Consider the following 56,244-nt stretch of genomic DNA (forward strand, 5'->3'; position numbering starts at 1 on the left):
CGAACCGGCCGAGCACGAGGCCTTCGTGCGGCTGCTCAACGACCGTGCCCTGGTGCCCTACCTCTACCGGGAACGGGATCCGGGCGAGGAGTACGCCTGGAGCAAGGACAAGCACGTACAGCAGTCGTGGCGGCGGCTGCTCGCCGAGGAGGCGGAACCCGCCTGTGTCCGCTTCGACTGGGACGACGACACCAACAGGGAAGAGACCGGGAAGGTCAGCAACTACTTCTCGACGAGCCTGTCCACACTGCGCCGCCTGAAGATCCCACAGCTCGCCAAGGACCTCGGCATTTCGGAGGATCGCGCCAGGGCGCTGCGTGAGGGAGTCCTGAAGGACATCTACGACTGGGCGGGCGAGCAGGACCCGGACAAGGACATCACCCGCAACGCCGTCTACCAGCAGTTCCTCTGCCGTCCGGGGTCCGAGCCGCATGAGCAGCTCTTCCGGGAGGGGGAGGACGTGCTGCCCGCGAAACAGCTGATCGACCTGCTGTACAGCGTGGGTGTGCCCAAGGCCAGCGGTCTGATCGCGCTGACCCCGCCCGATTCCCCGGCACGCAGCGCCCTTCAGGAACTCGGTGAGGCCGAGCGGTCGCCCGTGGCCGACCCGGAGGCGCTCGGCAGGCTGCTGCGCGACGTCTTCGCCGACGCCCTGCACCGGGCTGTGGACGGGCCCAACTCCTATGCGGACCTCGGCCTTTCCGACATCACCAGGCTGCGCCGCGAGGAAGAATGGCGCTCCTACATCGACGCGCTCAACGGCTTCGTACGGGGCGGTTTCGCGCACGGACGGATCCCCGATCCTGACGCTTTCACGGGCGCGACCTCCGAAATCGCCGACCTGCACGCGAAGATGCTGCGCAAGGCGCGCAAGATCGGCCGCTCGGGGAACGGTTTCCAGCGCGAGATCGGGGTGGCCCTCGTCCTGGAGTCGGCAGGCATCTCGCTCCAGCTCGGGGGCGACGGAGTGTCGTTGCTGTCCGGCTCGGTCCAGCTGGCGAGCGCGGGCCTGGGCGCCCTGATCGTCCGGCTGGTCTTCACCGACGGCGGCAGCCCGCTGCGCAGCGGCCTCGGACACAGCGTCACATTCCCCACCCTCAGGCTGGGCAGTGTGAAGCGGGACTGGGAGACGCTGCTCGGCGCGTACGGCGAACGGATCACGGAAATCGACGCCCTGCCCAGCAGGAACCAGGCCGACCAGCAGATGCCCGACGCCCCGTAGAAGGACTCTCATGAACACCTACGACCGGCTGCGCACCGAGCGCCCCGAGCTCTTCGTCAACCCGCCCGGCGGCATCGAGATCCTGAGCGATCCGGAGTCGGTCGCGGCGGCCGGGGGTGTGGTGTACGAGGACCCGTACGTCATGGTCCTGCGCGACCCGGTCAGGTTCCCCGACGGCAGGACCGGTACATACATCCGCTCCATCGGCACCACCGCGGAGCCGGGCTGTGTGGTGCTTCCGCTGCTCGACGGCGACGTGGTGCTGGTCGAGCACTTCCGGCACGCCACCCGCTCGTGGCTGTGGGAGGTGCCGCGCGGTTTCGGCACCCGTGGGCTCGGCAGCGAGGAGAACGCCGCGAAGGAGCTGCGGGAGGAGATCGGCGCGGGTGTCCTTGAGCTGATCCCGCTCGGTGCGGTCCACCCGGACTCGGGGGCCATGGGCGACCGTGTCCTGCTGTACGCGGCCAGGATCGACGCCATCGGCGCGCTTGCGCTGGGGGAGGGCATCCGGCGCGCGCTGACCGTGTCCTTCGCACAGGCGGAGGAGATGGTGGGCGACTGCCGGATCATGGACGCGTTCACCATCGCGGTCCTCAGCCGCGCGAGGCTCGCGGGTGTGACGGGCTGAGCCTGGGCTCCCGCCGGGGCCCTGCAGGAACCCCGGCCGGGATGAGCGGGCCGGGATCAGCGGGCCTCCCCGGCTTCGGGCGGCCGGCGCCGGCCGCCGGGGTGAACCCTCAGACGCGACGCTTGGCCGCCTCGTACAGCACCACACCCGCCGCAACGCCCGCGTTCAGTGACTCCGCGCCACCCGGCATCGGGATGCGGACCAGGTAGTCGCAGGTCTCGCCGACCAGGCGGGACAGACCCTTGCCCTCGCTGCCGACGACGATGACGAGCGGGCCGCCGAGCGCTTCGAGGTCGCCGACCTCGTGGTCGCCGTCCGCGGCCAGGCCGACGACGGTGAGGCCCGCCTTCTGGTACGACTCCAGGGCGCGCGTCAGGTTGGTCGCGCGCGCCACCGGGGTACGGGCCGCGGTGCCCGCGGAAGTCTTCCAGGCGCCGGCCGTCATGCCCGCCGCCCGGCGCTCGGGCACAACCACGCCGTGGCCGCCGAACGCGGAGACGGAGCGGACGACGGCACCCAGGTTCCGCGGGTCGGTCACGCCGTCGAGCGCGACGATCAGCGGGTCCTCGCCGTCGTCGAAGGCGGCGGCCGCGAGGTCCTCGGGATGCGCGTACTCGTACGGCGGGACCTGGAGGACCAGGCCCTGGTGGTTGAGCCCGTTGGTCATCCGGTCGAGCTCGGGGCGCGGCGCCTCCATGAGGTTGATGTTGCCGCGCTGCCCGGCGAGCTGGAGCGCCTCGCGCACCCGCTCGTCGTTGTCGATGAACTGCTGGACGTACAGAGTCGTCGCGGGCACGCCGTCGCGCAGCGCCTCGAAGACCGGGTTACGGCCGACGACCATCTCGGACGTGCCCTTGCCGCCGCGGCGGGCGACGGGGCGGCGGGCGGCGGTCTTCTTGGCCTGGGCGTTGGCGATGCGGTTCTTCTTGTGGCCCTTGCGGGCGGACGCGGGCGGGGTCGGGCCCTTGCCCTCGAGTCCGCGGCGTCGCTGGCCACCGCTGCCGACCTGCGCGCCCTTCTTGTTGGACGTGCGGCGGTTCCTGCGCTGGCTGTTCCCGGCCATGACTACCTGTTTCCTGAAGCTTTCGAATGCGTACGTACGTAAGAAAGTGTGCCGCCCGGGAGCCCGGGCGGCACATTTTTACTGGTCAGCGCGGTCCCAGCGTCCAGCGCGGCCCGTCCGGACCGTCCTCGACGACGAGGCCTGACTGCTGCAGCTGGTCGCGGATCGCGTCGGCGGTCGCCCAGTCCTTGCGAGCCCGGGCCCCCTCGCGCTGCTGGAGCACCACGCGGACGAGCGTGTCGACGACGCCGTGGAGGTCTTCGCCGCGGTCGTCCTCGCCCGCCCAGTGCGGGTCGAGCGGGTCCAGACCGAGGACGCCGAGCATGGCGCGCAGCTCGGCGAGGCGGGCGACGGCGGCTTCCTTGTCGTCGGCGGCCAGCGCTGAGTTGCCCTGGCGGACCGTGGTGTGGACGATGGCAAGCGCCTGCGGGACGCCCAGGTCGTCGTCCATGGCCTCGGCGAAGGCGAGCGGCACCTCGGGCGCGGGCTCGACGACTCCCCCCGCCTTTTCGGCCACGCGCTGGATGAAGCCCTCGATCCGCGCGAAGGCGGACTCGGCCTCGCGCAGGGCCTCCTCGCTGTACTCGATCATCGAGCGGTAGTGCGGCGTACCGAGGTAGTAGCGCAGCACGACGGGACGCCACTGCTTGACCATCTCGGAGACGAGCACGGAGTTGCCGAGCGACTTGGACATCTTCTCGCCGCTCATGGTGACCCAGGCGTTGTGCACCCAGTACCTGGCGAACTCGTCGCCGAAGGCCTTGGCCTGGGCGATCTCGTTCTCGTGGTGCGGGAAGATCAGGTCGATCCCGCCGCCGTGGATGTCGAAGGTCTCGCCGAGGTACTTGTGCGCCATCGCCGAGCACTCGAGGTGCCATCCGGGCCGGCCACGGCCCCAGGGGGTCTCCCAGCTCGGCTCGCCGGGCTTCGCCGCCTTCCACATGGCGAAGTCGCGCTGGTCGCGCTTGCCGGTCTCGCCCTCGCCGGACGGCTGGCGCAGCTCGTCTAGGTTCTGGTTGGACAGCTCCAGGTAGCCGGGGAAGGAGCGCACGTCGAAGTAGACGTTCCCGTCGGCCTCGTAGGCATGGCCGCGCTCGATGAGGCCGCGCATCATCTCGACCATCTCGGTGATGTGGCCGGTGGCGCGCGGTTCGTAGGTGACCGGCAGGCAGCCGAGGGCGGTGTAGCCGTCGTTGAAGGCGCGCTCGTTCTCGTATCCGATCGACCACCAGGGGCGGTTCTGTTCGGCCGACTTCCAGATGATCTTGTCGTCGATGTCGGTCACGTTGCGCACGAACGTGACCTCGTAGCCGCGGTACTCGAACCAGCGGCGCATGATGTCGAAATTCAGCCCCGACCTGATGTGCCCGATGTGCGGGGCGGCCTGCACGGTCGCGCCACACAGGTAGATCGAGACACAGCCCGGCGTGAGCGGGGTGAAGTCACGGATCTGCCGGGCGCTGGTGTCGTGCAGGCGAATGGTCACGCATCAAGGGTAGTGGCCCCGTACCAGTGCCCCGCGCCCCTATGGCGACGAGGGGACAGGTTTGTGACGTTGCCCGAGCCCGGCACGAGCCGAACCCGGGCCGGAGGCCGGGATTCCCGGCGACAACTCGCCATCCGTGCCGGGCATTTCACCCGTCCGTGCGGAACACCAGTGCCGTGGCGATGGCGGCGAGACCTTCTGCGCGCCCCGTCAGACCGAGCCCGTCGGTCGTGGTGCCCGATACGGAAACGGGCGCGCCGACCGCCGCCCCCAGCGTCTTCTGCGCCTCCTCGCGCCGCTTGCCGATCTTCGGGCGCACGCCGATGACCTGGATGGCGACATTGCCGATCTCGAAGCCTTCGGCCCGTACGATCCGGGCCGCCTCGGCGAGCAGCGTGACACCGGAGGAGCCGGACCACTCTGGCCGCGAGGTGCCGAAATGGGCGCCGAGGTCGCCGACGCCGGCCGCGGAGAAGAGCGCGTCGCAGGCGGCGTGGGCGGCGACGTCACCGTCGGAGTGTCCGGCGAGGCCGTCCTCCCCCTCCCACAGCAGTCCGGCGCACCACAGCTCGCGCCCCGCCTCGAAGGCGTGCACGTCCGTGCCGACGCCGATCCGGGGGACGGTGCTAGAAGCCATCGTTGGCCCTCCTGCGGGCGAGAACCGCCTCGGCGAGTACGAGATCGAGGGGACGGGTCACCTTGAACGCCTCCTCGTGGCCGGGTACGACCACGACTGGCTCGCCGAGCTGCTCGACCATGCTCGCGTCGTCGGTGACGTTGTCGGTCACGGTCTCGTGGGCGCGGACGAGGGTCTCCCGGGCGAAGCCCTGCGGTGTCTGTACGGCGCGCAGCCTGGCCCGCTCGGGTGTGGCGAGAACCGGCTCGGGCGAGCCGTCCGTGCGGGGCTCGACCTCCTTGACCGTGTCGGCGAGGGGCAGCGCGGGCACGACGGCCACAGCTCCGTCGCGTACGGCCTCGATCACCCCGTCGACCGTGTCCACGGGCACCAGCGGCCGTGCCGCGTCGTGGACCAGTACGGCGTCGATGCCGGGCGGCAGCGCGTCCAGGCCGAGCTTCACGGACTCCTGGCGGGTGTCGCCGCCGGGGACGACCAGGAAGTCGGTCCTGTCCGGAAGTGCATGGTCGGCGAGGAGGGACTTCACTTCCGCGGCACCGTCGGGCGGGGCCACCACGACGACGAGCGAGACGGCGCGGGATGCGGCCATGGCTCGTACGGCGTGGATGAGCATGGGCGTGCCGTTCAGCGTACGGAGCGCTTTGGGGGCGCCCGGGCCGAGCCGTACGCCCCGGCCGGCCGCCGGGATCACCGCTGCGGTGCGGAAGGGGAGCGATTGGTCTGACATCGGTTGCACTCCGGCAGGTTTGTTTCCTTGGCCGACATGGGTATGGCCACAGCGTGCCGGGCGCGACGCCTTGACCGGACCCTTCCGTGACAACTGGTCTGCGCCAGCCGCCCGGGCCCGGCACACCAAGCAGTGGGGCTGGGTGCCGTGCGTACGGCGAGCGGGGATTCACGAGCGGATCGCGACACGAGCGATTCGCGCCACGAACAGTGATTCACGAGCAGCGATTCACCGGCGCAGACGAACATGCCGCAGCGCCCGGCGACAGGACTGTCATCACAGCATGTCAGCGGGCACCGCGGCACTTTATTGATTCCAACGCCGGTGCGTCAGGACGCGAGGACCTCGTCGAGCAGAGCCTCGGCCTTGTCTTCGTTGGTGTTCTCCGCGAGGGCGAGCTCGCTCACCAGGATCTGGCGCGCCTTGGCGAGCATGCGCTTCTCACCAGCGGAAAGCCCACGCTCCCGCTCGCGACGCCACAGGTCACGCACCACTTCGGCGACCTTGATGACATCGCCGGAGGCGAGCTTCTCGAGATTTGCCTTGTAGCGGCGAGACCAGTTCGTCGGCTCTTCGGCATACGGTGCACGCAGCACCTCGAAGACCCGGTCGAGCCCGTCCTGACCGACCACATCGCGAACGCCCACGAACTCCGCATTGTCCGCCGGCACGCGAACCGTCAGGTCGCCCTGAGCGACCTTGAGCACCAAGTAGGTCTTGTCCACGCCTTTGATCTGGCGAGTTTCGATGGCCTCGATCAGCGCGGCCCCGTGATGGGGATAGACCACGGTGTCGCCAACCTTGAACGTCATGTGACAGGTACCCCTTCCGTGGCTATCCAGGGTAACACGGAAACGGCTTCTTCTGAATGGCGTTTTCGCAGGTCAGGGCATATCTCGGGGCTTGACAACAGCATCACGAACGTGCTGCGGGCGGCTTCCGGAAGGGGGTATTCGCAGGTCGGAGCGGCTGCACGGGCGGACAGAAACGCGCACGTTACACCCCACACAACCCCCTCCAAGAGGGCCGAAAGTCCCGATTTGCCCGAATCCAAGTGGTGAACTTCCCCTACTCCGTTCGGCGGTCGGCCACCCGTACGGACGGATCCGCCACCGAATCCGGAATTGATCACCGGGACGTATTCGGTAAGGAATGTGCGGCGGCCACGGAATTGATCAACATGGTTATGTGAACGGCGCGCGAAGAGCCGCGTACGAAAGAACAGGATGGCGGTGCGGAGTGCGGAGCGTCCGGGAGCGGCGGAGCCGACGGCCGGTGAAGGGGCGGGTCGGGTGCGGGGCGGGCACAGGCGATCGGTAACCTGAGCGCGAACTGACACGGGCTTAGCGATCTGCATGCCGCTCCCACGCCAGTTCAACAGCCTGTCCGTAGCCAGTCCGTACGTCCAAGGAGATGCCGCCGCCGTGAGCCGCAGCCTTCGACGCGGCGCCCTCGCCGCCACTGCCATCGTGTTCTCGATCGCCTCGCTCTCCGCCTGCGGTGCGGGCACAGACGCGCAGACCCTCCAAGTCCGGCCGGACAACGCCGAGACGACGGTCGACACGATCAAGATCCAGAACGCCACGGTGATCACTCAGCCGCAGGCGGAGGCGGAAGGTCCCGCGGTCGTGTCCGCGACGCTCTTCAACACCGGCTCCCAGGCGCAGACGCTCGACGCGATCACGCTTGACGGGCTGAGCGCTCCGGTGAAGCTGTCCGCCGCGAAGGGCTCGGGATCGATCACGATTCCGGCGCAGGGCTCGATCATCATCGGCGGCGCGGGGAACGCGGCGGCGGTCATCGAGAAGGGCCAGGAGGCGTCGAAGAACGCGGGAGGCGTGCAGAACGTCGTCTTCCGCTTCAGCGAGACGGGCGACGTGAAGGTGCAGTCGGTGGTCGTCCCGGCGAAGAGCTACTTCGAGGGGTACGGGCCGAGCTCCCTGCCGAAGCCGACGACGGAGCCCACCGGCACGCCGACCGGCACCCCGTCGGCCTCGGCCACGGGCCAGCCGGGCAACGGCGAGTCCGGCGAGCCGGGCACCGCGTCGGACTCCGCCTCGGCGTCCCAGGACGCGGGCAACTGACAGACACGGGGGCGCCCCGCCGGATCCTCTCCGGCGGGGCGCCCCCGTACTTCTGTCCGGCCGCGGGCCGGACAGGATCCCTCGTGCGCCCCTCGCACCGCTCGGCACCGGCGCGCCCCCACGGGCTTCGCGCCCGACTCCGTCGGGCCTGAGGCCGCGGGCCGGTTTACGGCTCGAACTTGTAGCCCAGGCCACGCACCGTCACCAGGTACCGCGGCGCACCGGGGTCAGGCTCGATCTTGGCCCGCAGGCGCTTCACATGGACGTCCAGCGTCTTCGTGTCGCCCACGTAGTCCGCGCCCCAGACCCGGTCGATCAGCTGCATACGGGTCAGCACCCGGCCCGCGTTGCGCAGCAGCATCTCCAGCAGGTCGAACTCCTTCAGCGGGAGGTCGACCTTTCCGCCCGACACCGTGACGACGTGGCGGTCCACGTCCATCCGGACCGGGCCGGCCTCCAGGGCCGCCGGGGTGACCTCCTCCGGCTCGCCGCGGCGGCGCAGGACCGCGCGGATGCGGGCGACCAGTTCCCGCGAGGAAAAGGGCTTGGTGACGTAGTCGTCAGCTCCTATTTCCAGCCCGACGACCTTGTCGATCTCACTGTCCTTGGCGGTGACCATGATCACCGGGACATTCGAGCGGCCGCGCAGCTGGCGGCAGACCTCGGTACCCGGAAGCCCGGGCAGCATCAGGTCGAGGAGGACGAGGTCGGCGCCATTGCGCTCGAACTCGTCGAGACCCTCGGGCCCCGTGGTCGCGATGGCGACCTCGAAGCCCTCCTTGCGGAGCATGTAGGACAGGGCGTCGCTGAATGATTCCTCATCCTCGACGACGAGCACTCGGGTCACGGAAGGACCTCCGGGGCAGGAATTTCGCTGTTCGGATCGGTGTCGTAAGGCCGGTCGTCGTCCTCGTCGACGCGATTCGGTCCGGTGGATGAACGGTCCCGCACGGCGCCCGCTTCGGGAAGCCGCAGGGTGAAAGTGGAGCCCTGTCCCTCGGAGCTCCATACCGTGACTTCCCCGCCGTGCGAGGCGGCCACGTGTTTGACGATTGCCAGGCCCAGGCCGGTGCCCCCGGTGGCCCGGGACCGGGCGGGGTCGACGCGGTAGAACCGCTCGAAGACCCGCTCACGGTCCTTCTCGGAGATGCCGATGCCCTGGTCGGTGACGGCGATCTCGATGAGATCACCGCCGGGCGCGGACACGCGACGTGCGGCTACCCCGACCCGGGTGCGGGCCGGGGAGTAGTTGACGGCGTTCTCGACGAGGTTGCCGAGTGCCGCGGCGAGCTGGCCGCGATTGCCCCAGATGTGCAGGTCGGCGGTACCGCCCGCGGCCATCGTGATCTGCTTGGTGGACGCGGGGTGCCGGGAGCGGTCGATGGCCTCGGCGACCAGTTCGTCCACGCGGACAGGTTCGGCGTCCTCCAGCGGGTCGTCGTTCTGCACCCGGGAGAGGTCGATGAGCTCCTGTACGAGATTGGTGAGCCGGGTCGCTTCGATCTGCATGCGGCCGGCGAAGCGTTCCACCGCTTCGGGGTCGTCCGAGGCGCCCATGACCGCCTCGGAGAGCAGGGAGAGCGCGCCGACCGGGGTCTTGAGCTCATGGCTGACGTTGGCGACGAAGTCGCGCCGTACCGCTTCTATCCGGCGGGCCTCGGTGAGATCCTCGACGAGCAGCAGTACGAGCCGGGAGCCGAGAGGGGCCACCCGGGCGGAGACGGCGAGGGCCTCGCCCCGGCCGGTACCGCGACGGGGCAGATCCAGTTCGACCTGCCGTATCTCGCCGTCCCGGCGGGTGTCGCGGGCCATGTGCAGCATCGGTTCGACGGCGAGCTTCCCGCCGCGCACCAGACCGAGGGCGTACGCCGCGGAGCTGGCCTTGACGACGGAGTCGCTCTCGTCGAGGACGACCGCGGAGGAGCGGAGTACGGACAGGACCGTGTCGACGCCGGGCGGCAGAACGGCGTCGGTGTGCAGGGAGGTGCGGGTGGGTCTCGCCTGGTCGCGTTCGCTCCAGCGGAACGCCAGCATGGCGATGACACCGGTGCACAACCCGGCGATCGCTGCCGCTGCGGCGACCGCCGCGTTCACGTCCATGCACCCAGGTTATGCGTGGCCGGGGAGATGCTCCCAGCCAATCGGGTGGCACCTCGAACAGTCGTCGCCCAGAGTTCACCAAGGGGATAGGGCTGATTCACTTCCGGGGGAGGCTCCCGACGCGTAACGGACAGACCGTGGGAGCGTGGGGGTCCGACACACACCCCCTGACCCACCCGGACCCCGGTCGCATCAAGAGAGGGACATCCCATGCGGGACGCGTACCACGAGGAACTGGACTCGATCGGCGAGGGCCTGGTCGAGATGGCCCGGCTGGTCGGGTCGGCGATCGGGCGCGCCACCACGGCCATGCTCGACGCCGATCTCAAACTCGCCGAGAGCGTGATCGCCGCCGACCAGAAGGTCGACGATCTGCAGCACGACCTGGAGGCACGGGCGATCGCCCTGCTGGCGCGGCAGCAACCCGTCGCGACGGATCTGCGGATCGTGGTGACCTCGCTGCGGATGAGCGCGGACCTCGAGCGCTCGGGCGACCTGGCCCAGCATGTGGCCAAGCTGGCCCGGCTGCGCTACCCCGACTCCGCGGTTCCGCACGACCTGTACGCGACCATCCTGGAGATGGGACAGCTGGCGCAGCGGCTGATGGCCAAGGCGGCGGAGGTCATCATCACCAAGGACGTCGATCTGGCCCTCCAGCTGGAGACGGACGACGACGAGATGGACCTGCTGCACCGCACGCTCTTCCAGCACCTGATGGACGACCGCTGGAAGCACGGCATCGAGACCGCGGTGGACGTGACGCTGCTCGGCCGCTACTACGAGCGCTTCGCCGACCACGCGGTGTCGGTGGCGAAGCGGGTCGTCTATCTGGTGACGGGCGAGCACGCGGACGAGCTCCAAGCGCCGACGCAGGTCGAGGGCGTGTAGTTCTCTCCCGGGGTGCGTTGTGCCTCCGCGCGCTGTTGATGCGCCCGCAGGAGCGGGCATGCAATGGGCAGAGGCGGCACATCTCGTCCGCCCATGAGGAGGGACCCATGGCCGAATCCCCCACTACCGACGCTCAGCAGGAAACCCCCGCCGAGGCGGTGTTCCTGCCCGTGCTCGGTGCCTGCGGCTGCGGCTCGGGCTGTGGTTGCGGCTGCCAGTCGGGCGGACCGTGTCAGTGCGGTGGCTGCTGCGGCTAGGCGATTGGTTAGCTACGCGTGGAGTTACTTACGCGTGGAGTTACTCACGTGCGCGTGTAGTGAAAGGGCTCCGAATTCCCTTGCGGACGGGGCCCTTTCGCATGTCCGTTACTGGTAGTCCGCCAACCTTTGTAACAATCGCTCCGAATTGGTTGACAGCGGGCGAGCCTCACGAGAAGCCCGGTCGCATACATGCGGCAGTCCGGAAATATGCCCCAGTACTGCCGTCGGGCTTCAAGTCCCCCGCTGGGCGCAGTGACTGCCTCATGGGCACCACCGACCTTGCGGCATTGAGGCACCCGCAGAACCACTCGGAATACCCGTCGCCGCGAGGGCCGGACCTTCAGTTGCAGCGCTGAAGTGGCACCAGAGAAAGGACGGGAGAGCATCATGATGCAACGAATAGGGCGAGTCGTCGCGGCGACGGCACTCGTGGCAGCCGGCATCTTCGGCGCCTCGGCCCAGGCCTTCTCCGCTCCGCAGCCTCCTACCAACGGCGGCAACGGCGCAGGACAGAGCGGGCAGTGCACCGGACCGGCCTCCGAACGCCCCACCTCCTGCCAGAGCCCCGGCGGAGTGAGCGATCGCCAGCCCTTCGAGCCCAATGAAGGCCGATAACACCCCAGACGTGAGACAAAGCCCTCCACCTGCGGAGAACCCACAGGTGGAGGGCTTTGTCGCGAGTGCAGTTACTTCTTCTTGCCCTGGTTCTTGACCGCCTCGATCGCCGCCGCCGCCGCGTCCGGGTCCAGGTACTGTCCGCCCTTGGTGAGGGGCTGGAAGTCGGCGTCCAGCTCGTAGTAGAGCGGGATGCCGGTCGGGATGTTCAGGCCCGTGATGTCCGCGTCGGAGATGCCGTCGAGGTGCTTGACCAGGCCGCGCAGGGAGTTGCCGTGCGCGGCGACCAGGACCGTCCGGCCCGCCAGGAGGTCCGGGACGATGCCGTCGTACCAGTACGGCAGCATGCGCTCGACGACGTCCTTGAGGCACTCGGTGCGCGGACGCAGCTCGCTGGGGATCGACGCGTAGCGCGGGTCGTCGCTCTGCGAGAACTCCGTGCCGTCCTCGAGAACCGGCGGCGGGGTGTCGTACGAGCGGCGCCAGAGCATGAACTGCTCCTCGCCGAACTCGGCCAGGGTCTGCGCCTTGTCCTTGCCCTGCAGCGCGCCGTAGTGACGCTCGTTCAACCGCCAGGAGCGGTGGACCGGGATCCAGTGGCGGTCCGCCGACTCCAGCGCCAGCTGCGCCGTGCGGATGGCGCGCTTCTGGAGCGAGGTGTGCAGTACGTCGGGGAGCAGGCCGGCGTCCTTGAGCAGCTCACCGCCGCGGACTGCCTCCTTCTCGCCCTTCTCCGTCAGGTTGACGTCCACCCAGCCGGTGAACAGGTTCTTCGCGTTCCATTCGCTCTCGCCGTGGCGGAGGAGGATCAGCTTGTACGGTGCGTCGGCCATGCGTACGAGACTAATCGACGCATCCGCCGCCCCGCTCGGGTGCCCGCAGTGCGGACTTGATCGACGTCCGCCGGCAAATGACTGGCGGGTGGAGACTCGCCGTATGTAACGTGCGGATGGCCTTCAGGCCACTTACAGCGCCTGCTCCCCGGGGGGAATCCGTATGTTCATAGCCGGCCTGCGACGTGCCGCGCGAGAGAGCGTCTCGGGGCTTCCCCGTGAGTTCTGGTGGCTGTGGACGAGCACGCTCGTCAACCGGCTCGGAGCGTTTGTCGCGACGTTCATGGCGCTGTACCTGACCGTCGACCGGGGCTACTCGGCCTCGTACGCGGGTCTCGTGGCCTCGCTGCACGGGCTCGGCGGTGTCGTCTCCTCGCTCGGCGGGGGTGTGATGACCGACCGGCTCGGGCGGCGGCCCACGTTGCTGATCGCACAGACATCCACGGCCGTCTCCGTCGCGGTGCTCGGCTTCGTCCAGCATCCGGTCGCGATCGCGGCGGTCGCCTTTGTCGTGGGTATGGCTTCCAATGCCTCCCGGCCCGCCGTGCAGGCGATGATGGCCGACATCGTCCGGCCCGAGGACCGGGTGCGGGCCTTCTCGCTCAACTACTGGGCGATCAACCTGGGTTTCGCCGTCTCCTCGGCGGCCGCCGGATTCGTCGCCGAGTACAGCTATCTCGCCGGATTCCTGGGCGAGGCGGCGATGACGCTGATCTGCGCGATCGTCGTCTTCGTCAAGCTGCCCGAGTCGCGGCCCGAGCGTGTGGAGACGAAGGGCGCGCCGGCGGAGCCGCAGATCAGTATGGGGACCGTCCTGCGCGACGGGCGGTTCATGAGCGTCGTCGGACTGTCGTTCCTGATCGCGCTGATCTTCATGCAGGGGAACGTCGGGCTGCCGCTGGCAATGGGGGCGGACGGTTTCTCCAGCTCGGACTTCGGTATCGCGATCGCGGCCAACGGTGTGCTGATCGTGGCCCTGCAGATCCCGGTCACCCGCTTCATCGAGCACCGCGACGCACGCAGGCTGCTGATCATCTCCTCGCTGCTCGCGGGGTACGGCTTCGGGCTCACCGCATTCGCCGGATCGATCGCCGTGTACGCGCTGACCGTGTGCGTCTGGACCCTGGCCGAGATCGTCAACGCGCCCACCCAGACCGGGCTCGTGGTGCGGCTCTCGCCCCGGCACGGCCGCGGCCGCTACCAGGGCATGTACACCCTGTCCTGGTCGGTGGCCGCGCTGGTCGCCCCGCTGCTCGCCGGTTTCGTCATCGACCGGTTCGGAGCGGAGTGGCTGTGGGGCATGTGCGCGGTCCTCGGCACGGTGGCAGGGCTCGGGTACTGGCTGCTGATGCGCGGCCTGCCGAATCAGGACAGCGAGGAGGAGGCGTCTCCCGAGGGCACCGAGAAGGCGGCGGCGGTCAGCGCGTGACGGCGACCGGCGCGTCACGGATGCATCCGCGCCCCCTTGAACACCTTGTCCACGGCGTTCCGCGGCCCGTGCGCCGCGAGGCCGACGAGGTCCAGATCCCCCGTCGGCACGGCCCGTACGGCCGCCCGGTTGTCACGGTCGTTGCCCGTGGTGAACAGATCGGACGTGTAGACGGCGCGCGGGAGGGAACGGGCCAGCACGCGCGCGTGGGCCGCCGTCAGGGTCTCCTTGGTGCCCTCGAAGACCAGGACCGGCTGGCGGAACATCGGGAGGTACGGGACGCCGTCCGCGTCCTCGTAGGGTTCGCCGATCACCTCCGGGAGCTGTGAGCCCAGGCCGCTGACCAGGAAGGCGGTCAGCCCCCCGGTCGCTACCGCTCCAGCTCGCGCTGAGCCTCGTACAGATTGCGGGGCCTTACCGCGCCCGGCTGTCCGTACGCCTCCAGGCGGGAGTTCAGCGCGCCGCCGAAGTCCGGCCCGTCGGTCTGGTCGAACTCGCGGACCGTGCTGATGGCGACGGTCGCGCTGTACGGGGCGATCTCGTCGATCTTGATCAGGCCCGCGCGTCCATTGGTGACGGTGACGTTCCAGTGGGTGAAACGGGCGCCGTAGAGGGGTCCCGCGGATGCGTCGCCGCCGTGGCGGCCGGTGTTGTCGACGGTGATGTCCGTGCGGACGTTGGCGAACGGCATACCGCGGTGGGTGTCGAACGTGCCCATCTCCATCTGCCCGCGCGACCAGACGTTGTAGCTGGACAAGCCCTCCACGTTGATGCCGTGGAGCTGGGTGCCGGCCGGAGCCGGGACGGTGCGCCCGGCGATGGTGAAGTCCTCGACGAGGTTGTCGTGCGAGCCCTCGCGGCAGAAGTACGGATGGTGCGAGCCGCGGCCCTCGACGCGCGTGCGGCGCAGGGTGCACGCGGACGCGGCGACGAGGCCGAAGCCGTTGTCGACATGGCGGACAGTGATGTCGTCGGCCCAGCAGTCGTACGCGCACTGGAAAGTGACGCCGTTGTAGCCCTTGTCGAGGAGGTGCTGGGACTGCGGAGTCTGAATCGCCTCCAGGGTCAGGCCCTCGACTCCGGAGCCGGTGAGCGGAGTGACGAGGGTGACGATACGGGGGTCCCATTCGGGGCGTGTGTCGAGCGGCAGGGGGCGCTCGAAGGTGACCTTGTTCCGCTTGACTGCCGTGATGCGTACGGGCCATTCGTAGGGGACGTAACTGGTCAGCTTGGTCTTGTCGTCCCAGACATACGCCTCCGGGCCCGCGCCGCCGCCCGCCATGTGTTCCAGGAGCGTGTGGCCCGCGTCGTCGGCGAGGCGGAGCAGGACGAGCTGTCCGCGGTGCAGCGCCGTGGTGTCGTCCACCCCGACCGACCAGTCGCCGCGCCTGGCGGGCCGGACGGCGGCGAGGGTGCGCCACTCGTCACGCTTGTTGCCGGTCCAGCCCTCGAAGGGCCAGGCCTTGGCCTTGATGGCGGTGGTGAGGCTGTCCCAACGATCGTTCGGGCACAGCCAGATGAGCCCCCCGGCCCAGGACCAGGAGGACTTGTCACCGCCGTAGCGGCTGCCGTAGGGGCCGACGAGCTCGGTGAGGTTCTTCGTCGCGTACAGCTTGGTGCGGCCGCTGCCGGCGCCGCGCAGGACGACGTTGCTGTGCCCGATGCGGATGAGGTCGTCGATGCGGTAGGTCCCGTCGGGGATGTGAACCGTGCCGCCGCCGCGTTCGCCGACAGTGGCGAGGGCACGGTTGATGGCGGGAGCGGCGTCGGCGGAGCCGTCCCGCTTGGCCCCGTGGGCAAGGACGTTGGCCAGCACGGGGCGCCGGGGGAAGTCTTCGGCACCACGGCGTTGGCCGGCTCGTCCGACGTACGGGATCTGGGGGTGGGTGTACGGGCTGCGGCGGAACTCGGCCCAGAGGGGAGATGCGGTGGAAGTCTTGGCGGCGGCGCTCGCGGTGCCGGCTGAGCCGCCGGTGGCGCAGGCCGCCGCGACGGCTGTGGCACTGCCGAGCAGACTCCGTCTGCTGATGGCGTGTTGACCGGTCTCCATGAGCCCGCCTTCCATGGATGTGAACGACGTTCAGGTGTGCGTCGGCGGTGAGCATGCCATGGGTTGCGGGGCGCGGGAAGAGTTCGCGCGGGGGTTCGTGGTCCGGCCGAGGTCTCCCCTGCGGCCTGGCGGTCGTGGGAGTACCGCCATCCCGCTGTGACATTTGCGGCTCCGCCGCGTGTGGGGCTTCGCCACGTACCCCGATACGCGCTTCGCGCGTGTCCTCAAACGCCGGACGGGCCGGCTGTGCGGCCCAGCCGCACATTCAGCCGCGCGGGGCCCGGACGAAGTCTGAGGCAGTTTGAGGCGCGGGTCCGGGGCGGAGCCCCGGTTACGGGAAAGGGCGGGGCGGGGAAACCCCAGCTCACCCCTGAGTCAGATGCGTGAACGCATCCAGGTTCCGCGTCGACTCCCCCCGCGACACTCGCCACGCGTACTCCCGGCGGATCGCGCTCGCGAAACCCATCTCCAGCAGCGTGTTGAACGCGCCGTCCGCCGCCTCCAGCACCGTGCCGAGCAGGCGGTCCAGCTCCTCCTCGCTGATCACGGAGAGCGGGAGGCGGCCGGTCAGGTAGATGTCGCCGAGGCGGTCGATCGCGTAACTCACCCCGTACAGACTCAGGTTGCGCTCCAGCAGCCACCGGTGCACCGCCGCGTCGTTCTCGTCGGGGTGGCGGATGACGAAGGCGTTGACCGACAGGGAGTGCTTGCCGACGCGCAGGGAGCAGGTCGTCGACAGCTTGCGGGTGCCGGGGAGTTTGACCACGTACGAGCCGGGTTCCGGGCTCTCCCACTCGAGTTCCGCGTCCTTCAGCGTCCGCTCGATGACCTGCGCCGTCTGCTGTACGTCAGCCATGGTGCGAGCGTACCCGGCGGCGGTGTTCGTACATCGCCGCCGTGTAGACGTCCGCCGTCGCCGATGCCGCCGTGTCCCAGCCGAAGGACTCGGCGTGCCGGGCGGCCGCCGTGCCCATCCGGGCGACGAGGGAGGGGTCGGCGATGAAGCGGTACAGCGCGTCGGCGTAGTGGGCCGGGTTGTGGCCCTGGACGAGGACGCCGGTCCGCTCGTCGCGTACCGCCACCGGCAGGCCTCCGACGGCCGCCGCCACCACCGGCGTGCCCGCCGCCTGAGCCTCGATCGCCACCAGGCCGAAGGATTCGCTGTACGAGGGCATGACGAGCGTGGACGCGGCCCGGAACCAGTCCGCGAGCAGGTCCTGGCCGACCGGCGGCTGGAAGTGGACGAGGTCCGCGATGCCGAGGCGGGCGGCCAGTTTCTGCAGGCCCTCGGGCTTGGCCAGACCGCTGCCGCTCGGGCCGCCGACGATCGGCACGAAGAGCCGGGAGCGCAGCGAGGGGTCCTGTTCCAGGAGGAGCGCGACCGCGCGGAGCAGGATGTCGGGGGCCTTCAGCGGCTGGATACGGCCGGCGAAGAGCGGGACGAAGGCGTCTTGGGGCACCCCGAGGCGTGCCCTGGCGGCTGCGCGCCCGTCGGCGGGACGGAAGCGGTCCAGGTTCACGCCGGGGTGTACGACGGCGACCTTCGCCGGATCGGCGTCGTAGAAGCGGACGAGTTCGTCGGCCTCCTCCGCGGTGTTGGCTATGAGCCGGTCCGCGGCGGCGACGATCTGGGTCTCACCGATGACGCGGAAGGAGGGCTCGGGCGTGTCACCGTCGGCGAGCGCGGCGTTCTTGACCTTGGCCATGGTGTGCATGGCGTGCACGAGCGGGACGCCCCACCGTTCGGCGGCGAGCCACCCGACATGGCCGGAGAGCCAGTAGTGGGAGTGGACCAGGTCGTAGTGGCCGGGGCGGTGTCCGGCCCAGGCCTGCATCACGCCGTGCGTGAAGGCGCACAGCTGCGCCGGGAGCTCTTCCTTGGCCAGGCCCTCGTACGGTCCGGCGTCGACATGGCGTACGAGCACGCCGGGGGCGAGTTCGACGACCGGCGCCAGCTCGCCCGCGGTGGCCCGCGTGAAGATCTCGACCTCGATGTTGATCGCTGCGAGCCGCTTGGCGAGTTCGACGATGTAGACGTTCATGCCGCCCGCGTCGCCGGTTCCCGGCTGGTGCAGCGGGGAGGTGTGAACGCTGAGCATGGCGATCCGGCGCGGCTTGCGATGGCCGCCGGGGAACCTGATGCGTGGAGCCACCAGACCACTGCCGAGGCGGGAGACGTACTGGCTCACGTCGAAGGTCCTCCTCGCTCCGGGCAGGGCAGGCTGCGGGCAGCAGCAGCCCTTCAGAGCCTCACAACAGCGGAGGTCCGGCTTCCATTTCCCTCCCGGCCCCGCTTTGCCAAATCATTACCGGCCGGAGGCCGTGTCGGGAGCGCATACCCTCGCTTCTATGACCCGCCCCGTCGGGACCGCGACCCGCGGGACGACCAACCCCAACCGGCTGCGCCGCATGGACCGCTGGATCGCGGCCACGCACGGCCCGGCGCTGCGCCGCGGCGACGTACCCGTCGCCGTCGACCTCGGGTACGGGGCCGCCCCCTGGACCGCCCTGGAGCTCCTCCAGCGACTGCGCACCGCCGACCCGCGCTGCGAGGTCGTCGGCATCGAGATCGACCCGGCGCGGGTCGCGGCTGCGAAGCCGTACGAGCGCGAGGGGCTCAGCTTCCGCCACGGCGGCTTCGAGGTGCCGCTCACGACGCGGCCGGTGCTGATCCGGGCGGCCAATGTGCTGCGCCAGTACGCCGAGGGCGAGGTCGCCGCCGTGTGGGCGCGGCTCTGTGCCCGCCTGGCTCCGGACGGGCTGCTCGTCGAGGGGACCTGCGACGAGATCGGGCGGCGGCACGTGTGGGTGGCGCTGGGCCCCGAGGGTCCGCGCACGGTCACCTTCGCGACCCGCCTCGGCTCCCTGGAGCGCCCGTCCGATCTGGCCGAACGCCTCCCCAAGGCGCTGATCCACCGCAATGTGCCGGGAGAGCCGGTGCACGCGTTCCTGCGGGACTTCGACCGGGCATGGGCGGCAGCCGCTCCCTACGCCTCATTGGGCGCCCGGCAGCGCTGGATCAGGGCCGTACGGGATCTGGCCGCCGACTGGCCACTCGCGGACGCACGGGGGCGCTGGCGGCAGGGCGAAGTCACGGTGAACTGGGCTGCGCTCGCGCCCAATTCCGGATGATTTGTACCACCCTCCGGATGAACATCTTTCGAACAGGGGAACGCCCAGGGCGCGTTGTTCGTCCCTGACGGGTGGGGTTGATCCACCAGTCGGCAGATCATGGCCGGTTGACCCTGTCGGTTTCGTGGGTGTCGTGGCACCATCGCGACGTCACTCGTACGTTACTGACGGTAAATCACATGTCAGGTGCTCCGGCGTCCACCCGGAGCCCGGAGGGGGAGTCGTGAACCGACGCCACTGTGCCACTGCCGCGATCGCCCTGGTCTGCGCTCTGACCGTGCTGGCGTCACCGGGCCAGGCCTTCGCGGCCCCCGAGCCGCCGCCTGCCACGCAGGGCACGCGGGAGCACAAGAAGTCACTGGAAGACGTGCGCCTGGAGCTCGACGCCCTCTACCGCAAGGCCGCGTCGGCGACCGACGCGTACAACCTCGCCGAGGAGCGGGCCGAAAAGCAGTCGGCCGAGATCGTCAGACTGGCCCAGGAGATCGTGAAGGGCCAGGCCCGTATCGAGGAGCTGAAGAACCGCGCGGGCGCCGCCGCCCGCGCCCAGTACCGCGGCGGCGGACTGCCGGCCGAGGCGCAGTTGATGCTCACCGACGATCCGCAGCTCTTCCTGGACAGCGCGGGCCGGATCGCGCAGGGCCAGAAGGCCACCAAGGACCTCCTCGGCGAACTGACCAGGACACAGGCCGACTTGGCGTCGTACACCAAGGACGCGAGCGCCCAGTGGCAGAAGCTGGAGTCCAACCGCCTCAAGCAGGCGCAGGCGAAGAAGGAAATCAACGCCCAGATCGCCGCAGCCAAGGCAATAGAGGACAAACTGGAGAAGGAGGAGCGGGCGCGGCTCCTCCAGCTGGAGCAGCAGGCGGAGTACAAGGCGCAGACGGCCTGGCTGGGTTCGGGTGTGCTCAAGGAGATCAACGGCAAGTCGAGCGAACAGGGAAAGAAGGCGGTCCGGTTCGCCACGGCGCAGCTCGGCAAGCCGTATGTGTGGGGCGCCGAGGGCCCGCGGTCGTACGACTGCTCGGGGCTGACGTCCCAGGCCTGGGCGGCTGCCGGGCGGGGCATCCCGCGCACCTCGCAGGAACAGTGGCGGCTGCTGCCCAGGATCGACATCAAGGACATGCGGCCCGGCGACTTGATCATCTATCACGCGGACGCCAGCCATGTGGGCATGTACATCGGCGACGGTGCGATCGTCCACGCGCCGCGTCCCGGGCGGAATGTGACGATCGCGGGTGCGGGCTCGATGGCGATTCTCGGAGTCGTACGCCCCGACAAGTGACGTACCGGTGACGCAGGGGTGGCCGGCACGTGATGTTCGTCATGGCTGGCCGAGCGGGTACTGAGCAAGTACCTCCCCATGCGCGGCATATGCCATCGGCCATGTGCTCCAGAGCATTCCGCTCCGGCGTCAGGTACCGCTAGGGTCCCGGTCTTGCGGGGCGTCGATCGACGCCCCGCCGCCCTCGGGGGGAGGGAAGGAAACCGGAACCGATGCCCGTACCCGTACCGCGACAGAGAGATGTCCCTGCCGTGGAAACCGCCCATGGGAGGTCCGGCCCGAGCATGAGCTCAGGCGCGGGCTCCAGCGGCGACCTCACGCTACTGGTGATCGAGGACGACCCGGCAGGTACCCTCTCCGTCCCCGAACTGCTCGACGCGGCCGGGACCCGGGTCCGTATCCGCAGCGCCCGCAATCTCACCGAGGCGGAGCGGCTGCTCACGGACGACGTCCACTGCATCCTCGTCGACCTCGCGCTGCCCGGCTCCGGCGACGGGGAACTCGGCCCGCTCAACCACGTACTGCGCCTCGCGCCGCGTCACGCCGTCCTCGCCCTGACGACATCGGGCGACGCGGAGCGCGCAGCCGAAGCGGTACGGGTGGGGGCACAGGACCATCTCTTCCGCGACGAGCTCGACGGGCGGCTGCTGAGCCGCGCCATCCGCTACGCGGTGGAGCGCAAACGCGCGGACACCGTCCAGGTGAAACTCGCCGAGTCCCGGCTGCGCGCCCAGGAGAACGCCCGCCTCGAACGCGGCCTGCTGCCCACTCCCCTGCTCCAGGGCTCGGACCTCCGCTTCGCCGCGCGCTACCGCCCCGGCCGCTTGCGGGCGCTGCTCGGCGGCGACTTCTACGACACGGTCCGCACCCCGGACGGCACCGTCCACGCGATGATCGGCGACGTCTGCGGGCACGGCCCCGACGAGGCGGCGCTCGGCGTGGAGCTGCGCATCGCCTGGCGAGCCCTGACCTTCGCGGGCCTGTGCGGGGACGAGCTGCTCTCCACGCTCCAGCAGGTCCTGGAGCACGAGCGGGAGAGCGAGGAGATCTTCGCCACGCTGTGCACGGTCGACATCGCACCGGACGGCCGGCGGGCGGGCCTGTGCCTGGCGGGCCACCCGACGCCGCTGGTCACCCGGAACGGCCGGGCGGCACAGCTGCTCCCCTACGACGACGGCGGCCCGGCGCTGGGCCTGCTGCCGCGCGCACGCTGGCCGCGCCGCCAGGTGGAGCTGGGCGGCGCGTGGAGCCTGATGATGTACACCGACGGGCTGATCGAGGGGCGCCGGGGACCGGGCGAGAAGCAGCGGCTCGGCCAGGACGGAATGCTCGAGATGGTCAACCGGCAGCTGGCCGCGGGGCTTGAGGGCGAGGCGCTGCTGGAGTCGGCGGTCGCGGAGGTGCGGCAGCTGAACGGCGGGGAGCTGACGGACGATGTGGCCGTGCTGCTGCTGAGCAGAAACAGCTCTCGCCGCTAGGCCGTGCCCGCCTTGCCGGCCGCCGTTGCTGCTGTGCCGACGGCCGCCGTGGTTACCTGCCGCCGTTGTACGGCCCGTAGGGACCGTCGCTGCTGGAGCCGCCGCGGCGGCCGCGGCCGCCCGAGACCTGCTTGAGAGCGGGCCGGACGTCCACGAAGAAGACGATGGTGGCGATCAGCCCGGCGATCGACAGGAACAGCACGGAGATGAACAGGTTCACCGCGACCGTGATGCCCAGGATGATCAGCCAGAAGGCCTTGGTCTGCTTTTCGGCCGCCCGGTAGGCGTCTTCGCGGGCGAACGCGGCCATGAGCAGCGCAGTTACGGCGGTGACCAGGAAGACCAGGTCCAGCACCAGCCAGAGAGTGAAGTCGAATCCCGCGCGCAACATGCTGAGCACCGCCTCGTGAGTGGTTGGTAGCGCCTCCGCGGCCAACGTACCGGGAGAACGCACCGGGCACCCCAAAGGTGCCCGGCCGTTCTGCCCCTACCCTGTCCTGCTGGGCCTTACGTGGCCGACTTACTTGGCCGACGGGGTGGTCTTCTTCGCCACCGGCTTGCGCGCCGCGGCCTTGCGGGCCGCCGGAGCGGACTTCTTCGACTCTTCCTTGGCCTCGGCCTTCGACTCGCTGCCGGCCGCGGGCTGCGCCGGCTCGGGCTCGACGGCCACGGCGATCTCGGCGATCTCCTCGGCGGCCTCGCCGCGCCAGGTCTTCACGGCCTGCTCGCCGTGCTCGGCGACCTTCTCGTACGTCTCACGGGCCTTGACCGCGTACTCGGCGGCCACGCCGACACTGCGCAGCGCCAGGTCCTGAGCGCTCTCGCCCAGCTTCTTCAGGTCGGTGTCGAGGTTCCCGATCACCTCGGTGACCTTGGCCTGGACGGTGGCCTGGGCCTCCTTGGCCTGGGTCGCGACCCTCTCCTGGACGGCCTTGGGGTCGGCGTTGCGCACGGCGCCGATACGGCTCGGGGCCTCGGCCTTGAGCTGCTCGATCAGCGCGGGAACCTTCTTGGCCTGCTGAACGGCGAGGTCGGCCGTGCCGGCCGCGAAGTAGAGGGGGGTCGGGTCGGTGAGGGTCTTACGCAGGTCATCGGTGATGGCCATGACTGTGGTCCTCCCGGAGCGCAGTTCGGTGTTCAGACTGAGGGTTGTGCGGCATCACTGCCGTCGTCCATGCGGGTGCCGTCATCGTCGGCGTCCGATCCGTTCTCCTTGCGGAAGGACTCGTAGATCTGCAGCAGTACTTGCTTCTGCCGCTCGTTTATCGAGGGGTCGGCAAGGATGACGGCTCGCGTCTCCAGCTCGTCCCGCTCCCGCTCGTCGAGAATCCCGGCCCGGACGTAGAGCGTCTCGGCGGAGATCCGCAGGGCCTTGGCGACCTGCTGGAGGACCTCCGCACTCGGCTTACGCAGACCGCGCTCGATCTGGCTCAGATACGGATTGGACACCCCGGCGGCGTCGGCGAGCTGCCGCAGGGACAGCTGCGCATTGCGCCGCTGCTCGCGCAGATACTCACCGAGATTGCCGACGTTGAGCGATGCCATACCTCGATGGTGCCCGTCATTGCTAACTATTGCAAGCAGCTGCTTGCAATAGTGTTCCATGCCACTGTGATGAGTTCTCGGCGCACGTCAGTGTCCTGTCTCTGCGATGTGTGGGCAGTCCCGTTCTTCTGTAGGCATGTGCGACCGGGTCCCGGTCATCTGGTCCGCGGGATGATCCGCAGGGGCCGGTGCGGGCCGAGTACGACCCGGCGGTGAGGTCGCTGCGGCAGCGGGAGCTGGCGAAGGCCGCCGAACTGGCCGCAGCCCGGCACAGTACGTCGCTGGCGCTGTCCAGAGGATGCGGGACCCGTCCACACGGCTGGAGGGCTGGCGCCGGTTCGTCGAAGAAGATCCGGCGATCTTCGAACCTCAGTGACGACCTCCTCGTCGTCCCGCAGGCCCTCGCCGAATTCCACCGCCGCTTCCCAATGCAGACACCCCTGAGAGGCACCAGCCGCACATGGCTCAGCACCACCATCGAGACCACGGCCAGACGTATCGAAGCCCTCCTGAACCCTTGATCTTGCTCCGAAGATCGTTCTGTTGGAGGCTGAGGCATGCAGAATCTGCCGACATTCGTTTTCGTTCATGGGGCCTTCGCAAATTCGTTCTCGTTCGCGCCGCTGCAGGCCGAGCTCGCCTTACTTGGGCACCGCTCGGTCGCGGTCGACCTTCCGGGGCACGGATTTGAGGCGACCTTCCCCGCGACCTACCAGGCTCCCCAGGATCTCGACGCCCTCGCCGCAGAACCGGGAAGCATCAAGGGAGTCACGCTCGCCGACAACGCCGCCCGCGTGATCGAAGTCCTCGAACAGGCCAAGCGGAACGGGCCCACCATCCTCGTCGCCCACAGCAGGGGCGGCATCACGACCACCGCTGCCGCCAACGCCCGGCCCGAGCTGATCGACCAGATCACTTACGTCTCCGCCTGGTGCCCCGTCGATCTGGACGTGAGCGACTACTACGCCCAGCCGGAGATGGCGGACGTCGACGCGGGAGCCTTCGCTGCCACGCTCGTCGGGAACCCTGCCGAACTCGGTCTCCTCCGGACCAACTTCCGCACCGCCGACCCGGTGGCACTCGCCGCGTTCAAGCGAGCGTTCGCCGCCGACCTCACCGATGACGAGTTCCGGACCTTCCTGAACACCTTCCAGCCCGATGAGAACCTCGACGTCGGTACGTCCGCCGACCGGGCACAGGCCACGACCTGGGGCCGGATTCCCAAGACCTATGTGCGCCTGGCCGCCGATGCCAGCATTCCGCTCGCCGCGCAGGACCGCATGATTCGCGAAGCCAACGCGCTCACACCCGACAACCCCTTCGACGTCCGGACACTCGAGGGGAGTCACCTGCGCTGGCTCGTCCACCCGAAGCCCGCCGCCGAGCTGCTCGCAAACCTCGCAGCGCGCTGACGCACCCCCAGAGGCGGCTGCCTACGGTTGAGCGGGACAGGAGGAGCCCGCTCGTCCCACTCAACCGTAAGCACCACAGGTCAGAGCCCCACCATGCCCACAGTTATCTGGGACAGGACATCAGGTCTACTGTCCGTTCCCGGGGAACATGGCGGAGTCCCACCAGTTCTGGCGATGGACTTGGCGGAGTCCCACCAATCTGGCTGGGGTCCAGGGAGGATGCCAGCGGGATGCGCAGGGTTACGTCAGCGGCAGCGCAGACTCCATACCGGGGTGGCGCAAGGCGACCCGGAACGCGTCCCGAAGATACGAGTCGGGACGAGATGCGCGTATGCGGAAGGCTGTCGGCGTAGCGTCGATCCAGGCGCCCGAGCATGCGTCGGGTGCGGGGCTGGCTGCCTGCTTCCCGCGAAGTGGCGGGCCATCAACGCGTACGACGTGAAGATCAACCATCGCGTCTACGACGATGCCCAGCTGAACGGACTGCGGCGCCAGCCGTCGGGAATCACTGATCGCAAGGATCTGTGGGAGGTTCACCGACCCCTACGACGTGACACGGATCTGGGTGCGGAACCACCATCACGGCGGCTGGATCACCCTGTTCTGGAAGCATCTGTCCACAGCCCCGGCCCAGTTTGGCGAGCTGCACTGGAACAACGCGATCAGTGAACTGCACGACAGTGGCGTCACGGATCCGAATGGCGCATCGCAGAGACCCACAAGCTCCACCCCTACGAATTCCTGGAGTTCCTCGCCGAGAGCCAGAAGCACGGTGCACCTGTTCCAGGTCACCGGCTCGCTGCCGTGAGCGGCATTGCCCTGCCGGTCCTGAAGTATGCGCTTCCCGAGCTCTGCACATCTGAGGACCAAAGGCAGTACCGGGTCCACGGACGGCCCACTCCGGGCCGTCATGAACGCGTCGGCTGCCCCCGCTGCATCGGCAACTGGCACAGCTCGCCATGGGTGCGATTCTGGGCCCGGCAAGAAGACGTCATCTGCCCGAGCCACTGGGTCTGGACCGGCACCACGAGCTCCCTCGACCTCAGCAACCATCCCAAGGTCGCCTCGGAAGTCATCACGGCGAACCGACGCCACCGAAGACTGATCCGCCGGCGCGGACGCCTCACCGTCCGCGCGGCCTACTACGACGCGAAGAGGCTCTGCCGGGAGTGGAACAAGATCGGCATCTTCAACAAGAAGATCAGTCGGCGTCTGACGGACATCCTCGGCCCTAAGTGGAGCGTCCGTCACGACGATCCGGAATCCGAAGCCGCCTACTACCCGAACGTGATCGAGCTGACCCAGACCCTTTCCTCCCCTTACTGGCGATCACTCATCCTCGATGAGCACCTCCCTGCAAGCCCTCCGCGCGAGCCCCTCGAACTTCTCGGTGTCCCGGCCGACTTCTACTGGCTGATGGAGCACACCCGGCATCGAGCTATTCGTCCAAGAGATCCGAAGGACCGTCAACCCCCACTTCAACTGGCACCCGCACTCGCACTACTGGAGTTATCCGGCCTTCACCAAGTGGGTCCTCGACGAACTACGCGAGCGCTTCAGCCCGTCCCCCTACCGGCACCTGCTGCGGCCCACCCCGGAGGTCTTCGGTGAATAGACAGCTCACTAGTCTCTGACGGCTGGTTCCGACAGGAAGCCGGGGCGCGTACCGGGGACGGCCGACTGTCGTTCCTCGTGCCTGCCCAGCGCCGCGAGGGTCAGGGTCGCTGTGACCGATGCTGCCGCCATCAGCGTCATCGCCGTGGCCGGGGAGGTCAGTTGGGCCAGCGTGCCTGCGAGGAGTGCGCCGATGCCTTGGCAGGCGGCCATGCCGGTTGCGTGCAGCCCGAGGGCCTGGCCCGCGAGGTCGTCGGAGGTGAGCGACATCAGGCGTTCCTGGAGGACCAGGCTCGCGGCGAAGCCGACGGAGGCGACGGTGACTGCTACAGCTGACAGCGCCACTCCCGGCTGCAGGACGAAGAACAGGTAGGGAACCGCCAGCAGCAGGGGCGACCTGACCGACCGAGCGGTCACCGCGCTGGCACAGCTCGACGATCTCGGCCTTGAACTCCGGCGTGAACGAACGGCGAGGCCGAGGCTTCTTCTTCCCCATGCTCTCCATGATGGACGTCCTTCCGGGGCAGAACCCCTGATCTCAGATGTCCGTCAAAGCGAATCAAGCCCACACCTAGCGTTCCGCCCATGACCACACCAGACGTCTGCACTGACGATGAGGCCAGTGTGACCGTCCGCTGCCAGGACAACGCGTCCGTCGGCGTGACGTTCCGCGACCGGTTCAGCTTCGACGCAGACTCCGTGCACTTTGCCGTCAAGCTGCGCGCTCCCGGGCTGACCGCTCGCGTCGACGAAGTCGTCGCCTGGATCTGGGACAGCGACCTCACCGCGTTCCTGGAAGAGCTCGCCACCGACTACCAGGAATGGGACGGCGAACGGAGCTGGCATACCAACGACCGCGACCTGACGGTGTCGGCTGCCTTCCGGTCCGGCGGCTATGTCGGGCACCCGGGCCTTGCGGCCGTGGCCGCAGGCCGCAGGCGGCTGGGGCGCCTAGGTGACCACCTGGCTGGAGGCCGGCGAGCAGATGACTTCCCTCGCGGCCGATGTCCGGGCCTTCCTCGCCGAGGAGCACCAGTGACATCCGACATGCGCAACAGCGCCCGCCGGGCCCCGAGCCACCGAGAGGCCCTGCCTTCATGCGCGTACAGCGGAAGGATCACCCGGGTGGGAGCGCGTCCGGTGAGGCGCGGCAGGGATGAATCGGCGGGCGGCCGCTCCGGCGGGCGGCGGGCGCAAAGGCGATGAACCGGGGCCGAGCTTGCCCGTAACATGAGCTGGATCCAAGCAGCGGAGGCCAGTTGACGCGGCATCAGTGCCGCAGCGCCTTCCCACGTGTCGAGGAGAGCAGTGCGCATGACCGACCAGCAGGTTGTCCGACCGGCGGCCATCAGCGGATTTCCCGAGTGGCTCCCTGAAGTGCGGCTCGTCGAGCAGCATTGGCTCGACGTCATCCGCGCTGGTTTCGAGCGGTACGGCTTCTGCTCGGTCGAGACGCCGTCCGTGGAGCCGCTCGACGTGCTGATGGCGAAGGGCGAAACCTCGCAGGAGGTCTATACGCTGCGCCGGCTCCAGGAGGACCAGGACGACACGTCGGATGCCAAACTGGGCCTGCACTTCGACCTGACGGTGCCGTTCGCCCGGTACATCGCCCAGCACTTCAACGACCTGGTGTTCCCGTTCAAGCGCTACCAGATCCAGCGGGTCTGGCGGGGTGAGCGCGCCCAGGAAGGCCGTTTCCGGGAGTTCACCCAGTGCGACATCGACGTCATCAACGTCGACCACGTGCCGCTGCACTTCGACGCGGAACTGCCGCGGATCATCCACGAGATCATGAGCGAACTCCGCCTCCCGGCGTGGACCATCAACGTCAACAACCGGAAGGTCCTCCAGGGCTTCTACCAGGGTCTGGGCGTGGACGATCCGCTGGAGGTGATCCGGACCGTCGACAAGCTCGACAAGATCGGGGTGTCCGGGGTCAGCGAGCTGCTGTCCCGGAAGGTCGGCCTGACGGACCGGCAGGTCGGAGCCTGCGTGGAGCTCGCGAGCCTGCGCGGCACCGACGCGTCGGTGGTGGAGGACATCACCGGACTCGGCATCCGCTCGGAGCTGTTGTCCGAAGGTCTGGACGAACTTGCCTTCGTGCTGGACTCGCTGAGCGACCTGCCGACCGGGAGTCTGCTGGCGGACCTGTCGATCGCCCGCGGCCTGGACTACTACACGGGCACGGTCTACGAGGGCAAGTTCACCGACTGGCCGGGCTACGGCAGCATCTGCTCCGGCGGCCGGTACGAGAACCTGGCCGGCTCCTACATCCGCCGGAACCTGCCTGGCATCGGTATGTCCATCGGGCTGACCCGGATCTTCGCCAAGCTGCTGGCCGAGGGGCTGCTGCCCACCGGCCCGGCCTCGCCCAGCGACCTGTTGATGGTGCTCCCGGAGGGCCGGGAGCAGGCCGCCGAGGCGGCGGCGACCGCCGGGTTGCTGCGCCGGCGCGGGCTGAAGGTGGAGCTCTACCACCAGCCCGACAAGGTGGGGAAGCAGGTGCGCTACGCCTCCCGCAAGGGCATCCCGTACATCTGGTTCCCGCCGCTCAGCGAGGGCCGGGAGCACGAGGTCAAGGACCTCGTCAGCGGGGAGCAGACCGCCGCCGACCCGGACACCTGGCGGCGTCCCTGAGAGCCGCCGCCCGGGAGGCGGCGCACCGCGGGACGTGAACCGGTGGAGGGCCCGACGTGCACGGCGACAGCCGCCCGTCGGGCCCTCCACCGTCCCGGGTCCCGAGACAGCGGGGCCGGTTGGCTTGTGCTGGACATGGCGACCAGCGGACGGCCCGGGATCTTGAGGCCACGGAGCCGTTGCGCACACGATGGGAACCGGGCGGGAAACCGTCCGTCACCCGTAGGGCATCGGTTCGACGAGACGGAGTCCGCATGGCCACCGCGCCCCACCCGAGCGAGGCAGGCGCCCTCGCGGCAGTCGCGCCGGTGCACCCGGCTCGGATCGAGGCCGCGCGGCTCCACGAGTCCGTCGGGGACCCGGTGCTGACCTCGATGACCCTGCTGAACGAGATCGCCGGGCGCTTCCCGGACGCGGTCTCCTTCGCGGCGGGCCGCCCGTACGAGGGCTTCTACGACACCCGTGCGCTGGCCAGGTACCTGGGCGCCTTCGAGGAGTACCTGCGCGGGGAGGCCGGGCTGACGGACGAGGAGGTCACCCGGGCGTTCTTCCAGTACGGCAGGACCAAGGGCATCATCCACGAGCTGATAGCCCGGCACCTGGCGAACGACGAGGGCTTGCGGACCGACCCCGAGGACATCCTGGTGACCACCGGGTGCCAGGAGGCCATGGTGCTCGTCCTGCGGGCCCTGTGCCAGGACCGGCGCGACGTGGTGCTCGCCTCCTACCCGTCCTACGTCGGATTCCTGGGCGCCGCCCGGCTGGTGGGCATGCCGGTCCGGGGAGTGCGCGAGAGCGCCACCGGCATCGACCCCGAGGACCTCACCGCCCAGATCAGGCGGGCCCGTGCGGAGGGCTTGCGCCCCCGCGCCTGCTACGTGGTCCCGGACTTCGCGAACCCCGGCGGCGCCACCATGACCACGGCGGACCGGCGGCTGCTGCTGGAGGTGGCGGCGCAGGAGGACATCCTGCTGCTGGAGGACAACCCGTACTCGATGTTCCGCCTCGACGGGTCACGCCCGCCGACGCTGAAGTCCCTGGACCGCGACCGGCGCGTGGTGTACCTCGGCTCGTTCGCCAAGACGGCGTTCGCCGGCGCCCGGATCGGCTACGTGGTCGCGGACCAGCCGGTGGAGGACGGCGCAGGCGGCAGCACGCGGTTCGTGGACGAGCTCGCCAAGCTCAAGAGCATGCTCACCCTCAATACCTCCACCGTCGCCCAGGCTGTCATCGGCGGCTTTCTGCTGGAGCACAGGTGCAGCATGGAGAAGGCCTCCGTCCGGGAGGCCGCCGTGTACCGGGAGAACCTCCGGCACCTGCTGGGCGGCCTCACCGAACGGTTCGGCGACGGCGGCGCTGACGGCGCGGCCGGGAGGGTCAGCTGGAACACACCGAACGGGGGGATGTTCGCCGTGCTGACCGTCCCGTTCCGCGCGGACCAGGCCATGCTGGAGTACTCCGCGAGCCGCTTCGGGGTGCTGTGGGCTCCGATGGACCACTTCTACGCCGGCACCGGCGGGCACCGGCAACTGCGGCTCTCCTACAGCGTGCTGTCCCCGGACCGGATCAGCATGGGTCTGGACCGGCTGGCCGCCCTGGTCCGTGACCGCGCCTGATCAGCCAGCCAACTCTCGGTCCCGGACGTCGCCCAGGTCGAGCATGCCGGACTCCGAGAGTTTGACGGCGGCCTGGAATCGGGTCTGGACCCGAAGCCGCTCAAGGAGCCGGGACACCTTGCGGCTCAGCGTCCGGGTGGAGATGCCGAGTTGGCGGGCGATCGCCTCGTCCTTGGAGCCCATCGCCATCATGTGGAAGACCATCTTCTCGAAGGGGCTGAGCATCTCGCCGACTTCCTCCGCCCCGTGGACCGAGGTGAGCGGCGCGGCGACGGCCCAGTGGAAGCCGAAGATGGCCCGCAGCGCCGCGACCACCTGGCGGCTGCGCACCGCGAACGCGCCGCGTGCCGTCTCTGTCGGGTCGATCGGAAGGATGGCGATGTCGTCGTCGATGACGATCATGCGCAGCGGGACCGCCGGGGCGACCCGGATCTCGGCGCCGTGGCGGGACACCTCGGTGAGGTACTCCGCTAGGTGGGGCACCGCCACCAGGTGGTGGGCGTAGATGGCCTCTAACTGCACGCCCTGGTCGAGCGCCGCGAGGTCGCGGTGGATCATCTCGTCGAGCAGTTCCACCGGTGGCACCCCGCCGGGGTGCATGGCCTGTTCCCGGACGCGGGCGTCGAGGGCCCGCTCCTCGATGTACTCGTTGACCGCCGAGGCGGTCGGCAGCATGTCGATGGTCGCGGTCTCGGAAGGGCCGTCCTGCGGGGGAAACTCCCGCAGCAGGGAGAGGATCTGCTCCTGGCGGTGTGACCGGTCCCGCATCCAGCCCTCGGTGAGTTCGCGCTCCATGGACACCAGCCGGGCGAGGGCGTTGACCGGCCGCACGACCTGGTAGCCCGAAGGCTGCAGCGGGGCCGGCAGCAGGAGGCCCATTCGCTTCAGGTGCCCGACGGCCCGTTCGGCTTCGAGCGGCGAACACTCCGTCTCCGCGGCGATGTCCTCCGGATCCCAGGAACATCGGTCCTCTGCTGTGTGATACAGCTGCCGGGCCAGGTCTGTGAAATCGTTTCCGGTTGTCACGAAGTATTCCCCCATGAATGTCGCTTCCCCCGGCCAGGGACGAACCCTGACGGTTTTCCGACACTACACGAACCTCACGACGGGTCAGCTGGGTTTTTTTGCGGAGGAAATTCGGGATCATTCCCGCCAGATGGTCGTTGCTTTGCCTTTCAACCGCTTCATTGGTCGGCTCCCGCCAATTCATCCGCGGCCCTTCCTCAAGGCTGTTCCGCAACCGATGGTCACGGGTGCGGTGATCTTGCTGTATCGGGTGTGACAGCGGCGTCGGAGCGCTGCGGCGCGAGGGTGCAGACCCCGTCCGCAAGGGTCGGCCGTGGAGCCTGCCGCTGGAGCAGCGCAAGCGGTTCCGCAAGGAACCCGCGCTGATCACGGACGGCGCCCTGGCCCCCACCTGCGACCACGCCGACACCCGGCTCGTCGTCGCCGTCGCCGTGGGCCGGCCGTCGCGAGGACAGCGCCCGCGTCGAGGGACGCCTTCGCCCGCATGATGGGCTGGAAGATCCTGCCCGCCTACTGCCTCAAGGGCGGCGGCGTCCATCACGCGATGCTCGGCATCGTCCGGCATCACAACCTCGGTTTCGGCGGGGAACACAATTCGTGCGGTGCTCACCAGAAAGCGCCGGATCCAGGCCGCGCAGCCGTTGTGATCGCTGAACTCGTGGCCAGGGACGTTCCGTTGCTGCATGAGCGTCATCGGGCCCGGCTTGCCTCTTGGCCGGGAAAGCGGGCCATTGGCGTAGGCGGGAAGCACCGCCTGGTGTCCGTCGACCGGACCCTGGACGAGGTCGTCGGCCACCTTGGCGCCAGCGGCAGGACCGGCACCGTCGACGGTGCGGAGATTCGACGCCGAATGCCGTGGTGCAGCCAGATCAAGCCCGGAAGCTGCGCGGACGTCACCCACGCCTGCTGGTTGGGGCTGGTCAAGCTCCTGGCCGACGGGCTGCGGTCGGGCTCCTTGCCGATGCCGCCCACCAGGGCCGTGTACGAGCGCGTCGGCCGTCCGAGCCACCGGGACCCCGGCTCGGATGAATCCGATCCCGGTGGTCGTCGGCCCGCCACCCGGGCCTCGCCGCCGAATCCATCTCACATGGTGAGACTAACGGCGGGGCTGTCTTGATCCCGTCAAGGCGAGCGGACGAAGCCGGGAACGCTGGACCGGCACCCCTGCGCCAGGAAATGATCTCAATACCGGGTGAGTCGCCGACGGGGCTCGGTAATCCCGCTCAAGGGAAAGGGGGGAATCGTGGAGAAGCTCATCAACGGATGGTGGTGACGAATTCATTGATAAGTGTCGGAATTATCTCTGTAATTGACCGTACGGAGGATCGGTGACAGCCCCTCTGGGAAAGCAGTACTGGCTTCTCTGGTCGTCCTCCAGCCTGGCCGCGCTGGGCGACGGAATGCGACTCGTGGCACTGCCGCTGCTCGCGTACTCCGTCACCGACGACCCGGCGCACATCACCCTGATCATGGTCTTCGCCTCGCTGCCCGGGCTGCTCGTCGGCCCCCTGGCCGGGGTGCTCGTCGACCGGCTGGACCGGCGACGGGTCATCGCCGCCGCCAACGTGCTGCGGGCTGTCCCGGTGCTGGTGTTCGCCGCGTTCGTCCAGGCCGGCGAGGTACGACTCCCACTCATCTACGCCCTGGCGCTGCTGCTCCCGGTCTTCGAGGTCCTGGTGGACAGCGCCGCGCAGCCGCTGATGTCGGAACTGCTGCCGGAACCCCTCCTGGAGAAGGGCAACTCGCGGATCTTCATCGCCCGGATGCTCGCCCAGGACGTCCTGGGCTCGCCCGTCGCCGGAACACTGATGGCGGTCTCCGCCAGCCTGCCGTTCCTGGTCAACGGGGCGACGTTCCTTGGTGCGACGGTCCTCATCCTGATGCTCGGCGCCCGGTCGGCGGCCCGCGGGCCACTGTCGGCGGCCGCGAAGGCCCCGGGACCGGACGCACCGGGCGGCGGCGTCGCCGGGGTCTGGCGGAACCTCAAGGAGGGCATGGAAGCCATCTGGCACACGCCCATGCTGCGCACCATAGCCCTGACCGCGGCCGTACTGAACTTCGTCCTGCTCGTCGGCTCCTCGCTGATGGTGGTCTACGCCAAGGAGGACCTGCGCCTCACCGACACCCAGTTCGCGCTGCTGTTCTCCGCGGCCGCCGTGGGCAGCGCCCTGGGCGGATGGGCCGCGCCGTTCATCGTCGCGCGGCTCGGCACCGGGCCGACCATGACCGTGGCACTGTTGGCGATCGGCGCGTCCCGGGCGGGCTTCGGCCTTGCCCACGGGTTCTGGAGCGCACTCACGGCATTCTTCGCCATCGGCACGGCGTGGTTCGTCTTCGGCGTGGCCGTCACCTCCTACATGCAGCGGGCCACCCCCAACAACCTGGTCGGGCGGGTGTACGCGACGAGCCAGGCGGTGAGCTACGGGGCAGCCGTCCTTGCGGCCCTCACCGCCGGAGCGCTGGCCCGCGTCACCAGCGTCCGCAGCATCATGCTGATCGGCGGCCTCGCCGCGATGGTCTGCGGCCTCGCGGCCTGGCGCACCAATTCCAGCGAACCGGACCCGCATGGCAGGGACGCCGCGGAGGACCGTGACACCGGGCCGGACCCGGTGGGACCCGGCGACCGGGCGGAGCGCCCGGAGCGCGAGGACGACCTGAACACTCAAGCAATCGACTGAAGCAGGGGACTGGCCGATGTCAGAATCGTTGGACGTACTCATCCTCTCCAAGAGGTCCGTCGGCGGCGTCCGCCACCTCGCGGAGCTGCTCCGGAAGTCGGGCCGCCGACCCGTCCTGCTCTCGGAGAACGCCGAGGACATGAACCGCGGCGCCTGTGACGCCCACGTGGTGGTCGACTGGGCCGCCGACGGCCCGGAGCGGGCGGTGGCCGCCATCGACGCGGCCGGCGTGGTGCCGACCGCGGTGGTCAACCTGGTGGACCCGCTGGTGCAGTGGCAGGCGTGGATCGCCCGCCACTACGGCCTGCCCGGCGGCGAGCCGGCGCGCGAGGTCCTGGTGAACAAGGCCCGGGTTCGGGAGGAGATGCACCGCCTGGGCCTCTCCGACCTCTGGTTCGGTCACGGCGCGGCCGGCTCGTACCCCGTCGAGGAGGTCCCGGCGTACCCGGTGATCGTCAAGCCGTGCACCGACTCCGGGTCCTCCCGGCTGGTGCGGCGCGCCGACGACGCGGAGCAGCTCCGGGCGGCCCTGCGGGACATCTGTGGGAGTGCCGGACCCGAGTTCGAGGTGATCGTGGAGGAGTACGTCGCGGGCACCGAGATCTCGATCGACGGGCCGCTGATCGACGGCCGGTTCCGCGGCCTGCTCCACGTCGAGAAGTGCGGGCGGGACGAGGCGCGCAACCACGACACCGGCATCCTGCACTCGCCGGTGCGCGGCGAACGGCTCACCCGGGGAGCCGAGCTGGTCGAGCGCCGGATCACCGCGCTCTGCACCGACCTCGGCCTGGACAGGGGTTGGCTGCACGTCGAGGCGCGGATCGCGGAGGACGGGGCCGCGGAACTGATCGAGATCAACCCGCGCGTCGCCGGGGGCATGCACCCCGCCGCGATCACCCACACCTGCGGTCTCGACGCCGTCGAGGAGATGCTCCTGATGGCGCTCGGCCAGGAGGACCTAGAGCGGCTCCGCTCGGCGGCCCGCAGCGACGAGCTCATCGGGATGGTGCACATCGAGCCCGACCGGATGGGCAGGGTCACCGAGGTGACGCCGCTGGAGCGGATGAAGGAGCTCCCGGGGGTGCTGGACGGCTACATCTGGGACGACTTCGAGGTCTGGTCCCTGGACAACGAGAACTTCTTCGCCGCGTTCATGGTCACCGGAGGCACTGAGCCGGAGCTCGCCGAGGCCGCGGACCGGGTACACCGCGAGTTCTCCTTCCGGGTCGGGTGAGCCGACCGCACATCCCGGCCCACCCGCCACGCCATGCCATGCCCGACAGCCCAAAGGCAGGAGCGCCATGTCTGTAGTGCCCGGACCGCCGCAGGTCGTCATCTGCAAGTGGAACGTCCACCTCACCAGGTCCATGCTGGACCTCACCCCCCATGTCTTCGTCATCCTGGACGAGTTCGACACCGCCTACATGGATCCGGACTGGGAGCTGCTGGCGAAGGCCGAACGGGTCTACCGGATCAAGGACTTCGATTCGATCGAGGAGATCGCCGCGATCGCCGCGGACCTCGCCCTGCGCGGCGCCGAGATCAGCCGCATCGTCAGCTTCACAGAGTTCAGCCAGTTCGGCGCCGGATACCTCGGAGTGCTGCTCGGACTCTCGGACGACCCGATGCAGCACGTCGCCTTCCGGGACAAGCGGTTGATGAAGGACCGGGTACGCCGGGCGGGCGTACCCGCCGCGGCGTGGGCCACCCTCGCGGACCCCTCCGACGAGGCGGACGTCGCCGCCGTCCGGGAGCGGCTGGCCTTCCCGGTGGTGATCAAGCCGGTGGCCGGATCGGGTGCCATCGGGACGGTCAGGGTCGACCGGCCTGAGGAACTCGACCAGGTGCTCCGGGGCATCGAGCCCGACCCCCACCTGAAGTCGCACCAACTCGCCGTCGAGGAGTTCGTCTCCGGGCGCGAGTACCACGTGGACGCCCTGTGGCGGGACGGCGAGGCCCACTACCTGATCATCAGCGCCTACTACCGTCCGCGGATGGCGGTCCTCGACGAGGACCCGGCGGCCGGCGACACCCCCCGCGACGGCAGCTACGTCGTCAACGAGGAGGACGCCCCGGCTCTCCACCGGCGGATGCGCGAGCTGCACCGGAAAGTCAACGGTGCCCTGGGCATCACCGACGGCCCCACCCACCTGGAGGTCTTCGAACGGCCCGACGGTGAACTGGTCTTCTCCGAGATCGCCTCCCGGATGGCGGGCGCCTGGATCGGAGCCGGGATCAGCGCCTGGCTCGGCTACGAGATCCACGAGGCCATCGCGGCCAGCGCCGTCACGGGCACGATTCCCGCGCCCGCCCCGAGCCGGCCCTACCTCGGCGGACTCCACCTGCGCCCCGAGGGGCCCGGCCGGATCACCGCGATCCCCGAGGAGGCCGAGATGCTCGCCGTCGACGGAGTGCTGCGGGCGCAGCGGCTCCGCGCGGTCGGCGACACCGTCGAGCACGCCCACCCGTCCGAGTGGTGCGCCTTCGTGACCCTGGGGGCCGGGAGCCGCAAGGAATACGACGCCCTGGCTCGCCGCGTGACCGATCTGCTGCGGGTCGAGGTCGAGCCCCTCGGATGACCCGGCGACCGGCGAGCGCCGGTCGCTCCCCCAACTGCTCGCGACCGCCGGCCGCGAGAAGCCCAACGACGTCCACGGCCGACGAACAACGACGGCCCGACCGGAGGAGATACCCATGACCACCGTCAGCGACATCGAGAAGATGAACTACAACCAGCTCATCGGCGTGGTCCGCGAGACCAACCGCCCGCCGGGCGGCATTCGCAGCATCGCCCAGATCGCCGCCAACGGCTTCCTCACCAAGGACTCGCACGTCCTGGAGATCGGCACCAGTACCGGCATCACCGCCGTCGAGCTGGCCAAGCTCGTCGGCTGCCGGATCACCGCGATCGACATCAACGAGGAGAGCCTCGTCGAGGCCCGCCGCCGCGCGGAGGAGGCGGGCGTCGCCCACCTCATCACCTTCGAGCGCAAGGACGCCACCGACACCGGCTACCCGTCCGGCGCGTTCGACATGGTGTTCTGCGGAAACGTCACCTCGCTGATCCCGGACCGGGACAAGGCCCTCGCCGAGTACACCCGAGTCCTCAAGACCGGCGGCTTCATCGGCGCGATCCCGATGTACTACATCGACACCCCGTCCGACCAGCTGATCGACGACGTGCGGGCCGCCATCCAGGTGGACATCACCCCGCTCTACCGCGACTTCTGGATCGACTTCTTCGTCGGCGGCGAGCGGCACGCCTACTTCGTACAGGACTACCGCTTCGATGCCGTCCCCACCGACGAGGTCGACCGCTTCGTGGACGACATCCTGCGCCGTCCCCACCTCGCCGAACTGCAGGAGGACGCCCGCAAGCTGGTCCAGGAGCGCTACCGCGAGTACATGCAGCTGTTCCGGGTGAACCTCAGTCACATGGGCTTCACCACCCTGCTGCTCCGTAAGGAGCCGGCGGATGTCGAGCCCGAGCTGTTCGTCTCGACCGCGGTCTGAGGCACGGCCGTGATCACCTGGCCGTCCCCGCTGAACGACGGCGCGACCCTGGCCGTCTGGTCCCCGAGCTCCCCGGCCCCGGTGGCCTTCCCCCGGCGCTTCGCCCGGGGGGTGGAGGACCTCGGCTCCGAGGGCTTCACCGTGCGGCCACTGCCCTCCTGTGGGGTCGCCCGGGGCGTGTCGACCCTGGAACCCGTCGCACTGGCCGAGGAGTTGCACCGGGCACTGCTCGACCCGGAGATCGACGGCGTGATGGCGGCGGTCGGTGGCTGGACCCTCCTCAACGTGCTGCCGCACCTCGACTGGCAGTTGATCGGGGAGGCCGGCAAGCCGCTGATCGGCTACAGCGACCTCACCACCCTGCTCAACTCCGTCTCCCGTCGTTCCCGCCTGGTGGCCTTCCACGGGCCGATGCTGGTGTCCGAGTGGGGCGAGGCGGGCGGGGCCTGGGATTACACCCGGGAGGAGTTCCGCGCCCTGACCGGTGGCGCTGGGCTCCGCCCCGGGCGGCCGGTGGCCGAGCCGGCCGAGTGGTCGGACGAGCTGCTCTGGTGGGACAAGGAAGACACCCGGCCGCGCGCCCCCCGCGATGGCGAGCGGATTCGGACCGTACGGGCCGGGGGCGGGGTCGAGGGAACGCTGTGGGGAGGCTCGCTGGCTGTCCTGTCGCTCGCCCTCGGCACCCCGTACGCGGACCCGCCGGAGGACGCCCTGGTCTTCCTGGAGGCCGAGGGCCTCGCACCGGACGAGTTCGCGGCCCGGCTGTGCCAGCTGCGGCTGGCCGGCGTGTTCGACCGGGCTGCCGGTGTGCTGGTCAGCCGGATCGGCGGGGCCCGGGCCTGCCTGAGCGGTTTCACCGGGTTCGACGAGGTGCTGCGCGATCTGGTGCCCGCGCACCTCCCCATCGCGGCGGGATACCCCTTCGGGCACTCGACGCCCATGCTCACCGTTCCGGTCGGCGGCCAGGCCCGGCTGGACTGCGCGACGTCCGGTCCGCCCCGGCTGACCCTCCTCGCGCCGACAGCCTGACGGCCGCCGGACCCGGCGCCCCCCCGGGTGCCTCGCGGGCTCTCCCGGGGCCGGCGGCAAACCGCCCTTACCTACACGAGAATGGATCGCTTCATGAGCACCACGACATCTGGTCGTGACGACGCGTCGGTGCGGCAGTTCGACATCTCGATGCCTGGCTTCCCCGAGTCCCTGCCCGCCGACGTGATGTTCGAGCAGGACATCATCCGGACGATCGGGAAGGGCTTCCAGGCCCGGGGCTTCCGGCCGCTGGACTCCGCCTGCATCCAGCGGCAGGAGGTCCTGGTGGCCGGCGGCGCCCAGTACCTCGACGGCGGCATCCCCGAGTTCGCCTTCACCGTTCAGGAGCCGCCGGAGTCGTACACCGGGGCCAACTTCGCCCTGCGCTACGACCTGACGGTCCCGGTCTCGCGCTTCATCGCCGAACACTCGGGCAAGCTCTCCTTCCCGCTGCACGTCTACCAGATCAACAAGGTCTGGCGGGCCGAGCAGATGCCGACCGCCACCCACTGGCGGGAGTTCTACCAGTGCGACGTGGACGTCATCGGCCAGGGCGAGCTCAGCCTGCTCTACGACGCCGAGATCGCCAACGCCCTGGTCGGGGCCTTCCGCAACATCGGCGTGGACGGCTTCACCGTCCGCATCTCCAACCGGAAGGTGCTCGCGGCCCTGCTGGACAGCCACGGCGTGCGGGTCCACCGGGCCCGGGCGATCGTGCAGATCCTCGACAAGGGCAACCGCCAGCCCGTCGAGGAGACGGTGACCCAGCTGGCGGCCTCCGGCATCCCCGAGCACGTCGCCGCGGACCTCGGCCGGCTGGTCTCCTCGCCGACCCTGTCGGACGCCCGGGACCTGCTCAAGCTCCGGGGCGCCGACCAGGTGGGCATCGAGGAGCTGGACACCGTGATCCGCGCCGCCCACGACCTCGGCGTGCCGGAGGACCACTTGGTGCTCGATTTCTCGATCACCCGGGGACACGATTACTACACCGGCACCGTCTTCGAGACCTTCGCCACCGGGCGCGAGCACTGGGGCGCGATCGGCGCCGGCGGCCGTTACCAGGACCTGCTGAAGCACGTGAACGGCAGCAGCTACCCCGGGGTCGGCATGTCGGTCGGCCTCGCACGGCTGATGGGCCTGCTGCGGGAGGACGGCGTCCGCAAGCAGCAGGGACTGCGGCACGAAGCCGTCACCGTCGTCCGCCGCGAGGACGACGACGCCCAGGCCGTGACCGGGACAGTGCGGCGGCTGCGCGAGGCCGGCCTGTCCGTGCAGGCGGTCTTCGACCCGGTCGGCGCGGAGAAGGCACTAAGCATCGCGACGGAGGCAGAGGTGGGCTTCCTCGTCTCCCTCCAGGACGCCGGCACCGCAACGGTGCGGGACATGGCCTCCGGCGCCGAGCGCGGCGTGCCGGTCGACGGCGTCGCAGACGCGATTGCCGAGCTGCGCCGGGCCGACTGACCGCCCGTCCGCCCGACCGCGCGAACGCCCGACCGGAACGACCCCTGATGGCCGACCGGGGGGTGCGGCGCCCACCGCACGCCCGGGCCGGCCGGGCTGGAGACCACACCATGAAGCACACAGTCCGTTCGCGGGCCGTACTCCTGGGAGCGGCCGCCTACCTCGGCGTCCAGTTCTGGCACACGTTCCGGAACCGGAACTCCTGGCCGTTCTGCGCGTACAACATGTTCACCTACGAACTCCAGGACCGCTGGCATCAGTTCAGGGTCATCCTCCATGACTCCGAGGGCGGAGCCACCGGACCCGTCGACCCGTGGCCACTGCTCCCGGTGGAGTTCTTCCGGGTGGTCGCAATCCTGAACCGGATGTTCTTCGTCAACGAGGACCAGGACCTGCGCACCAGATTCTGCGCCCGCACCCTCGACCTGCTCAACCAGACCTCCTGGGCGGACTTCGACGAGGTGCGGGCCTCCCTCCAGGCCCCGCCGGGGGCGCAGTTCACCGCCCTCGACGTCTACCTGGTGGAGGTCGACCGGGACTGCGACGCGGTCGACCGCAGCTCGGTGCGCTCGGCGGAGCTGATCCACCGCCACGACCCCACCGGCATCGCCGCCGGGACCACCGTCCACTGGCCGCACGAGACGAGCAGGTAGCCCCCATGAACCTCCCCGGAACAGCCGGCGGACCGCGCGCGGCACACGCCGTGGGCCGACGGCTGCACGAGATCTACGTCCGCCAGCACCACGCGGTGGACCGGCTGTCGCTGGTCCGCCTCACGACCGGAGCCGCCGTGGTGCGCACGGTGTGGCACCTGCCGCCCGGCCGGTTCCTCGCCGACTACACCCGGCTGGTCGACGAGGCCGGGGACGAGCCGGTCAAGGGCCGTCCGCTGGACCCGCTGGCGTACGAGGCACTTCGCGCCGTCGCGGTGGTGTCCGCCGGGGCCTGGGCGCTCGGTGCCGGGCACCCGGCCGTCCGGGTCGCGGCGAACGTCTCCTTCTGCCTGTTGCAGCGCCAGGTTGTACGGCTCGACCGGACCCTCTGGAGCTACAACAGCCACCTCAACGTCTTCCTCGGGCTGCTGTCGCTCGTGGACGACGTCGAGCGCGACAGGGATCAGGACTCCGCCGCCGCGTACGCCACCGCCCTGCTGGCCGCCATGCAGTCCTACTACGCGGCCATGTACCTCCAGTCGGGCCTGGCCAAGATGCTCACCGTCGGCTGGAAGTGGACTCGCGGCTCGACGCTGCGCGGCGCCTGGGCGGAGCTCGGCACCCCGCTCGGCAAGCAGCTCTCGGCCGTGGAGCCGAACCCCGCGCGGGCCGCCTCGACCGGCGCGCTCGTCTACGAACTCGCCTTCGCGCCGCTGATGCTGGCGGCCTGGCGGCACCGGCGGCTGCTGGGGCTGTCCTCCGCGGGCTTCCACGGCGCCGTCAAGGCCACCATGAGCATCTCCTTCTGGCACCTGTCCTGGTACTCCGTCCCGCTGTTCGCCGCCCCGGACCGGGCCACCGCCGCCTGCTCCCGGCTCCTGAAGGCCGGCCGCCGCAACCGGTGGGCAGGTCTGGGCCTTGCGGTGGCGGGTGCCGCCGCGGGTGCCGCTCCACTCGTCGCGTCCTGGCTGAAGGGACGGCGTGCACGTGTTTGACCCCGAGATCCTGCTGACGGAGAAGACCGCGCTCGACCCGTACCCGGTCTTCGCCCGGATGCGCGCGCTGGACCCGGTGCACTGGAACGAACCGACGAACTCCTGGTACGTCACCACCTACGGCGACGTCGCCCGGCTGCTGCGGGAGGAGAGCCTCTCCGCCTGCCCGGGCGACTACACGGGACCGCAGCGCGACGAGGACCGTCCCGAGGTCGAGGAGGCCATGGCCTTCTTCAACTCCTGGATGGTCTTCAGCGACCCGCCGCACCAGACCCGGCTCCGGGAGACGGTCGCCCCCGCCTTCCCGCGCCGCAGCGCCGAGGCCTGGGCCGGCCACGTCCGCCGGACGGCACGGGAGCTGCTCAACGCCGTGGGCGAAGGGGAGACCGACCTCTTCGACGCCTTCGCCGCACCTCTCGCCGTGCGCCTCACCTGCGCGGTGCTCGGGGTGCCGGAGGAGGACGTGCGGCTGGTCCAGGACTGGTCCTCCCGGCTGATCGGCTTCCTGAGCACCCCCACGGCGGACCCGGTGCGGGCCAGGATCGCGCTCCGGGCAAGGGACGACCTGCGGAAGTACCTCCAGGACACTGTCATCCCGGGGCTGCGCGCCACCGACGACGAACGGCTGATTCCCCTGCGCGGGATCGCCGGGCTCGACCCCGAGGACGCGCTCGCCCTGTTCGCCCAGCTCCTGACCGGGGGGATCGACCCGGTGGCCAGCGCACTGGCCACCACCGCCGACGTCCTGCTGCGCTGGGACCCGGAGGCCCGGGCGGAGGCGCTCGCCCGGCCGGAGCTGCTGGAGGCGGTCGTGGAGGAGGCGCTGCGCTACGACGCCCCGTTTCACTTCGTCCCGCGGTCCACCACCGTGCCGCTGGAGGTCGGCGGGCGCACGGTGCCGGCCGGCCGGCGCCTGGTCCTGGTGATCGCCTCGGCCAACCGGGACGAGGCCGTCTATGAGGGCCCGGACGCGTTCCGCCCGGGCCGCGGCGGGCCGCGTCACCTGTCCTTCGGCCTCGGACGCCACTACTGCCTGGGCGCGCTGCTGTCGCGGGTCATCCTCCGGGAGGGCGTGCTGGCTCTCCTGGAACGGCTGGACGGCACCGAGGCGCGCCCCCTGGCCGCCGTGCGCACCCCGGCCTTCGGCGTCACGACCTGGCAGCGGCTCATGGTCGCGGTCTGAGTCGCCGTCCGAACCACCGCCACCGGGTCCCGAGAGAGAGCCATGCCAATCGTGACGACCATCGTGGGGCAGGGACTCGCGGCTCACCGGGCCTGGGCCTCGCTGCGGAGTTCCGAACTCTTCGAGCTGTACCGGGAGAAGGGCCCCTGTGGCGTCCCGGGTGCCGACACGGCGGCGACCGAGACGTGGCGGGACCTGCTCGCGACCCCGGAGATCGACCTGCTCGTCCTCGCGGTGCCCCCGGCCGACCGGGTCGCCCTCGGGCAGGCTGCCCGGGGTGCCGGGAAGGCGGTCCTGCTGGAGGAGGGGCTGCCGCTCTCCGCGGCCGAGATCGACCAACTCGCCGAGGACGACGGCGAGGGCGCGGCCCTCGTCGGCATGGTGCTGCCCCTTCGCGGCCTGCTGGCCGTCGGCCGCGGCATCCTGGACCGGGAGTGGACGCCCGCGACCTGCGGCGGGCTGATCCTCTCCGGATCCGCCCCCCGGGCTGCCTCGGCCAAGTGGGGGCCGCCGGACGCGGCCGGGCCGCGGGCGGACGGCGGACGACTGCCCGAGGTCTTGGTGCGGACCATCAGCCCGTACCTCGACCTCGCCTGCCAACTGTTCGGCAGGCCGGTCTCCGCGCACCTCGGCGGGGCGGTGACCGGCTCGGCCGCCGGGAGCGTCGAGTTCGAGTCCGGCGCGCGGCTCTCCCTGGCGGTCACGGTCCGCTCGGGTGTCGAGGCGACCAGCCTGACGATCACGGACGTCGACCAGTCCGTCACCCTGCGGGGCCGCGAACTGCGGTTGGAGGACGCCGACGGTCTGGTGTCCCGCGGCATCCCGCCGCTCGAAGACCTCCGGCTCTCCTCCTACGCCGACATGGCGCTCGTGGTGGGCGGAGCCCGCTCCACCGGCCGCGACTCTCCCGAGTCCACCCGGGCGCTGGCCGACTGCCTGGACCTGCTCCGGGCCTGACCCCCTGACAGCGAACGAGGCCACTGCCTCGCATTCCCGAATTCGACGAAATTCACCGTGCGGTAACCCGTACCAGATCACTGGAGGACGTGAATGTCCATCATCCCCGGCGGGGCCGTCGAGGCCCCTCGTTCCTGGACCACCCCGGAAAAGCATTACCTGACCGTTCTGGAGAACCCGTGGTACCGCAATCTGGCGGTCCTTCAGGACGTCGTCACGCACAGCACCACGGATTTCTGGACCAAGCGGGGTGCGCGCAACCTGCACCTCCCGGTCACCACCGGATCCATCTCCAGCCCGATGGGGCGGGGGAGCGACAGCTCGCCCGTCAAGGTCGAACTCGAGGGCGTCCCCACCTACCTTGCCGACTCGATGCAGTTCGTCCTGGAGTTCGGCTGCCGGCTAGCCCCGGAGGGCTCCTACTACCTGATGCCGTCCTTCCGGGGCGAGGCGGCGGACGAGACCCACCTGTGCCAGTTCTTCCACAGTGAGGCGGAGATAGCGGGCGGCCTCGACGACATGATGGAGGTGGTCGAGGCCTATCTGCGGCACCTGGCCGGAGCCCTGCTCACCCACGGCCGCGAGGCTGTGACCGGGATGGCCGGGACGGTGCACCACTTGGAGGAGCTGGCCGGCAGCGGCCCGCTGCCCCGGATCGCCTTCGAGGAGGCCTACGGGATCCTGAAGGACCTGCCCGGAGCCGTCAAGGAGCTGGAGCCCGGCTGCCGGAGCCTCACCCGCGAGGGCGAGCGCGTCCTGATGGACAAGTTCGGCGGGTACGTCTGGCTGACCCACCCCGACCACCTGAGCGTGCCCTTCTACCAGGCCTTCGACCCGCAGGACCCGACCAAGGCGCTGAGCGCCGACCTGCTGTTCGGCGTCGGCGAGACGGTCGGCGCGGGCGAGCGCCACACCGACGTCGCCGACCTGCGCCGCGCCCTCGACGTGCACGAGGTTCCCGAGGCCGCCTACGAGTGGTACGTCACCATGAACGAGCGCCACCCGATGCGAACCTCCGGCTTCGGGCTGGGCGTCGAGCGGTTCCTGCTCTGGGCGACCCAGCACGACGACATCCGTGACCTCGCCCTGCTGCTGCGCTTCAACGGCGCAAACATCCTGCCCTGACCGGCCGGAGGCCGTGGCCCCGCACACACCTGGTGCGCAGGGCCACGGCCCGTGCCGGCGGGCGGGTGCCACCGCTCGGCAATTCTCAGATTGACTGAGACGCCGGGCCGCATCGCGTCTCACTCAAAGTGGCCCATCTCTGGCCACGGCCTCGGCGTGGTTCACCTTCACTGAGAGGGGACATCTACACGTCCTGGATGGCCCTGGAACTTGATGGGATTGGATGGGAGCGGCATGAACAGTCACAGATCCGACAGCGAGGCCCCTGCCGCGGAGCCGGAGCTTGTGAATCTGGCCTCGGCGACGACAGCGGTTGTCCGTGGAATCGTCCCGATGGCCGACCTGCGGAACTTCTTCGATTCTTCCTTCAGTGCCCTGGCCCGGACCATCGAGGCGCAGCGGATCACCATGCTGAGCCCCGCCTTCGGCCTCTACCACGGGTCGCCGGGTCAGACCCTGGACCTGGAGGTCGGGTTCGTCACGGACCGGGCGGTGCAGCCGGAGGCCGGGGTCGTGGTCGGTTCGCTTCCCGGAGGGCGGGTCGCGCGGCTGACGCACATCGGGTCGTTCGACGGCCTCGGTTCCTCCTGGGAACGGCTGCACTCCTGGATGCGATTGCGTGGACTGGCCGCCGGGGAGGACAGGTGGGAAACCTACGTCACGCAGCCGTCCCCGGACATGGACCCGCGTGACCTGCGTACCGAGCTCAACTGGCCAGTGGCGGACTGACGGACCGCAACAGGGATTCGAGCGGACGTCGTTGCAGAGCGGGTGCAAGGATCTCCGGCATGACGCTGCGACCTGTCCTGGTGAACATAAAGGCTCTTGATGACTCGGCGGTCGGCCGGTTCTGGGCGGAGGCGCTCGGCTGGCGTGCTACCAGCTCGGAACCCGGCGCGACCGCCGCTCAACCCGTCGGCTTCGACTGGCTGGACCCGGTCGGCGTCTGCGTCGACGTCATTGCCGTCCCGGAACCCAAGACCACGACAAAGAACCGTGTGCACATCGATCTCGCCACCGCCTCCGCGGCGCATCAGGCGGAGTTGGTCGCGCGCCTGAAAACCCTCGGCGCGACACCCGCCCACGTGGGCCAGGGCAAGGTGCCGTGGACGGTCCTCGCCGACCCGGAGGGCAACGAGTTCTGTGTGCTGGAGCCTCGGGAGATCTACCGGGACACCGGGCCGATCGCCCGTGTGGTGGTCGACTGCGCGGATCCCCGGGCCATGGCCCGGTTCTGGGACGAGGCGATGGACTGGACCCTGCACGAGGTGACCGACGATCACGCGGTGTGGCGCTCCGCCAAGGGCGTGGGCCCGTATCTCGAGTTCGTCCGCACCGGCGTGAAGACTGTGCCGGACCGCGTCCATCTTGACCTGGTGCCGGACCCCGGTGACGACAAGGCGGCGGAGGTGGCCCGGCTGCGGGCCCTCGGCGCCACCGACCTCGACGTCGGCCAGGGCGACGTCCCGTGGACGTGCCTGGCCGACCCGGAGAGCCACGAGTTCTGTGTCCTCGCCCGGTCCTGACGCGGAGTCTTGACGACGCCCCGGTACGGGAGTCCGTCCGTATCAAGCGGCCCGATGTTCGCCGCCCTCGCGGTCGGAACCCCGGTCTGCGTCTGGGCCCTGCGCCGTATCGCCCACAGCCCGGGCGACGACCAGCAGCGCCGCGACCGCGCGTGGGCGATCACCGGAGCCTGGGGGCTGCTGGTGTCGAGCCAGGTGCTGCTCGTCGTTCTGATGATCTTCGTCGCACTCACTGAGGAGACGGCCTGCGCGGGCCCGCTGGGCGCCGCCACCATCGTGGTGACCTGCCCCCTGGGCCTGCTGAGCCTGTTCACCTTCGGATGGTCCCTGGTCACCGTGGTGGCACCCCGGGCAGTCGACGACGAGGCAGCCGACGACGGGACGTACGACGATGAGTGACCCCGCCGTCCGCGTCGACACCACCAGCCAGGTACCGCCGTACGAGCAGATCCGTGCACAGCTGGCCGCGCTGATCCGCACCGGCCGGCTGGCCGAGGGCGAGCGCCTGCCGACCGTGCGCCAGCTCGCCGCCGACCTCAGTCTGGCGCCGGGCACCGTGGCCCGCGCCTACCGCGAGCTGGAGGGCGCCGCGCTGATCCGCACCCGCCGCGGCGCGGGCACCCGGGTCGCGGCACTCCCGCCCGAGCCGCACGCCCACGACATCGACCAACTCACCACTCTGGCCCGTGACTTCACCTCCGCTGCCCGAGCGCTCGGCGCCGACACCGAGGACATCCTGACCGCCGTCCGTGACGCCCTGGACCCGGGGTCCGCCTCCTCTTCGGCCACCGCCGCCGACGGAGCGGGTGGCCTCAGGACGGCCGAGGCTTCGGCGCATGTCACAGGCCTGAGAAACAGGGCATGAGCAGCAGGCGTAAGCCGGACGGTGCTGCTTGGTGCGCCGGTCCAGTCGCCGCGATACGGCCGAGCCCCCGGCCAGTGGCGGCAGGGGCTCTCCATGCGTTTCTCACCGGTGGGCGACGGGCCCGATCAGAACGGTTCGTTCGTCTCGACGCTGAGCCGGTAGACCTCGATGCCCGTGCGCACCGGGTCGGTGGTGCAGACGGCCTTCGACGTCTTCTTGTTGCGGGTGCTGACCCAGGCGCCGTAGATGGTGTGCTGCGTCCCGCGAGGGGAGATGCAGACCACCTTCACGCGGTGCTCGCTGAAGCGGGTGTTTCCCCCGGAGCACTTGGCGTAACCGGTCGCGCGGTCGCCGGACTTCCAGGTGTTGCACGTCTGTGTGGCCGCGGCCGGTGTTGCAAAACCGACCACGGTGGCCGACAGGGTCATGCCGACGCCGACAGTGGCGGCGGCGAGCTTCTTGAGGTTCACGATCCTCCCCGGGATCTGCAGAGATGCCGCAGGTCGGTCCGGCCTGCGGGGATGCGCATCCTGGGCAGAAATCCTTCCCGTCGCGGGCCGCGAAAAGATCCAACTTGGGTGGGATCTTGGACATATGGAGGTCTGGTACATGGTTCCCGGGACTGCAGGACTGGTCGGGGCCGTGTCGGAGTGCTGCCCTGCCTCACCTTCGGCGAGATGGGTCACCCCTCGCATGTCACAGACGGTCGGGCTGTCTCGTCTGTAGTTGCAGAGACAGAATCCGGAATCAGGAGGGTGATGGTCATGCGGGTGTTCGTGGCAGGTGGGAGCGGGGTCATGGGGAAGCGGCTGGTGCCGCAGCTCGTGGCCCGTGGCCACCAGGTGACAGCTTCGACCACGAGCGCGGCGAAGCTGGGCGTGCTGGAGCAGCTGGGGGCGGACGGCGTCGTGATGGACGGGCTGGATGCGATGTCCGTCGGTGAAGCGGTGGCGGCCGCCCGGCCGGACGTCATCGTCAACCAGATGACGGCAATTTCCCCGGCGCACGCCGGCAAGCCCAATATGAGGCACTTCGATCGATTCTTCGCCACCACCAATCGGCTGCGCTCCGAGGGGACGGACCATCTGCTGGCCGCCGCCGAGGCAACCGGTGTACCCCACGTCGTCGCGCAGAGCGCCGGCATCTGGAACGGCGCCCGCGAGGGTGGATGGGTGAAGACGGAGGAGGATCCGCTGCCCTTGGAGACGGGGAAGTTCCGCACAGCGGCGGAGGCGATCAGCCACCTCGAGGACGTGGTCGTCAAAGCCGGCGGCGCGGTCCTGCGCTACGGCGGGTTCTACGGGCCGGGCGCCACCGACGACCTCGTCGGGTTCGTGCGCAAGCGGCAGTTCCCGCTGGTCGGGGGAGGCACCGGCTACACGTCCTGGGTGCATCTCGACGACGCGGCGAGCGCCACCGTCCTGGCCGTGGAGCAGAAGGCGAAGGGTGTGTTCAGCATCGTCGACGACGAGCCCGCCCCGGCCAGCGAGTGGCTGCCTTATGTGGCTGCGTGCGCGGGGGCGAAGCCGCCGCTGCGCATCCCCAAGTGGCTGGCCCGGCTGGTGGCCGGGGAGTTGGTGGTGACGATGATGACCGAGGGGCGCGGCTTCTCCAACGCCAAGGCCAAGCGGGAGCTCGGCTGGGAGCTGCGCTATCCGTCGTGGCGCCAGGGCTTCCGGGAGAACCTGGGGTGACCCGGACCGAGGAGTTTGATCCTCCGCGATCGGGACGGCAAGGTGCTCGATGCCCTGACGCTCGACGTACTCGACGGGCGGTCGCCGCGCACACCGGCTGCAACCCGCGTGCGCAGACCACCTCGTACCGCTGTTTCCGCATCTCCCCGAAGAGAACGGGAACCGGACGTACGCTCGAAGCTGATCAGACCGAGCCAGGCGGCGCCGACGGACACCGCGAAACCTGCCCTGCGCAAAAGATGGAGACACGATGAGCACGGCCAAGAGGGCGGACACTCAGTCGCCTGCGCCGCACATTGCCGACAGCCACGATCTGATCCGCGTGCACGGCGCGCGCGTGAACAACCTCAAGGACGTCAGCGTCGAGATCCCCAAGCGCAGGCTGACGGTGTTCACCGGCGTCTCCGGCTCGGGCAAGAGCTCTCTGGTGTTCGACACCATCGCCGCGGAGTCGCAGCGGCTGATCAACGAAACCTACAGCGCCTTCGTGCAGGGCTTCATGCCGACGCTGGCGCGGCCCGAGGTCGACGTACTCGGCGGCCTCACGACCGCGATCATCGTCGACCAGGAGCGGATGGGCGCCGACCCCCGCTCCACCGTCGGCACCGCCACCGACGCCAACGCGATGCTGCGCATCCTCTTCAGCCGGCTCGGGCGGCCGCACATCGGCCCGCCCGGCGCGTACTCCTTCAACGTCCCCTCGGTCCGGGCGAGCGGTGCGATCACCGTCGAGCGCGGTGCCAAGAAGGCGGTGAAAGCGACCTTCACCCGCACCGGCGGCATGTGCACGCGCTGCGAGGGCCGGGGCACGGTCTCCGACATCGACCTGACCCAGCTCTACGACGACAGCAAGTCGCTGGGTGAGGGGGCGCTCACCATCCCCGGCTACAGCATGGACGGCTGGTACGGCCGCATCTTCGCCGGCTGTGGCTTCCTCGACCCGGACAAGCCGATCCGCAAGTACACCAAGAAGGAGCTCCACGACCTCCTCCACAAGGAACCGACCAAGATCAAGGTCGAGGGCATCAACCTGACGTACGAGGGGTTGATCCCGAAGATCCAGAAGTCGTTCCTGTCCAAGGACATCGACGCGCTGCAGCCGCACATCCGGGCGTTCGTGGAGCGGGCGATGACGTTCACCACCTGCCCCGAGTGCGACGGAACCCGGCTCAGCGAGGGGGCCCGGTCGTCGAAGATCAAGCGGATCAGCATCGCCGACGCCTGTGCGATGCAGATCAGCGACCTGGCCGAGTGGGTCCGCGGTCTCAAAGAGCCGTCGGTGGCACCGCTGCTCACCGCACTGCAGCACAGCCTCGACTCGTTCGTGGAGATCGGCCTCGGCTACCTCTCACTGGAGCGGCCGTCCGGCACGCTGTCCGGCGGCGAGGCGCAGCGGGTCAAGATGATCCGCCACCTCGGCTCCTCGCTCACCGACACGACCTACGTCTTCGACGAGCCCACCATCGGCCTGCACCCCCATGACATCCAGCGGATGAACGACCTGCTGCTGCAACTGCGGGACAAGGGCAACACGGTGCTGGTGGTGGAGCACAAGCCGCAGACCATCGCGATCGCCGACCATGTCGTCGACCTCGGCCCCGGCGCGGGGACCGAGGGCGGCACCGTGTGCTTCGAGGGCACCGTCGACGGGCTGCGGGCCAGCGACACGATCACCGGCCGCCATCTCGAGGACCGGGCGTCGCTCAAACCGCAGGTGCGCACGCCGAGCGGCACGCTGGAGATCCGCGGCGCCACCTCCCACAACCTGCAGGACGTGGACGTCGACGTCCCGCTCGGGGTGCTCTGCGTGGTCACCGGCGTCGCGGGCTCGGGCAAGAGCTCGCTGATCCACGGCTCGATCCCGCCCGGCGCGGGTGTGGTGTCGGTCGACCAGACTGCGATCCGCGGCTCCAGGCGGAGCAACCCGGCGACATACACCGGTCTGCTCGACCCGATCCGCAAGGCGTTCGCGAAGGCCAACGGCGTGAAGCCGGCGCTGTTCAGCGCCAACTCCGAGGGCGCCTGCCCCACTTGCAACGGCGCGGGCGTCATCTACACCGACCTGGGGATGATGGCCGGCGTCACCGCCACCTGCGAGGAGTGCGAAGGCAAGCGGTACCAGGCCTCGGTCCTCGACTATCACCTCGGCGGCCGTGACATCAGCGAGGTGCTCGCGATGTCGGTGACCGAGGCGGAGGAGTTCTTCGGCGACGGCGACGCGCACACGCCTGCCGCGCATCGCATCCTCGGCCGGCTCGCCGATGTCGGGCTCGGCTACCTCAGCCTCGGCCAGCCGCTCACCACACTGTCCGGCGGCGAACGTCAGCGGCTCAAGCTGGCCACCCACATGGCCGAGAAGGGCGGCGTCTACGTCCTCGACGAGCCGACCACCGGCCTGCACCTCGCCGACGTCGAGCAGTTGCTCGGCCTGCTCGACCGGCTCGTCGACGCCGGTAAGTCGGTCATCGTCATCGAGCACCACCAGGCGGTCATGGCGCACGCCGACTGGATCATCGACCTCGGCCCCGGCGCCGGCCACGACGGCGGCAAGATCGTCTTCGAGGGCACCCCCGCCGACCTCGTCACCGCCCGCTCCACCCTCACCGGCGAGCACCTCGCGGCCTACGTCAGCAGCTGACCGAGGCCTCGCGGACACCGTGAGACGCGTTCTCTCATCTCAAGAATCACCAGCTGAGAAAAGCAGCGAAGTTTCCCTGCGCCGAAAGGAATCCGAAGTGACCGACGAACGCATCGGCCCGCCCCTCACCGGAAGCGAGCGCGAGACGCTCAGGGCCTTTCTGGACTTCCACCGCGCGACGCTCGCCATGAAGTGCGAGGGGCTGAGCGACGAGGAACTGCGCAGGCAGTCGATGCCGCCGTCGACGCTCTCGCTGCTCGGACTGGTGCGGCACATGGCCGAGGTGGAGCGGACCTGGTTCCGCCGCGTGATCAACGGTGAGGAGATACCGCTCGTCTGGTCGGACGAGAACGACTACCAGGTGGCGTACGACGCGAGCGCGTCGACCCGCTCGGAAGCCTTCGAGGCCTGGCAGTCGGAGGTCGAGCACTCGCGCCGGATCGAGGCGCAGGCGAAGTCGCTGGATGTGACCGGCTACCAGGCCAGATGGGGCGAGGACGTGTCGCTGCGGCTGGTGATGCTGCACCTGATCCATGAATACGCCCGCCACAACGGCCACGCCGACTTCCTGCGCGAAGGCATCGACGGGACCGTCGGCGCCTGATCGCGGCTACCCGCCCACCAGTTCCGCCGGCAGCGGGCGGCGGCGGAGACCTGGTCCGGACGTCAGAACACGTCCGGGCACCAGGGCCGTCGCGACGTACGGAACAATCCGTCCGCCACGGCCGCAGCGCCCGGCGTTCCCTCGGCCGCCAGACCCAGTGCCGAAAGCCTGACCGCCGACTCGTCACCCAGGTACAGCGCGCCCAACTCCCGTACATCCAGCGTCAGATCGGGCGACTCGACCGACGGGGCGCACGCCGCCCCCTCCGGTGAGGCGTCCAGCCGGAAGGTGCCGCCCGCAAGGCCCGCGGAGTCCTGGACATCCAGGACCAGGGTCGCGGCCGTGGCGTACGTACGCGCCTCCAGAGCCCGTACGACATCCAGGATCCGCACCCACAGGAAGTCCGCGTGCGTCAGGATCCGCGCCGCGCGCGGGTCCGGGAGCAGCAGCGGCAGCAGGTCGTCCGGAGCGCGGTGGCCCGACTTGACCGTGGTTATCCAGTCGACCGAGCAAACGTAGTGCCACAGCGCGCGCTCGGCGGCAGGCGTCAGCGCCAGCAGTTCGCGCACCGTCGCGGTGTTCAGCGGCTGCTTGGCGTCGCCCCACTTGTCGTCCGACTCATAGGCGAGCAGGCCCTCGATCTCTCCGGACGCGGAGCGGTAGACCGCGTAGTAGGGCTCCGTCCAGGGCTGGCCGGGCAGTTGTACCTGGCCCGTGTTCTGCTGCCACCAGCGCTCGCTGCGGCTCACCGCGCCCGGCTGCACGGCCGCGAACCGCGCATGCAGGTCCGGGCCGAGTTTGCGTACGTCGGCGCCGTCCACCAGGTCGATACGGCCGCCGTCGGCGGGGCCCGACCAACGGCGGTCGAGGCCGGTGCGGGGGACGTCGACCGCCCATTCGGTCACCCAGGTGGCGGGGCCGAACCCGTAGCGCCCGTATATCGGGTGCTCAGCGGCGATCAGCGTGGACACGACGTCGCCGCGTTCCTTCGCCTCGGCGAGGTCCGCGGCCATCATGCGGCTGAGCAGACCACGGCGGCGGTGGGTGGGCGAGACCGTGACGTTCGAGACGGCGCTCGCGGGGAGCGCGGCGCCGCCCACGGTCGTGAGCTGCTGCTCGAAGGAGCGGAACGTCGCAACGCAGCGGCCTTCGTCGAACGCGCCGCGCACCCGCGCGAGGTCAGTGTGCGGCCGACGCGACGCGACCTCCTCGTCCGAGATCACCGGCGGCCGCAGAAAGCCTGTGTTCAGTGCTCGCAGCCAGTCGGGGTACTCGGACTCGGCGATGACGCGGGTTTCGACGCTCATGCGGCCACGCTAGGCCGAACGCCGACCGGCCCGCATCCGAGTTTTGACCCGGCCCTCCGGGGCGTGGACCCGCTCCCGGAAGACGTGGTGCGATCAGTCGCGTCAGGTGAGCAGGTCGTCCACTTGCGCTTCGCCTTCTCGGTACCTGCGGGCGATCTCCGCGCTGCAGTCGTCCGCGGTCCGCTGGAGCAGCTGACGGCGGCGGGAGACCTGCTGTTCGTAACGGATCAGCCGACCCATCGCCGCGTGCAGTTCCTCGTCCGTACGGGCGTCGAGATCCGAGAGCTCGACATCGGCGAGCATGTCGGCGGCAAGCCGCCGGTACTCCTCGTTGTGCGGCGTCGAGAGCGTGACATGGCGGGCGGAGGAGCGATGCCGCGAGGGCGCGTCCGCCAGGATCTCCGACAGCCGGTCCACGACCGGGGATTCAGGGACGACCGGGGCCTGCGGGTCGCTGCGCCGGGACAGTTCGGCCCGCAGGATGTCGATCCGTCCCTGCAGCAGCCGTCGTACATAGCTCAGATCCGCCTCGTCGCGATGCGAGTCGCGTCGCAGGGTGCGCAGTTCGGGCAGCCGGAGGGCGGGGAGGTCGTAGTGCGGGGGCTCCGGCAGGGCGCCGGAGATGCGCTGCACGGGCGGCCGCACCGCACACGTCGTCCCGACCCAGGATGCAGGCGTGGTTACGGGACCGGGCAGCGGCTGCCCGGCGCCAGAAGTGCTCATATGCGTATGTCCGTCCCCTCGACCGGTGCATGTGGTCTCCCCCGGGCCCGGAGAGCCCGGGGGAAGCACCGCCTTCATGCATCGTGCCACTCCCTGCGCACCTGACGCAGGTGCTCTGCACCCGTTCAGCCCCAGATAGGTTGGTCTGTATGCGTGCGGTGGTGCAGAGGGTGGACGGCGCGAGCGTCGTCGTGGCGGGCGAGACGGTCGGCGAGATCGTCGGCGAAGGACTGTGTGTGCTGGTGGGAGTCACCCACGAGGACACCGAGGAGAAGGCGGCGCAGCTGGCCCGCAAGCTCTGGTCGGTGCGGATTCTGGAGGGGGAGAAGTCCTGCTCGGACGTGAATGCGCCCTTGCTGGTGATTTCGCAGTTCACTCTCTACGGGGACGCCCGTAAGGGCCGCCGCCCCACCTGGAACGCGGCCGCGCCCGGTGAGGTGGCCGAGCCGCTGGTCGACGAGGTGGTGGCACAACTGCGGGCGCTGGGCGCGACGGTACGGACGGGCCGGTTCGGGGCGGACATGCGCGTCTCGCTCACGAACCACGGCCCGTTCACCGTGATCATCGAGGTCTAGGGCGAGAGGCCGGAGCTACGGCTCGACGACGGGTTCCTGCGCCGCCGCCGTGTCTCCGGCCAGCAGCTCCGCGTCCACGGGCACATTGCGCTTGACGAGCGCCAGGGCGATCGGGCCGAGCTCGTGGTGGCGGGCGGACGTGGTCACAAAGCCCAGCTGGCGGCCCTCCGCGCCGTCCGACGCGAGCCGGAGCGGGGTCCCGTGGGGCGGCAGGTGCACCTCGCTGCCGTCCAGGTGCAGAAAGACCAGGCGACGCGGCGGCTTCCCCAGGTTGTGGACACGTGCGACGGTCTCCTGGCCGCGGTAGCAGCCCTTCTGGAGGTGGACCGCGCTGCCGATCCAGCCCACCTCGTGCGGGATGGTGCGGTGGTCGGTCTCGAAGCCGAGGCGGGGGCGGTGGTTCTCGATGCGCAGCGCCTCGTACGCCAGGATCCCGATCGCCGGGCCGTTCTGAGCCGCGTACGGCTCCAGGCCGGCGCGCGGCAGAAACAGATCGCGGCCGTGCGCGGTCTCCCGTACGGCCACACCCTCGGGCGCCTTGGCGATGGAGCCGGCGGGAAGATGCACCACGGCGAAGTCCTCGGTGCGGTCGGCCACCTCGACCCGGTAGAAGAACTTCATCGACTCCAGGTAGCCGATCAGCGCCTCCTGAGTGCCGGGCTCGACATGGGCCCAGACCGTCTCGCCGTCGTCGACGAGATACAGCGCGTGCTCGATGTGGCCGTGCGCGGAGAGGATCAGCGCCTCGGTGGCCTGCCCCGGCGGGAGTTCGCTCACATGCTGGGTGAGCAGCAGATGCAGCCAGCTCAGCCGGTCGTCACCTGTGACGGTGACGACACCGCGGTGCGAGAGGTCGACGAGGCCGGTGCCGTCCGCGAGGGCACGCTGTTCGCGGAACAGGTCGCCGTAGTGCGCGGCGACTCCTTCGTCATGTCCTTCGGCGGCGACGGC

The 56,244-nt window shown here is 69.8% G+C and carries 53 protein-coding genes and 5 pseudogenes (2 of these 58 running past the window's edge); 37 read left to right on the plus strand and 21 right to left on the minus strand.

The genetic code is table 11. The features are described 5' to 3' along the window. Positions 1–1,222 carry the 3' portion of a hypothetical protein gene (locus FBY35_RS34875; protein ID WP_142217876.1) on the plus strand. The gene continues 281 nt to the left of window position 1, outside the view, so the window shows 1,222 of its 1,503 coding nt (coding positions 282–1,503); the start codon falls outside the window, past its left edge; the stop codon is at positions 1,220–1,222. 10 nt (positions 1,223–1,232) lie between these two features. After that, complete coding sequence (locus tag FBY35_RS34880) at positions 1,233–1,850, plus strand: NUDIX hydrolase (protein ID WP_142217877.1); 618 nt, start codon at positions 1,233–1,235, stop codon at positions 1,848–1,850. A gap of 109 nt (positions 1,851–1,959) precedes the next feature. On the opposite strand, the gene rlmB is transcribed toward FBY35_RS34880, so the two are convergent. From rlmB to FBY35_RS34905, 5 genes are all read right to left on the minus strand, one after another. Then, a complete protein-coding gene (rlmB, locus tag FBY35_RS34885) occupies positions 1,960–2,913 on the minus strand; it encodes a 23S rRNA (guanosine(2251)-2'-O)-methyltransferase RlmB (protein WP_142217878.1) in 954 nt (317 codons plus the stop codon). Between the two features lie 85 nt (positions 2,914–2,998). Then, a complete protein-coding gene (gene cysS, locus FBY35_RS34890) occupies positions 2,999–4,399 on the minus strand; it encodes a cysteine--tRNA ligase (RefSeq protein WP_142217879.1) in 1,401 nt (466 codons plus the stop codon). Positions 4,400–4,547: 148 nt separating this feature from the next. After that, a complete protein-coding gene (gene ispF / locus FBY35_RS34895; protein WP_142217880.1) occupies positions 4,548–5,036 on the minus strand; it encodes a 2-C-methyl-D-erythritol 2,4-cyclodiphosphate synthase in 489 nt (162 codons plus the stop codon). Continuing rightward, the gene (gene ispD, locus FBY35_RS34900; RefSeq protein ID WP_142217881.1) at positions 5,026–5,763 is read right to left on the minus strand and encodes a 2-C-methyl-D-erythritol 4-phosphate cytidylyltransferase; all 738 of its coding nucleotides are present in this window, start codon (positions 5,761–5,763) and stop codon (positions 5,026–5,028) included. Before ispD ends, ispF begins: the two co-directional genes overlap by 11 nt. Positions 5,764–6,092: 329 nt before the next feature. Further along, positions 6,093–6,575: a CarD family transcriptional regulator gene (locus tag FBY35_RS34905; RefSeq protein ID WP_003953493.1), complete on the minus strand. Its 483-nt coding sequence runs from the start codon at positions 6,573–6,575 to the stop codon at positions 6,093–6,095. Positions 6,576–7,187: 612 nt separating this feature from the next. On the opposite strand from FBY35_RS34905, the gene FBY35_RS34915 reads away from it, so the two are divergent. Beyond that, positions 7,188–7,847 (plus strand): DUF461 domain-containing protein, encoded by a 660-nt coding sequence (locus FBY35_RS34915; RefSeq protein ID WP_142217883.1) that lies wholly within the window; start codon positions 7,188–7,190, stop codon positions 7,845–7,847. A gap of 166 nt (positions 7,848–8,013) precedes the next feature. Here FBY35_RS34915 and FBY35_RS34920 read toward each other — a convergent pair whose 3' ends face one another. Continuing rightward, entirely contained in the window at positions 8,014–8,694 is a 681-nt protein-coding gene (locus FBY35_RS34920) for a response regulator transcription factor (protein WP_142217884.1), read from the minus strand. After that, positions 8,691–9,947 (minus strand): cell wall metabolism sensor histidine kinase WalK, encoded by a 1,257-nt coding sequence (locus FBY35_RS34925; RefSeq protein ID WP_142217885.1) that lies wholly within the window; start codon positions 9,945–9,947, stop codon positions 8,691–8,693. The genes FBY35_RS34920 and FBY35_RS34925 overlap by 4 nt, the downstream gene beginning before the upstream one ends. A gap of 210 nt (positions 9,948–10,157) precedes the next feature. On the opposite strand from FBY35_RS34925, the gene phoU reads away from it, so the two are divergent. Both phoU and FBY35_RS34935 read left to right on the plus strand, forming a co-directional pair. Then, positions 10,158–10,835 carry a phosphate signaling complex protein PhoU gene (gene phoU / locus FBY35_RS34930; protein ID WP_142217886.1) on the plus strand — a complete coding sequence of 226 codons (678 nt, stop codon included), beginning with the start codon at positions 10,158–10,160 and terminating at the stop codon, positions 10,833–10,835. A gap of 647 nt (positions 10,836–11,482) precedes the next feature. Then, on the plus strand, positions 11,483–11,710 hold the full coding sequence (locus tag FBY35_RS34935; protein ID WP_142217887.1) for a hypothetical protein: 228 nt from the start codon (positions 11,483–11,485) through the stop codon (positions 11,708–11,710). Between the two features lie 71 nt (positions 11,711–11,781). Here FBY35_RS34935 and FBY35_RS34940 read toward each other — a convergent pair whose 3' ends face one another. Beyond that, positions 11,782–12,543 (minus strand): phosphoglyceromutase, encoded by a 762-nt coding sequence (locus FBY35_RS34940; RefSeq protein ID WP_142217888.1) that lies wholly within the window; start codon positions 12,541–12,543, stop codon positions 11,782–11,784. A gap of 163 nt (positions 12,544–12,706) precedes the next feature. Here FBY35_RS34940 and FBY35_RS34945 point away from each other — a divergent pair, with 163 nt between their 5' ends. Then, positions 12,707–13,972 (plus strand): MFS transporter, encoded by a 1,266-nt coding sequence (locus FBY35_RS34945; RefSeq protein ID WP_142217889.1) that lies wholly within the window; start codon positions 12,707–12,709, stop codon positions 13,970–13,972. A gap of 14 nt (positions 13,973–13,986) precedes the next feature. Here FBY35_RS34945 and FBY35_RS34950 read toward each other — a convergent pair. From FBY35_RS34950 to mshA, 4 genes and pseudogenes are all read right to left on the minus strand, one after another. Further along, positions 13,987–14,331, minus strand: a pseudogene (locus FBY35_RS34950) (DUF2000 family protein); the annotation flags it as partial. 11 nt (positions 14,332–14,342) lie between these two features. After that, positions 14,343–16,022 (minus strand): glycosyl hydrolase family 28-related protein, encoded by a 1,680-nt coding sequence (locus FBY35_RS34955; protein ID WP_260848919.1) that lies wholly within the window; start codon positions 16,020–16,022, stop codon positions 14,343–14,345. 364 nt (positions 16,023–16,386) lie between these two features. Further along, positions 16,387–16,878: a YbjN domain-containing protein gene (locus FBY35_RS34960; protein WP_142217891.1), complete on the minus strand. Its 492-nt coding sequence runs from the start codon at positions 16,876–16,878 to the stop codon at positions 16,387–16,389. Continuing rightward, positions 16,871–18,211, minus strand: a complete 1,341-nt coding sequence (gene mshA, locus FBY35_RS34965; protein WP_142217892.1) for a D-inositol-3-phosphate glycosyltransferase — start codon at positions 18,209–18,211, stop codon at positions 16,871–16,873. The genes FBY35_RS34960 and mshA overlap by 8 nt, the downstream gene beginning before the upstream one ends. Before the next feature lie 160 nt (positions 18,212–18,371). On the opposite strand from mshA, the gene FBY35_RS34970 reads away from it, so the two are divergent. The 3 genes from FBY35_RS34970 (at position 18,372) to FBY35_RS34980 (ending at position 21,917) form a co-directional block, all read left to right on the plus strand. Further along, on the plus strand, positions 18,372–19,154 hold the full coding sequence (locus tag FBY35_RS34970) for a class I SAM-dependent methyltransferase (RefSeq protein ID WP_142217893.1): 783 nt from the start codon (positions 18,372–18,374) through the stop codon (positions 19,152–19,154). A 223-nt stretch (positions 19,155–19,377) separates the two neighbouring features. Next, positions 19,378–20,439, plus strand: coding sequence for a C40 family peptidase (locus tag FBY35_RS34975; RefSeq protein ID WP_142217894.1), 1,062 nt, complete (start codon positions 19,378–19,380; stop codon positions 20,437–20,439). 212 nt (positions 20,440–20,651) lie between these two features. Next, positions 20,652–21,917: a PP2C family protein-serine/threonine phosphatase gene (locus FBY35_RS34980; RefSeq protein ID WP_142217895.1), complete on the plus strand. Its 1,266-nt coding sequence runs from the start codon at positions 20,652–20,654 to the stop codon at positions 21,915–21,917. A gap of 52 nt (positions 21,918–21,969) precedes the next feature. Here FBY35_RS34980 and FBY35_RS34985 read toward each other — a convergent pair whose 3' ends face one another. The 3 genes from FBY35_RS34985 to FBY35_RS34995 form a co-directional block, all read right to left on the minus strand. After that, positions 21,970–22,308: a DUF2516 family protein gene (locus FBY35_RS34985; RefSeq protein ID WP_142217896.1), complete on the minus strand. Its 339-nt coding sequence runs from the start codon at positions 22,306–22,308 to the stop codon at positions 21,970–21,972. A gap of 129 nt (positions 22,309–22,437) precedes the next feature. Continuing rightward, complete coding sequence (locus tag FBY35_RS34990; RefSeq protein WP_142217897.1) at positions 22,438–23,022, minus strand: hypothetical protein; 585 nt, start codon at positions 23,020–23,022, stop codon at positions 22,438–22,440. Between the two features lie 32 nt (positions 23,023–23,054). Continuing rightward, positions 23,055–23,462: a helix-turn-helix domain-containing protein gene (locus FBY35_RS34995; RefSeq protein WP_142217898.1), complete on the minus strand. Its 408-nt coding sequence runs from the start codon at positions 23,460–23,462 to the stop codon at positions 23,055–23,057. 188 nt (positions 23,463–23,650) lie between these two features. Here FBY35_RS34995 and FBY35_RS36315 point away from each other — a divergent pair, with 188 nt between their 5' ends. From FBY35_RS36315 to FBY35_RS35005, 3 genes are all read left to right on the plus strand, one after another. Beyond that, on the plus strand, positions 23,651–23,983 hold the full coding sequence (locus tag FBY35_RS36315) for a hypothetical protein (protein ID WP_160159368.1): 333 nt from the start codon (positions 23,651–23,653) through the stop codon (positions 23,981–23,983). A gap of 36 nt (positions 23,984–24,019) precedes the next feature. Then, positions 24,020–24,874 carry an alpha/beta fold hydrolase gene (locus tag FBY35_RS35000; protein ID WP_142217899.1) on the plus strand — a complete coding sequence of 285 codons (855 nt, stop codon included), beginning with the start codon at positions 24,020–24,022 and terminating at the stop codon, positions 24,872–24,874. Positions 24,875–25,678: 804 nt separating this feature from the next. Then, a complete protein-coding gene (locus FBY35_RS35005) occupies positions 25,679–26,485 on the plus strand; it encodes a DUF3445 domain-containing protein (protein ID WP_142217900.1) in 807 nt (268 codons plus the stop codon). Between the two features lie 12 nt (positions 26,486–26,497). Here FBY35_RS35005 and FBY35_RS35010 read toward each other — a convergent pair. Continuing rightward, positions 26,498–26,878 (minus strand): annotated as a pseudogene (locus tag FBY35_RS35010) (MFS transporter); the annotation flags it as partial. 195 nt (positions 26,879–27,073) lie between these two features. Here FBY35_RS35010 and FBY35_RS37850 point away from each other — a divergent pair. The 4 genes and pseudogenes from FBY35_RS37850 to FBY35_RS35025 form a co-directional block, all read left to right on the plus strand. Further along, a pseudogene (locus tag FBY35_RS37850) lies at positions 27,074–27,328 on the plus strand (DUF6228 family protein); the annotation flags it as partial. 145 nt (positions 27,329–27,473) lie between these two features. Beyond that, on the plus strand, positions 27,474–27,527 hold the full coding sequence (locus tag FBY35_RS37855) for a hypothetical protein (RefSeq protein ID WP_313904730.1): 54 nt from the start codon (positions 27,474–27,476) through the stop codon (positions 27,525–27,527). Between the two features lie 275 nt (positions 27,528–27,802). Next, complete coding sequence (gene hisS, locus FBY35_RS35020; protein WP_142217901.1) at positions 27,803–29,125, plus strand: histidine--tRNA ligase; 1,323 nt, start codon at positions 27,803–27,805, stop codon at positions 29,123–29,125. Between the two features lie 254 nt (positions 29,126–29,379). After that, positions 29,380–30,741 (plus strand): PLP-dependent aminotransferase family protein, encoded by a 1,362-nt coding sequence (locus FBY35_RS35025; RefSeq protein ID WP_142217902.1) that lies wholly within the window; start codon positions 29,380–29,382, stop codon positions 30,739–30,741. Here the strand turns inward: FBY35_RS35025 and FBY35_RS35030 are convergent, their stop codons facing one another. Continuing rightward, on the minus strand, positions 30,742–31,767 hold the full coding sequence (locus FBY35_RS35030) for a helix-turn-helix transcriptional regulator (RefSeq protein ID WP_160159369.1): 1,026 nt from the start codon (positions 31,765–31,767) through the stop codon (positions 30,742–30,744). It abuts the gene before it with no gap. 13 nt (positions 31,768–31,780) lie between these two features. Here FBY35_RS35030 and FBY35_RS35035 point away from each other — a divergent pair, with 13 nt between their 5' ends. From FBY35_RS35035 to FBY35_RS35120, 17 genes and pseudogenes are all read left to right on the plus strand, one after another. After that, on the plus strand, positions 31,781–32,023 hold the full coding sequence (locus FBY35_RS35035) for a hypothetical protein (RefSeq protein ID WP_142217904.1): 243 nt from the start codon (positions 31,781–31,783) through the stop codon (positions 32,021–32,023). A 7-nt stretch (positions 32,024–32,030) separates the two neighbouring features. Then, positions 32,031–32,353: pseudogene (locus tag FBY35_RS35040) on the plus strand (hypothetical protein); the annotation flags it as partial. 742 nt (positions 32,354–33,095) lie between these two features. Then, the gene (locus FBY35_RS35050; protein ID WP_142217905.1) at positions 33,096–34,445 is read left to right on the plus strand and encodes an MFS transporter; all 1,350 of its coding nucleotides are present in this window, start codon (positions 33,096–33,098) and stop codon (positions 34,443–34,445) included. A gap of 16 nt (positions 34,446–34,461) precedes the next feature. Beyond that, positions 34,462–35,679, plus strand: coding sequence for an acetyl-CoA carboxylase biotin carboxylase subunit family protein (locus tag FBY35_RS35055; RefSeq protein ID WP_142217906.1), 1,218 nt, complete (start codon positions 34,462–34,464; stop codon positions 35,677–35,679). Positions 35,680–35,746: 67 nt separating this feature from the next. Next, positions 35,747–37,024, plus strand: coding sequence for an ATP-grasp domain-containing protein (locus FBY35_RS35060; RefSeq protein ID WP_142217907.1), 1,278 nt, complete (start codon positions 35,747–35,749; stop codon positions 37,022–37,024). Positions 37,025–37,139: 115 nt separating this feature from the next. Continuing rightward, a complete protein-coding gene (locus FBY35_RS35065) occupies positions 37,140–37,958 on the plus strand; it encodes a class I SAM-dependent methyltransferase (protein ID WP_142217908.1) in 819 nt (272 codons plus the stop codon). Between the two features lie 9 nt (positions 37,959–37,967). After that, entirely contained in the window at positions 37,968–38,987 is a 1,020-nt protein-coding gene (locus FBY35_RS35070; protein ID WP_142217909.1) for an LD-carboxypeptidase, read from the plus strand. A gap of 93 nt (positions 38,988–39,080) precedes the next feature. Beyond that, positions 39,081–40,448 (plus strand): HisS family protein, encoded by a 1,368-nt coding sequence (locus tag FBY35_RS35075; protein ID WP_160159370.1) that lies wholly within the window; start codon positions 39,081–39,083, stop codon positions 40,446–40,448. 110 nt (positions 40,449–40,558) lie between these two features. After that, on the plus strand, positions 40,559–41,101 hold the full coding sequence (locus tag FBY35_RS35080) for a hypothetical protein (RefSeq protein ID WP_142217911.1): 543 nt from the start codon (positions 40,559–40,561) through the stop codon (positions 41,099–41,101). A gap of 5 nt (positions 41,102–41,106) precedes the next feature. Further along, positions 41,107–42,096 (plus strand): hypothetical protein, encoded by a 990-nt coding sequence (locus FBY35_RS35085; protein ID WP_142217912.1) that lies wholly within the window; start codon positions 41,107–41,109, stop codon positions 42,094–42,096. Beyond that, entirely contained in the window at positions 42,083–43,279 is a 1,197-nt protein-coding gene (locus FBY35_RS35090; protein WP_142217913.1) for a cytochrome P450, read from the plus strand. Before FBY35_RS35085 ends, FBY35_RS35090 begins: the two co-directional genes overlap by 14 nt. A 51-nt stretch (positions 43,280–43,330) precedes the next feature. Next, positions 43,331–44,236, plus strand: coding sequence for a hypothetical protein (locus FBY35_RS35095; RefSeq protein ID WP_142217914.1), 906 nt, complete (start codon positions 43,331–43,333; stop codon positions 44,234–44,236). A gap of 93 nt (positions 44,237–44,329) precedes the next feature. Continuing rightward, positions 44,330–45,361: an amino acid--tRNA ligase-related protein gene (locus FBY35_RS35100; protein ID WP_142217915.1), complete on the plus strand. Its 1,032-nt coding sequence runs from the start codon at positions 44,330–44,332 to the stop codon at positions 45,359–45,361. Positions 45,362–45,595: 234 nt separating this feature from the next. Then, complete coding sequence (locus tag FBY35_RS35105; RefSeq protein ID WP_142217916.1) at positions 45,596–46,090, plus strand: GyrI-like domain-containing protein; 495 nt, start codon at positions 45,596–45,598, stop codon at positions 46,088–46,090. A 59-nt stretch (positions 46,091–46,149) separates the two neighbouring features. After that, positions 46,150–46,887, plus strand: coding sequence for a VOC family protein (locus tag FBY35_RS35110; protein WP_142217917.1), 738 nt, complete (start codon positions 46,150–46,152; stop codon positions 46,885–46,887). A gap of 54 nt (positions 46,888–46,941) precedes the next feature. Continuing rightward, positions 46,942–47,286, plus strand: a complete 345-nt coding sequence (locus tag FBY35_RS35115; RefSeq protein ID WP_260848922.1) for a hypothetical protein — start codon at positions 46,942–46,944, stop codon at positions 47,284–47,286. Then, positions 47,279–47,653: pseudogene (locus tag FBY35_RS35120) on the plus strand (GntR family transcriptional regulator); the annotation flags it as partial. The gene FBY35_RS35115 and the pseudogene FBY35_RS35120, both read left to right, overlap by 8 nt. 224 nt (positions 47,654–47,877) lie before the next feature. Here the strand turns inward: FBY35_RS35120 and FBY35_RS35125 are convergent. Next, complete coding sequence (locus FBY35_RS35125; protein WP_142217919.1) at positions 47,878–48,222, minus strand: hypothetical protein; 345 nt, start codon at positions 48,220–48,222, stop codon at positions 47,878–47,880. 288 nt (positions 48,223–48,510) lie between these two features. Here FBY35_RS35125 and FBY35_RS35130 point away from each other — a divergent pair, with 288 nt between their 5' ends. The 3 genes from FBY35_RS35130 to FBY35_RS35140 all read left to right on the plus strand — a co-directional run bounded on the left by FBY35_RS35130 (position 48,511) and on the right by FBY35_RS35140 (position 52,688). Beyond that, positions 48,511–49,446 (plus strand): NAD(P)-dependent oxidoreductase, encoded by a 936-nt coding sequence (locus tag FBY35_RS35130; RefSeq protein ID WP_222123174.1) that lies wholly within the window; start codon positions 48,511–48,513, stop codon positions 49,444–49,446. A gap of 250 nt (positions 49,447–49,696) precedes the next feature. Next, positions 49,697–52,084: an excinuclease ABC subunit UvrA gene (locus FBY35_RS35135; RefSeq protein ID WP_142217921.1), complete on the plus strand. Its 2,388-nt coding sequence runs from the start codon at positions 49,697–49,699 to the stop codon at positions 52,082–52,084. A 97-nt stretch (positions 52,085–52,181) separates the two neighbouring features. Beyond that, positions 52,182–52,688 (plus strand): DinB family protein, encoded by a 507-nt coding sequence (locus FBY35_RS35140; protein ID WP_142217922.1) that lies wholly within the window; start codon positions 52,182–52,184, stop codon positions 52,686–52,688. Between the two features lie 62 nt (positions 52,689–52,750). Here the strand turns inward: FBY35_RS35140 and FBY35_RS35145 are convergent, their stop codons facing one another. Beyond that, a complete protein-coding gene (locus FBY35_RS35145) occupies positions 52,751–53,995 on the minus strand; it encodes a GNAT family N-acetyltransferase (RefSeq protein WP_142217923.1) in 1,245 nt (414 codons plus the stop codon). A 102-nt stretch (positions 53,996–54,097) separates the two neighbouring features. Beyond that, positions 54,098–54,718: a hypothetical protein gene (locus tag FBY35_RS35150; protein WP_142217924.1), complete on the minus strand. Its 621-nt coding sequence runs from the start codon at positions 54,716–54,718 to the stop codon at positions 54,098–54,100. A 149-nt stretch (positions 54,719–54,867) separates the two neighbouring features. Between FBY35_RS35150 and dtd the strand changes: the two genes are divergently transcribed. Beyond that, positions 54,868–55,293, plus strand: coding sequence for a D-aminoacyl-tRNA deacylase (gene dtd / locus FBY35_RS35155; protein ID WP_142217925.1), 426 nt, complete (start codon positions 54,868–54,870; stop codon positions 55,291–55,293). A 15-nt stretch (positions 55,294–55,308) separates the two neighbouring features. Here the strand turns inward: dtd and FBY35_RS35160 are convergent, their stop codons facing one another. Beyond that, positions 55,309–56,244 carry the 3' portion of a folate-binding protein YgfZ gene (locus tag FBY35_RS35160; RefSeq protein ID WP_142217926.1) on the minus strand. The gene runs 30 nt beyond the window's last position, so the window shows 936 of its 966 coding nt (coding positions 31–966); its start codon lies beyond the right edge, outside the window; the stop codon is at positions 55,309–55,311.

This window comes from Streptomyces sp. SLBN-118, assembly GCF_006715635.1.
In the GTDB taxonomy this organism is placed as follows: Bacteria; Actinomycetota; Actinomycetes; order Streptomycetales; family Streptomycetaceae; genus Streptomyces.

Coding starts and splice junctions, on each gene's coding strand:
- FBY35_RS34985 (WP_142217896.1), bottom strand. CDS start 22,308: ATGTTGCGCGCGGGATTCGACTTCACTCTCTGGCTGGTGCTGGACCTG.
- FBY35_RS34935 (WP_142217887.1), top strand. CDS start 11,483: ATGATGCAACGAATAGGGCGAGTCGTCGCGGCGACGGCACTCGTGGCA.
- FBY35_RS35080 (WP_142217911.1), top strand. CDS start 40,559: ATGAAGCACACAGTCCGTTCGCGGGCCGTACTCCTGGGAGCGGCCGCC.
- ispD (WP_142217881.1), bottom strand. CDS start 5,763: ATGTCAGACCAATCGCTCCCCTTCCGCACCGCAGCGGTGATCCCGGCG.
- FBY35_RS35025 (WP_142217902.1), top strand. CDS start 29,380: ATGGCCACCGCGCCCCACCCGAGCGAGGCAGGCGCCCTCGCGGCAGTC.
- FBY35_RS35130 (WP_222123174.1), top strand. CDS start 48,511: ATGGTCATGCGGGTGTTCGTGGCAGGTGGGAGCGGGGTCATGGGGAAG.
- FBY35_RS35065 (WP_142217908.1), top strand. CDS start 37,140: ATGACCACCGTCAGCGACATCGAGAAGATGAACTACAACCAGCTCATC.
- hisS (WP_142217901.1), top strand. CDS start 27,803: ATGACCGACCAGCAGGTTGTCCGACCGGCGGCCATCAGCGGATTTCCC.
- FBY35_RS34880 (WP_142217877.1), top strand. CDS start 1,233: ATGAACACCTACGACCGGCTGCGCACCGAGCGCCCCGAGCTCTTCGTC.
- FBY35_RS34955 (WP_260848919.1), bottom strand. CDS start 16,022: ATGGAGACCGGTCAACACGCCATCAGCAGACGGAGTCTGCTCGGCAGT.
- FBY35_RS35060 (WP_142217907.1), top strand. CDS start 35,747: ATGTCTGTAGTGCCCGGACCGCCGCAGGTCGTCATCTGCAAGTGGAAC.
- FBY35_RS35145 (WP_142217923.1), bottom strand. CDS start 53,995: ATGAGCGTCGAAACCCGCGTCATCGCCGAGTCCGAGTACCCCGACTGG.
- FBY35_RS35100 (WP_142217915.1), top strand. CDS start 44,330: ATGTCCATCATCCCCGGCGGGGCCGTCGAGGCCCCTCGTTCCTGGACC.
- FBY35_RS35105 (WP_142217916.1), top strand. CDS start 45,596: ATGAACAGTCACAGATCCGACAGCGAGGCCCCTGCCGCGGAGCCGGAG.
- FBY35_RS35035 (WP_142217904.1), top strand. CDS start 31,781: ATGAATGTCGCTTCCCCCGGCCAGGGACGAACCCTGACGGTTTTCCGA.
- FBY35_RS35110 (WP_142217917.1), top strand. CDS start 46,150: ATGACGCTGCGACCTGTCCTGGTGAACATAAAGGCTCTTGATGACTCG.
- ispF (WP_142217880.1), bottom strand. CDS start 5,036: ATGGCTTCTAGCACCGTCCCCCGGATCGGCGTCGGCACGGACGTGCAC.
- FBY35_RS35085 (WP_142217912.1), top strand. CDS start 41,107: ATGAACCTCCCCGGAACAGCCGGCGGACCGCGCGCGGCACACGCCGTG.
- FBY35_RS35150 (WP_142217924.1), bottom strand. CDS start 54,718: ATGAGCACTTCTGGCGCCGGGCAGCCGCTGCCCGGTCCCGTAACCACG.
- FBY35_RS34990 (WP_142217897.1), bottom strand. CDS start 23,022: ATGGCCATCACCGATGACCTGCGTAAGACCCTCACCGACCCGACCCCC.
- FBY35_RS35135 (WP_142217921.1), top strand. CDS start 49,697: ATGAGCACGGCCAAGAGGGCGGACACTCAGTCGCCTGCGCCGCACATT.
- FBY35_RS35075 (WP_160159370.1), top strand. CDS start 39,081: ATGAGCACCACGACATCTGGTCGTGACGACGCGTCGGTGCGGCAGTTC.
- rlmB (WP_142217878.1), bottom strand. CDS start 2,913: ATGGCCGGGAACAGCCAGCGCAGGAACCGCCGCACGTCCAACAAGAAG.
- FBY35_RS35055 (WP_142217906.1), top strand. CDS start 34,462: ATGTCAGAATCGTTGGACGTACTCATCCTCTCCAAGAGGTCCGTCGGC.
- FBY35_RS34940 (WP_142217888.1), bottom strand. CDS start 12,543: ATGGCCGACGCACCGTACAAGCTGATCCTCCTCCGCCACGGCGAGAGC.
- FBY35_RS34970 (WP_142217893.1), top strand. CDS start 18,372: ATGACCCGCCCCGTCGGGACCGCGACCCGCGGGACGACCAACCCCAAC.
- FBY35_RS34960 (WP_142217891.1), bottom strand. CDS start 16,878: ATGGCTGACGTACAGCAGACGGCGCAGGTCATCGAGCGGACGCTGAAG.
- FBY35_RS35000 (WP_142217899.1), top strand. CDS start 24,020: ATGCAGAATCTGCCGACATTCGTTTTCGTTCATGGGGCCTTCGCAAAT.
- phoU (WP_142217886.1), top strand. CDS start 10,158: ATGCGGGACGCGTACCACGAGGAACTGGACTCGATCGGCGAGGGCCTG.
- FBY35_RS34905 (WP_003953493.1), bottom strand. CDS start 6,575: ATGACGTTCAAGGTTGGCGACACCGTGGTCTATCCCCATCACGGGGCC.
- FBY35_RS34925 (WP_142217885.1), bottom strand. CDS start 9,947: ATGGACGTGAACGCGGCGGTCGCCGCAGCGGCAGCGATCGCCGGGTTG.
- FBY35_RS34995 (WP_142217898.1), bottom strand. CDS start 23,462: ATGGCATCGCTCAACGTCGGCAATCTCGGTGAGTATCTGCGCGAGCAG.
- FBY35_RS35115 (WP_260848922.1), top strand. CDS start 46,942: ATGTTCGCCGCCCTCGCGGTCGGAACCCCGGTCTGCGTCTGGGCCCTG.
- FBY35_RS34945 (WP_142217889.1), top strand. CDS start 12,707: ATGTTCATAGCCGGCCTGCGACGTGCCGCGCGAGAGAGCGTCTCGGGG.
- dtd (WP_142217925.1), top strand. CDS start 54,868: ATGCGTGCGGTGGTGCAGAGGGTGGACGGCGCGAGCGTCGTCGTGGCG.
- FBY35_RS34980 (WP_142217895.1), top strand. CDS start 20,652: ATGCCCGTACCCGTACCGCGACAGAGAGATGTCCCTGCCGTGGAAACC.